Raw genomic sequence first — 57,671 nt, forward strand, 5'->3', positions numbered from 1 at the left:
CATGGCTACGGTGCGCCACCTGCATGGCTGGCGCGTTGGCGTAGCGATCCACGGCAATCACTTCAACGCCCAGGCGTTGCAGCTCGATTACCACTTCCTTGCCCAGCTCACCGCAGCCACACAGCAAAACGCGGGTCGCGGTTGGCGACAATGGAGTTCCGATTCGGGTCATCTCAGGTCCTCAGGGGAGCGGATCATGGGGAGAAAGGCCGGCATTTTACATGAACTGCAAGAATTGGCCTCAGTTGGCGACGGCACGCTTGCGCAGGCGCCAAGCCATGATCAACCACACCACCGTGACCCCGGCGAACTTCGACACCAGCGCCGTGCCCGCCACCGCCGGCGTCAGCGCGCCGATCAGGCCGAAAAAGATAAACGTATCGAGGGGAATGCTCAGCGCCGAACTTATCCACAGGCGGTCATGCAGGGGGCGCCGGGTGATGCTGAACACCAACCAGTCGATGCATTCGGACACTGCGAACGCCGTGGCGCTGGCCAGGGCGATGGACGGGTCGGAGGTGATATACGACAGTACCAGCGCCGCCAGCATGGCGATGATTGCGCCGTGGCCAAAGCGGGTTTGCACCATGTCGCGCAGGATGAAGACCAGGCCACCCCAGGCGGACCAGATCACATCCAGGTGCGGGGCGGTGGAGAAGGCGAAGTTGATCAGCACGACGCTGCTGATGTAGGCGATCAGGAAAAACATGGGTGAATGACCTGTGAACAAGGGACACAGGGTACTTCACAATTAGACATATGTCGTCTGGGAGGGCCTCATCGGGGCAAGTCGAACCGTCGCACCGCCCCTCCCACATTTTGATCTGTGAACACATTCAAGTGTGGGAGGGGGCTTGCTCCCGATAGCAATAGATCAGGCACCCGAGCTTTTGGGCGTCATCCACACCATCCCACTGGCCACCGCCCGCTCATGACACAACCCCAACACCACCCGCCGCTCGGCGTTATCCATGCGGCTCCAACGCGTAATCTCGTCCACACTACGCTGGCAACCAGTACAGATATCGTCCTCATCCAACGCGCAGATACTCACGCACGGCGAGGCAACAGGCCGTTCAACCGCACTCATTCTTCCTGCTCAACCAAGTCTCGGGCATAGCGCTGCGAGTTATGTACATAGTGCGCGGCACTGGCCTCGAGCATACGTTTCTGCGCCTCGGTCAGCTCACGCACGACTTTGCCAGGCGAGCCCATCACCAGCGAACCATCGGGAATTTCCTTACCTTCGCCGATCAGCGAATTGGCGCCGATGATGCAATGTTTGCCGATCTTGGCGCCGTTGAGGATCACGGCGTTGATGCCGATCAAGCTGTAGTCGTCGACGCTGCAGCCGTGCAGCATGGCGTTATGGCCGATGGTCACGCCGGTGCCGAGGGTCAGCGGGTAGCCCATGTCGGTGTGCATCACGCTGCCGTCCTGCACGTTGCTGTTCTTGCCGATCAGGATCAGCTCGTTGTCGCCGCGCAACACCGCGTTGAACCAGACGTTAGCACCCTCCTCCAGCTTGACCTTGCCTACCAGCGTGGCATTCGGTGCTACCCAACTGTTGGGATGGGTCTCGACACGGGCGTCGCCCAGGCGGTATTTCATGGTTTTTCCTCACGGCTCGCCATTCAAGCGATGGCTTAGATATTGATGAAGCTCTTGGGCGGCTGGTGCAGGCTGATCTTGGCGTCGTCATAGAGCAGATTGATCAGCTCGACAATCATGATCGCCGTCAGGCCCCAGATCTTGTATTCGCCGAACCGGTAGCTGGGCACATACCAACTGCGGCCCTGGTAATCGATTCGGTGGGTATGTTCGCGTGGGTCCTGTCGGAAAAACTCCAGGGGTACGCTGAAGACGGCGGCGATTTCGGCGTCATTGGCCAGGTATTCGACGTAATCAGGAATGACGCCCACGTAGGGCGTTACGCGAATGCCATGCAGGGAAATCAATGGGCTCAACGGCCCGATCACCTCCACCAACCCGGGTGGCAGGCCGATTTCTTCTTCGGCCTCGCGCAAGGCGGTGAAGATCAGGTCCGGGTCGTCAGGGTCGCGGCGCCCGCCAGGGAAGGCCACTTCGCCACCGTGGGTCGACAGGCCGCTGGCGCGCAGGGTCAGGATCAGCTCAGGTTCGTCACTGCGGGTAATCGGCACCAGTACCGCGGCCTCAGGGAAACGCCCGTCAGTTTCCAAGGTGTGAGGGGTGTGATTGCTTACCCGGCGAAGTAGCTCGTCCAGCATGAGTCATCTCGGTCTGTTGGCTACCTTGCATCATGCACCAAAGCGTGCGGGCGCCCAAGCCCAAAACCCGGTGCATGTCGCGAAACGACAACTTGCAGGAACGCCCGGCACCAAGCCAAGATGTGCCCATTCTCCAGGAACCCCAGCATGAATTTCTGCAGCCAGTGCGGTAAACCGGTTACCCAACGTATTCCCGAAGGCGACGCACGCCTGCGTTTTGTGTGTGATCACTGTTCGACCATTCACTATCAAAACCCCAATATCGTCGCCGGCACCGTGCCCGTGTGGGGCGATCAAGTGCTGCTCTGCCGCCGTGCCATCGAGCCGCGCCTGGGTTACTGGACCCTGCCCGCAGGCTTTATGGAAAACGGCGAGACCGTGGAACAGGCGGCCATGCGTGAAACCCTGGAAGAAGCCTGTGCCCGGGTGCGTAACCTGAGCATCTATACCCTGATCGATGTGCCGCACATCAGCCAGGTGCACATTTTCTACCGCGCCGAGCTGATCGACCTGGACTTTGCCGCAGGCCCCGAAAGCCTTGAGGTGAAGCTGTTCGATGAAGCCGATATCCCGTGGTCCGAGCTGGCTTTCCGCACCGTCGGGCGTACCTTAGAATGCTTTTTCGCTGACCGCCGGCAGCAGCTGTTCCCGGTGCGCAGCGAGTCGGTGCCACCGATGACACGCCCAGCCAAATAACCTTCCAGGCAGCACCTTTATCAGGGATACCGTTTCAATGCGTTGGTTGCTTGTTCTTATCTGCCTGTCGTTCGCCACGCTGTCCCCCGCTTCCACGGTGGAGACGCTCGGCGGTAAAACCGTCGAGAAAGTCCTGGTGCTCAAGTCTGCCCACCAGTTGCAACTGATCAACGACGGCAAGCCCCTCAAGACCTATCGCATCTCCCTGGGCAAGAACCCCAAGGGCCACAAGCTGATCGAAGGCGACCGCCGTACCCCCGAGGGTTTCTACTGGATCGACTGGCGCAAGACCAGCGACCGCTTCAACCTGGCCATGCACATCTCCTACCCGAACATCAGCGACGCCGCCCGCGCCCGCCGCGAAGGGGTAAAACCGGGCAGCATGATCATGATTCACGGCACCCCCGACACAGAAGACTACCCGGAGCAGTGGTTCCACACCCTGGACTGGACCGACGGCTGCATCGGCATGCGTAATGTGGATATGCGTGAAGTCTGGAACCTGGTCAAGGACGGCACCCTGATCGAGATCCGGCCGTAATCTCGTACCGTTCGTAAATTAATTCGAAAATAATTCCTGCCTCCAGCAGCGCCTGCCGGTGAATACCAGTTCACCGCGCGGGACAGCGCACTTGTGCGCGACACAAAGACCTCTCTAATACCACTTGATACCAAGCCCCATTAAAGAGCCCTGAAACCGGGGTTCGCACCGTTTTGGTAGCATTGACATGGTATTTAAGTGGTATTAATTTCCGGCCATTACCGGGCGACAACACTCCAATAACCGCATCGGAAACTTCACAGATGAACCCCATCCTGACGCTGCGCCCCGACGACAAGCAATCCACGCCGCTGTACCTGCAACTGGCCCGCAACCTTGAAGCGGCGATCCACGCTGGCCAGTGGAAATCCGAGCAGGCCCTGCCGTCGGAGCGCGCCCTCAGCGAGCAGTTGAGCATCTCGCGGGTCACCGCCCGCAAAGCCTTGGAAGTGCTGTTTGCCCAGGGCCTGATCCGACGCAGCCAAGGCTCTGGCACCTTCATCACACCGCGCCTGGAACAACCCTTGTCGCGCTTGTCGGGGTTCAGCGAAATGCTGCGGCTCAAGGGCTTTGTTCCCACGTCACAGTGGCTGGAGCGCGACATTACCCCGCCGACCCACGAAGAGCTGATCCGCCTGTGCCTGTCGCCCACCGACAAAGTGGCGCGCCTCAAGCGTTTGCGCAAAGCCGATGACACGGTGATGGCGATTGAAATGACCGCCATGCCCGCCTCGGTGTTGCCACACCCGCAAGCCATCGGCAATTCGCTGTACGAATACCTGGAAGGTATCGGCAAGCCCATCGTGCGCGCCCTGCAACATATCCAGGCAATCAATGCCTCGGACGAATTCGCCAAGCTGGTGGGCATCGCCCCCGGCACCGCCATGCTGCTGATGACCCGCGTGGGCTACACCGCCGACAACACGCCGATTGAAATCACCGACACCTACTGCCGCAACGACTACTACGACTTTGTCGCAGAGCTGCGTCGCCATGACTATTCCGCTGAATTGCGACTCTAGGGAACTGCCCATGCCAGAAGACAATATCCTCACGCCCAGTGGCTGGATTCGCGGCCGCCTGGTGCACGAGCACGGCAAGGTAGCTGCCATCGAAGGCACGCCTTGCGACCCGGCTGACAACGACCTGCCCTACCTGCTGCCAGGCTTTATCGACCTGCATGTGCACGGCGGTGGCGGTGCCGACATCATGGAAGGGGCGCAGGCCTTCGAGACCATTACCCGCACCCACGTGCGCTTTGGTACCACCTCGCTGCTGGCCACCACCATGACTGCTCCGGTGGATGAAATCTCCCGGGTCCTCAGTGAACTCGGCAACTTCTGCGAGCAACGCCCTGCCGGCAGTGCGCGGGTGCTCGGTGTGCACCTGGAAGGCCCTTATATCAACCCGGGCAAACTCGGCGCGCAACCCAACTTCGCCCACACCGCGTTGATGGCCGAAGTCGAAGCCTATTTGCGCCTGGCGCCGATTCGGGTAATCACCATCGCCCCGGAAATCGCCGGCCATGACGGCCTGATCCGCGCCCTCAGCCAACGCGGCGTGCGCATGCAGATCGGCCACACCCTGGGCAGCTATGAAGAAGGCGTCGCCGCCCTCGCCGCCGGCGCCACCAGCTTTACTCATTTGTACAACGCCATGAGCCCGCTGCATCACCGCGAACCCGGCATCGTCGGTGCCGCGCTGGCCCATGCCCAATACGCCGAGCTGATCCCGGACCTGCTCCACGTACACCCCGGCGCCATTCGCGTGGCCTTGCGTTCGATCCCGTGCCTGTACTGCGTCACTGACTCCACCGCCGCCGCCGGCATGCCCGACGGCGAATACAAGCTGGGCAGCCACACCGTGACCAAATGCCTGGGTGGCGTACGCCTGGCCGACGGCACCCTGGCCGGCAGCACCCTGACCATGGATCAGGCGCTGCGCAACCTGGTGAAAATCGGCCTGCCGATCAGCGAAGCCTCACAGCGCCTGTCGCAATTTCCTGCGGACTACCTGGGCCTGGAAGAACGTGGCCGTCTGCAACCCGGCAGCTTTGCCGACTGCGTGCGCCTGGACCGCGACCTGACACTTACCGACGTAATGGTCGAAGGAGACACCATTGACTTCAAAAATGCTTGAAGAGGCCCTGGCCTCCTGCGACGCCGTTACGGCACAACTGCAACGCCTGAATCCCATGCTGGAAGAAGTTGCCGGTCGCCTGCGCCGTCAGCCGCCGCAAGTGGCGATGACCATCGCCCGCGGCAGCTCCGACCACGCCGCCAGTTACTTCGCCTACCTGGCCATGCAGCATGTGGGCATCCCGGTGGCGTCGTTGCCGATGTCGGTGGTGACCCTGCTGCAGGCGCCGATGAAAGTCAGCGGCCAGGTGGCGTTTGGTTTCTCCCAGTCGGGGCAGAGCCCGGACCTGGTCAACAGCCTGCGCCTGTTGCGCAAGCGGGGCGCCCTGAGCATCTCGCTGGTGAACGCCGAAGACTCGCCGCTGGAAGCCGCCTGTGAATTCCATGTGCCGTTGTGCGCCGGCCCGGAACAAAGCGTGGCCGCGACCAAGAGCTTTATCGCCACCCTCAGCGCCAGCGCACAATTGATCGGCCACTGGAATCAGGAAACCGAGTTGCTTCAAGCCTGCCAGGCGCTGCCCGACGGCTTACGTGAAGCCGCCAGGCAGGATTGGACTCAAGCTATCGAGGCCCTGCGCGGCTGCCAGCAATTGATGGTGATCGGCCGCGGCGCCGGGTTTGCCATCGCCCAGGAAGCTGCGCTCAAGCTCAAGGAAACCTCGGCGATCCAGGCCGAAGCCTTCAGCAGCGCCGAGGTGCGCCACGGGCCGATGGCCTTGATCGACGAAAATTACCCACTGCTGGTGTTCGCCCCACGCGGCGCCGAGCAGCCCGGCCTGTTGAGCCTGGCCGCCGATATGCGCCAACGCGGCGCCCGCGTGTTGCTGGCCGCGCCGGACGATATCGCCGAACGTGACCTGACCCTGAGCCGCGCCGAACACCCGAGCCTGGACCCGATCCTGGCGATCCAGAGTTTCTACGTGATGGCCGCCGGCCTGGCGGTCGCCCGGGGCATGGACCCGGACCAGCCGCGTCACCTGAGCAAAGTCACCCGCACTCACTGAGTGGCGTTTTCCTGATGAGTACCGTGCCCATGTCCAACAACAATAATGTACTGACCCTCAGCGCCCCCTTAAGCGGGCCGGTGCTGGCCCTGGGCAACGTTCCCGACGAAGTGTTCGCCAGCGGCGCCATGGGCGATGGCCTGGCCATCGACCCGCTGAATGATTGCCTGCACGCGCCCTGTGACGGCGTGGTCATCCATGTCGCCCGCACCGGGCATGCGCTGACCATCCGTGCCGACAACGGTGCCGAAGTGTTGATGCATGTGGGCATCGACACCGTGGAGCTCAATGGCGAAGGCTTTGCCTTGCTGGTGAAGGATGGCGCACGGGTGAGCGAGGGCCAGCCGTTGGTGCAGTTTGATCTGGACCGTATTGCGCGCCAGTGCAAAAGCCTGGTGAGCCTGATCATCCTGACCAACAGTGAGCGCTTCGAGCTGCAACCGATTGCGAGCAAGACGGTGAAGGTCGGTGAAGCGCTGATGCGCATTGCCCTGCGCACATCCGCGCCGGTTCAAACCGCTGTGGATAACTCGGTCGCAGAAGTGAGCGCCACGGTACGCATCACCCATCGTGGCGGCTTGCATGCGCGCCCTGCTGCGCTGATCCGCAAGACTGCCCAGGGCTTCAGCAGCCAATCGCAGCTGCACTTCGGTGATAAGACCGCGGCTTGCGACAGCCTGATCGGCCTGATGGGGTTGGGTATTGGCGAAGGTGACGAGGTACGGGTGACCTGTCGTGGCAAGGATGGCGAGGCGGCGTTACAGGCACTGGTCGCTGCGCTGTCCGTGGCGATCCACGAGGAGCCTCACGCGCCGGTCGTTGCCACGCCACGCCGGGCGAATACCGAAGCCAATGTGCTGCAAGGCGTATGCGCGGCACCCGGTCTGGTATGTGGGCCATTGTTCCGCCTCACGGGCATCGAACTGCCGCAAGACAGCGGCAATCATAGCGTCGACGAACAACTGCAACGCCTGGGTGCCGCCCTTGAGCAAGTGCGCGGCGAAATCCGCAATACGCTGGGCCAGGCGCGCCAACGCAAGAACGTCGAGGAAGAAGAGATCTTCGCCGCCCACCTCGCCCTGCTGGAAGACCCGGCGTTACTCGACGCGGCCACCGCTACCATCGAACAAGGCAGCGCCGCCACCCATGCCTGGCGTGATGCGATCCAGGCCCAATGCGCCGTACTGTTGGCGTTGGGCAAGCCGCTGTTCGCCGAGCGCGCCAATGACCTGCGCGACCTGCAACAACGGGTGCTGCGTGCGTTGCTGGGTGAAGCCTGGCACTTCGAATTGCCGGCGGGGGCGATCGTCAGCGCCCATGAGCTGACGCCCTCGGACTTACTGCAACTGAGCGCGCAACAGGCGGCAGGCATCTGCATGGCCGAAGGCGGTGCGACCTCCCATGTGGCGATTTTGGCCCGGGGCAAAGGCCTGCCGTGTCTCGTCGCCCTGGGCAATGAAGTGCTCGATGTGCCTCAAGGCCAACGGGTGGTACTCGATGCCTCCAACGGCCGCCTGGAACTGGCCCCCAGCGAAGCGCGTCATGCCGAAGTTCACCAGACTCGCGAAACGCAGAAACAGCGGCGCCAACAGCAACAGGCCCAAGCCCGGCAACCGGCGAGCACCACCGACGGCGTGACGGTTGAAGTGGCGGCGAATGTCGCCTCCAGCGCCGAAGCCCAAGTGGCGTTTGACAACGGCGCCGATGGCGTCGGCCTGCTGCGCACTGAATTCCTCTTCGTCGACCGCCGTACCGCGCCGGATGAACAAGAGCAACGCCAGGCCTATCAAGCCGTGCTGGATGCCATGGGCGACAAGTCGGTGATCATCCGCACCATCGATGTGGGCGGCGACAAGCAGCTCGACTATCTGCCGCTGCCCGTCGAGGCCAACCCGGTACTGGGCCTGCGCGGTATCCGCATGGCCCAGGTGCGCCCCGAACTGCTCGACCAGCAACTGCGCGCCCTGCTGCAGGTCTCGCCGTTGGCGCGTTGCCGCATCCTGCTGCCGATGGTCAGCGAAGTGGATGAATTGCTGCAGATTCGCCAGCGCCTGGATGAACTGTGCGTGGAGCTGGAGCTGACGCAACGCCCCGAGCTGGGCGTGATGATCGAAGTGCCCGCCGCCGCGCTGATGGCCGAGCAGTTGGCCAAGCATGCGGACTTCTTGTCCATCGGCACCAATGACCTGTCCCAGTACACCCTGGCCATGGACCGCGACCACGCAGGCTTAGCCGCCCGGGTCGACGCCCTGCATCCGGCGCTGCTGCGGCTGATTGCCCAGACCTGTGCGGGTGCGGCGAAACAGGGGCGTTGGGTCGGCGTGTGTGGCGCCCTGGCGTCCGACCCACTGGCCACTCCGGTACTGGTCGGCCTGGGGGTCAGCGAGCTGTCGGTGAGCCCGCCGCAGATCGGCGAAATCAAGGACCGCGTCCGCCACCTGGACGCGGCGCAATGCCGGCAACTGAGCCTTGAGCTGCTCGACCTGAGCAGCGCCAAGGCTGTTCGCCAAGCCTGTCAACACCACTGGCCGCTGAGCTGAAAACAACAAGAATAGGGAGACACGCCATGTACCAACACTTTATCGAAGGCCTGCAACGCCTGGGCCGCGCCCTGATGCTGCCGATTGCGATCCTGCCAATCGCCGGCCTCTTGCTGCGTCTGGGCGACACCGACTTGCTCAACATCGCGGTGATGCATGACGCCGGGCAGGCGATCTTCGCCAACCTGGCGCTGATCTTCGCCATCGGCATCGCCGTGGGCTTTGCCCGCGACAACAACGGCACGGCCGGCCTGGCCGGGGCAATTGGCTACCTGGTGATGATCTCGACCCTCAAGGTGATGGATACCACCATCAACATGGGCATGCTCGCCGGTATCGCCAGTGGCCTGATGGCGGGCGGGCTGTATAACCGCTTCAAGGACATCAAGCTGCCGGAGTATCTGGCGTTCTTTGGTGGACGACGTTTTGTGCCGATTGTCACCGGGTTTTCGGCGGTGGGCCTGGGCGTGATCTTCGGCCTGATCTGGCCGCCGATTCAGCACGGCATCAACAGCTTCGGCGTGTTGCTGATGGAAAGCGGCAGCCTGGGCGCCTTCGTGTTTGGCGTGTTCAACCGCTTGCTGATCGTCACTGGCCTGCACCATATCCTCAACAACATGGCGTGGTTCGTGTTCGGCAGCTTTACCGATCCGGTCACCGGCGCGGTGGTGACCGGCGACCTGACCCGCTACTTCGCCGGCGACCCGAAAGGCGGCCAGTTCATGACCGGCATGTTCCCGGTGATGCTGTTCGGCCTGCCGGCTGCGTGCCTGGCGATGTACCGCAATGCGTTGCCGGAACGCCGTAAAGTGATGGGCGGGATTTTCCTGTCCATGGCGCTGACCTCGTTTTTGACCGGGGTGACCGAGCCGATTGAATTTGCGTTCATGTTCCTGGCGCCGTTCCTCTACTTGCTGCATGCGCTGCTGACCGGCCTGTCGATGGCCGTGACCAACCTGCTCAATATTCACCTTGGGTTTACCTTCTCCGGCGGCTTTATCGACATGGTGCTGGGTTGGGGCAAGTCCACCAATGGCTGGCTGGTGGTACCGGTGGGCCTGGCCTACTCGGTGATCTACTACACGGTATTCAGCTACTGCATCCGCCGCTTCAATCTGAAGACGCCGGGCCGGGAAGATATCCAGGTGGTGCAGGCTGAAGCAATGAGCGATAACCAGCGGGCGACGGCTTATATCCAGGCGTTGGGTGGTGCAGAGAATTTGCTGAGTGTGGGCGCCTGCACCACGCGGCTGCGGTTGGACATGGTGGATCGCAACAAGGCGGTGGATGCAGAGTTGAAAGCGCTGGGCGCCATGGCTGTAGTTCGACCGGGCAACGGTGGCAGTTTGCAGGTGGTGGTCGGGCCGATGGCCGACAGCATTGCTGATGAAATCCGCTTGGCGATGCCGGGGTTTGTTGCCGCAGCGCCTGTAGCGGTCGCGCCTGTGGATAAGCCGGTGGCGGTGAATGTACACGAGGCCGAAAAATGGCTGAATGCGCTAGGTGGCCGAGGGAATGTGCGCCAGCTGGAAGCGGTGGCGATGACCCGGTTGCGGGTGGAGTTGGGGGATGATTCGGGATTGTCAGAAGCTCAGCTCACTGCGCTGGGTTGCCAGGGTGTGAGTCAACTTGAAAGCGGTGTTTGGCACTTGTTGATTGGTGACAAGGCGTCCGGGTTGGGTGAGGCGTTGGAACGGTTGGTCAGTGAGGTCGGCGCCAGGGTTTAGAGCTGTAGTGGCTTTTCTGGCCTCATCGGGGGCAAGCCCCCTCCCACATTTGAAATGTTTTCGCCGTTCAAAATGTGGGAGGGGGCTTGCTCCCGATTGGCCCTCACAGGCGCCTGATTACTTCTGCTCAGACACCTCAACTAAATCCAGCACCCGATCCACCATCAACTGGATGCCCTCAACCATCCGATGAATCCCCAGCACGGCATCACGCTGGGGGCCGTCGATATCAAAAGCCAGATTACCCGCCAGTGCCTGCACGGATGCCAGGTCTTGGGAGGCGTTGGCGAGTAGGGTTTCGGTGTTCAGACTGGGTAGTACGGTGAAGATCTGGTCGGACGGTGAATCACCAGCTTGGCGGGACTCGGCTTGAGATGAGATTGAACCAGTTAGCAAGTTGTCGCTGATCATCATTAAACTCCATATGGAATAGGCTCCTAGTGATTTTTCAGGCTTGCAGTCCCGGTCACTGAATTGGCAGCGACTCGAGAAGGTTAGTTGTGCGAGTTCCGACGGACAACCTGAAAGGTTTGTCGGAAAGGTCTGCGGCGCATGGGCCGAAGCCATCGGGGGCAAGCCCCCTCCCACATTTTGAATTGTGAATACTTTCAAATGTGGGAGGGGGCTTGCTCCCGATGAGACCCTGACAGACAACAAAAAACCCGCTGACCAAACTGGCCCAGCGGGTTTCTTGTTTATGCAGCCAGCCGATCAAAAATCCACCAACTGCCACACCTCATACGCCGGTGTCTCATACGGATGGCTCAGCTTCAACGCAGCCACAACAGCCACAATCAACTCATCCGCCACCACCAGCTCAACCTTCCATTCCTCAACCACTTCAACCTGCCCCACCTGCCCGATAAACGGCTGGCTGCCGTCCAACGCGCGGAATTGGCCCTGACCCAGCACTTGCCAGGCGCAGCTGTCGTAGTCGCCGATGCGCCCGCCGCCAGCTGCGAAGACGGCGGTTTTCACCGTCTCTACGTGGCTGTCGGGTACGAAGAAGGCGAGCTTGTACACGGCCTTAGTTCACCCACACGCGAGCGTTGCGGAACATGCGCATCCAGGCGCCGTCTTCGTTCCACTCTTCCGGGCGCCACGAGTTCTGCACGGCGCGGAATACGCGTTCCGGGTGCGGCATCATGATGGTGACGCGACCGTCGCGGCTGGTGAGGCCGGTAATGCCGCGTGGCGAGCCGTTCGGGTTGGCCGGGTAGGTTTCGGTGACCTTGCCGTGGTTGTCGACAAAACGCAGGGCCACGGTGCCGGACAGGTCGGCTTCAAGCAGCGCTTCTTCGCTGGCGAACTCGGCATGGCCTTCACCGTGGGCGATGGCGATGGGCATGCGCGAACCGGCCATGCCTTGCAGGAAGATCGAGTTGGACTCCTGCACCTGCACCATGGCGACACGGGCTTCGAACTGCTCGGAACGGTTGCGCACAAAGTGCGGCCAGAACTCGCTGCCCGGGATCAGTTCGCTGAGGTTGGACATCATCTGGCAACCGTTGCACACACCCAGGGTGAAGCTGTCGTTGCGTTCGAAGAAGCCCTGGAACGCATCGCGAGCACGGCTGTTGAACAGCGCCGACTTGGCCCAGCCTTCACCGGCACCCAGCACGTCGCCGTAGGAGAAACCACCGCAGGCTACGAGACCTTTGAACTCATTGAGGTCAACGCGGCCGGCGAGAATGTCGCTCATGTGCACGTCAATCGCATTGAAACCTGCGCGGTCGAACGCCGCTGCCATTTCCACCTGGCCGTTGACGCCCTGCTCACGCAGCACGGCGACCTGTGGGCGGATGCCCTTCTTGATGTACGGCGCGGCGATGTCCTGGTTGACGTCGAAGCTGAGCATGGTGCTCAGGCCCGGGTTGTCTTCTTCCAGGATCGCGTCGAATTCCTGCTCGGCGCACTCGACGTTGTCGCGCAGGCGCTGGATCTGGTAGCTGGTCTCGGCCCACTGGCGTTGCAGCAGGCGGCGCTGGCCGGCAAACACGGTATCGCCATTGAAGGAGATGTTGACTTCGCCGTTGTTGATCGGCTGGCCGATGACGGCCACACAGTCGTCCAGGCCGGCGGCGCTGAACTGTGCGAGTACGTCTGGCGTAGCGTCCTGACGCACCTGAATCACTGCACCCAACTCTTCGTTGAACAGGATGCCGTTGATTTCCGCAGCATCCTCGGCAACGCTGTCGAGCACGATGTTCAGGCCGCAGTGGCCAGCGAAGGCCATCTCGACAACGCTGGTCAGCAAACCACCGTCGGAGCGGTCGTGGTAAGCCAGCAGGTGACCGTCGGCGTTGAGGCCCTGGATCACGGCGAAGAAGGCTTTCAGGTCTTCGGCGTCATCGACGTCCGGCGCCTGTTTGCCCAACTTGCCATGGGTCTGCGCCAGGATCGAGGCGCCCATGCGGTTCTGGCCACGGCCCAGGTCGATCAGGATCAGGTCGGTGGTGCCCTTGTCCATGCGCAGTTGCGGGGTCAGGGTCTGGCGGATGTCGGTGACCGGTGCAAAACCGGTAACGATCAGCGACAGCGGAGAAGTAACGCTCTTGTCGGTGCCATCTTCGTTCCAACGGGTGGCCATGGACATGGAGTCCTTGCCCACCGGAATGGTGATGCCCAGTTCCGGGCACAACTCCATGCCGACAGCCTTGACGGTGTCGTACAGGCGCGCATCTTCACCCGGGTGGCCGGCAGCGGACATCCAGTTGGCCGACAACTTGATGTCGGACAGCTTGCCAATGCGCGAGGCGGCGATGTTGGTCAGGGTTTCACCAATGGCCATGCGGCCCGACGCGGGTGCGTCCAGCAGAGCCAGCGGCGTGCGTTCGCCCATGGCCATGGCTTCACCGGTGTAGACGTCGAAGCTGGTGGCGGTGACGGCAACGTCGGCCACCGGCACCTGCCATGGGCCGACCATTTGGTCACGGGCCACCAGGCCAGTGATGGTGCGGTCGCCGATGGTGATCAAAAAGCTTTTGCTTGCTACGGCCGGGTGGTGCAACACGCGTTCGATGCTGTCGGCCAGCTCCAGCGTGCTTGGGTCGAAATCATCGCCCAGCTCGGTTTCGCGCACGGCCGAGCGGTGCATGCGCGGCGCCTTGCCCAACAGCACTTCCAGCGGCATGTCTACCGGGCTGTTGCCGAAGTGGCTATCGGTAACCGTCAGCTGCGGCTCGGCAGTGGCTTCGCCGACCACGGCAAACGGGCAACGCTCGCGTTCGCAGATGGCCTGGAAGCGTGCGAAGTCTTCAGGGCCGACGGCCAGCACGTAGCGTTCCTGGGATTCGTTACTCCAGATTTCGTGCGGGGCCATGCCCGGCTCGTCGTTTGGAATGTTGCGCAGTTCGAAGCGGCCACCGCGGTCGCCATCGTTGACCAGTTCCGGGAAAGCATTGGACAAACCGCCGGCGCCGACGTCGTGGATGAAGCTGATCGGGTTCTTGTCACCCAACTGCCAGCAGCGGTCGATGACTTCCTGGCAGCGGCGTTCCATTTCCGGGTTTTCGCGCTGTACGGAAGCAAAATCCAGGTCTGCCGAGCTGGTGCCGGTAGCCATGGAGGAAGCCGCACCGCCGCCCAGGCCGATCAACATCGCCGGACCGCCGAGTACGATCAGCTTGGAGCCAACCAGGATCTCGCCTTTCTTGACGTGTTCTTCGCGGATGTTGCCCATGCCGCCGGCCAACATGATCGGCTTGTGGTAACCGCGCACTTCATCGCCACGCGGGGTGGTGATGGACTGTTCGAAGGTACGGAAATAACCGGTCAGCGCCGGGCGCCCGAATTCGTTGTTGAACGCGGCGCCGCCAAGCGGGCCTTCGATCATGATGTCCAGCGCGGTGACGATGCGCTCAGGCTTGCCGTACGGCACTTCCCACGGCTGTTCGAAGCCTGGGATCTGCAGGTTGGATACGGTGAAACCGGTGAGGCCAGCTTTTGGCTTGGCACCACGGCCGGTTGCGCCTTCGTCGCGGATTTCGCCACCCGAACCGGTGGCTGCGCCCGGGAACGGGGCAATTGCGGTCGGGTGGTTGTGGGTCTCTACCTTCATCAGGATGTGCACCGGCTCCTGCACCGCGCCGTACTGGCGGGTTTCCGGGTCCGGGAAGAAGCGGCCGGCGACGGAGCCGACGATGACCGAGGCGTTGTCTTTATAAGCCGACAGAACGCCTTCGCTGTGCATCACGTAGGTGTTCTTGATCATGCCGAACAGGCTTTTTTCCTGGCTCTGGCCGTCGATGTCCCAACTGGCGTTGAAGATCTTGTGACGGCAGTGCTCGGAGTTGGCCTGGGCAAACATCATCAGTTCGATGTCGTGGGGGTTGCGCTTCAAGCCGTTGAAGGCGTTGACCAGGTAGTCGATCTCGTCTTCGGCCAGGGCCAGGCCCAATTCGGTATTGGCCTTCTCGAGGGCGGCGCGGCCACCGCCAAGCACGTCAATCGCGGTCAGCGGCTTGGGTTCAGCGTGGCTGAACAGGCCGGCAGCCTGTTCCAGCTGGCCGACGATGATCTGAGTCATGCGGTCGTGCAGGCTGCTGGCGATCAGCTCGGCGTCGGCATCACTGAACTGGCCGGCGACATAGAAAGCGATACCACGCTCCAAGCGCTGGATTTTGTCCAGGCCACAGTTGCGGGCGATATCGCTGGCCTTGCTCGACCAGGGCGAGATGGTGCCGAACCGCGGCAGAACCAGAAACAAGCGGCCGGTCGGCTCTTGCACGGGAACGCTTGGGCCGTACTTCAGAAGGCGTGCCAGCACTTGCTGTTCGTCGGCGGTCAAGACGCCGGTTACGTCGGCGAAGTGAGCAAATTCAGCATAAAGGCCTGTAACAGCTGGAACCTTCTGGCTCAGTTGCTCAAGGAGTTTGCTGTGGCGAAAGGCAGAAAGGGCAGGAGCGCCGCGCAGGATCAACATCTTCGGGACAGCCTCGGAAGGGGGTGTGCTTTGAGGCCGTGCATTCTAGCGTAAACCTTCGCCAACGGCACCCGAAACGCTACCGGTGGCCGCTGCCGAACGTCAGTTGGCAGGGTTTGCACGCGATCGTGGCGTTATCCACGGCGTTGGGCGCAGTTATTTTAACCGTCACAATCGCTCGCCAAGCCGCGTTTCTGCGGGCTGCAGCACAGTTTGAGCGGCGCTAGCAGACAAGTGCGCCGCTGTCGAGATATGGCGCCGTGGGCCGTTTGCGTATACTGCGCAGATGTTCTCCCCAACCGTTTTGCGCCCGCGATGGGTCAAATGGCTCGTCGCCACCTTGCTCTTCCTGATGCTCAGTGCCTGTGTTGACAAACCCAGCACCCTCGAGCGAATTAAGGAGGATGGCGTATTGCGGGTGGTCACCCGGAACAGCCCGGCCACCTATTTCCAGGACCGCAACGGTGAAACCGGTTTCGAATACGAACTGGTCAAGCGCTTTGCTGACGAACTGGGCGTGAAGCTGGAAATCGAGACCGCCGATAACCTCGACGACCTGTTCAACCAGTTGGGTAAACCCAACGGCCCGGTACTTGCCGCCGCCGGCCTGGTCAGCAGCGAACAGCGCCAACAGCAGGTGCGATTTTCCCACCCATACCTGGAAGTGACCCCGCAGATCATTTATCGCAACGGCCAATCGCGCCCGACCAATGCCGCTGACCTTGTGAGCAAGAAGATCATGGTGCTCAAGGGCAGCACCCACGCCGAGCAACTGGCGGCGTTGAAAAAGCAGAATCCAGCAATCGAATACGAAGAATCCGATGCCGTTGAGGTAGTCGATCTGCTGCGCATGGTGGACGAGGGGCAGATCGACCTGACCCTGGTGGACTCCAACGAAGTGGCGATGAACCAGGTGTACTTTCCCAACGTGCGCGTGGCGTTCGACCTCGGCAATGCCAGCCACCAGAGCTGGGCCGTGGCCGCCGGCGACGACAACAGCCTGCTCAATGAGATCAACGGCTACCTGGACAAGGTCGAAAAGAATGGCACGCTGCAGCGTCTGAAAGATCGCTATTACGGGCACGTCGATGTACTCGGCTATGTGGGCGCTTATACCTTCGCCCAGCACCTGCAACAGCGCCTGCCCAAGTACGAGAAGCACTTTCGCGCCTATGCCAAGGCTGAAAAGGTCGATTGGCGGCTGCTGGCAGCCATCGGTTACCAAGAGTCACTATGGCAGCCGACCGTTACCTCCAAGACCGGCGTGCGCGGCCTGATGATGCTGACCCAGAACACCGCGCAGGCCATGGGCGTGTCCAACCGCCTGGATGCCAAACAGAGCATCATGGGCGGCGCCAAGTACCTGGCCAAGATCAAGGATGAACTGGACGACAAGATCGCCGAGCCCGACCGCACCTGGTTCGCCCTCGCCGCTTATAACGTGGGTACCGGCCACCTGGAAGACGCACGCCTGCTGGCGAAGAAAGAAGGCCTGAACCCGAACAAGTGGCTGGACGTGAAGAAGATGCTGCCACGCCTGTCGCAGAAGCAGTGGTACAGCAAGACCCGCTACGGCTACGCCCGGGGCGGCGAGCCGGTGCACTTTGTGGCGAACATCCGGCGTTACTACGACATCCTTACCTGGGTGACCCAGCCGCAGCTGGAAGGCGACCAGGTGGTGGAAGGCAACCTGCATGTGCCGGGTGTGGACAAGACCAAGCCGCCGCAGGACAGCCCGCAATTATAAGAACACTGAATACCAATGTGGGAGGGGGCTTGCTCCCGATAGCAGGGGGTCAGTCACTGCATGTGGTGACTGACAGTCCGCCATCGGGAGCAAGCCCCCTCCCACATTTTGATCTGCGCTTGGCTTAGAGGCCGGTGATTAGATGGACTACGCCGCCCGACAACACCATCACGCCTGCTACACCCGCCGCCTTCAACGCCGCCTCATCCAACCGCCCCGCATCCTGCAACTGCACCCTCACCCGCGTCAGCGCCACACGCTGTTGTGACTTGAGATTCTCGGCGCCGCCCAAGGCACTCAGCACATCGGCGGCCAACAGGCTGGGGGTCGGCGCTTCAAGCGTCTCGGCAATCAGGTCCGGGGTCAGGGCTTTCCAGAATGCCCGCTGCAATTTCTCGAACATGCTCAGTGCTCCATGACAGGTGAGGTTTCAACGGTGGCCGCGTGGTACAGGCGTAGGGCCTCACGCACTTGGCCGGCTTCTTCCAGGCCCAGCACCTGGCGGGCGATGAGTTGGCAGTCGACCAGTTCCAGTTCGCGCACGGTGGCCTTGATGCTCGGGATCAGCGGCACGCTGACCGACAGTTCATCCACGCCAAGTCCGATCAACACCGGCACCGCCAATGGTTCAGAGGCCAGCGCACCACACACGCCCACCCACTTGCCATGGGCGTGGGCCGCCTTGACGGTGCTGGCGATCAGGCGCAACACAGCGGGGTGGAAGCTGTCGGCCTGGCTGGCCAGGCGCGGGTGATCGCGGTCCATGGCCAGGGTGTATTGGGTCAGGTCGTTGGTGCCGATGGAAAAGAAATCCACATGGGGCGCAAACACATCCGCCATCAACGCCGCCGAAGGCACTTCAATCATGATGCCCAGCTTGGGCAATTCGGTGAGCCCGAGCGCCAGCGCTTCTTCTTCGAGCATCCGGCGCGCCAGGTGCAGCTCGCAGAGCTGGCTGACCATCGGCAGCATGATATGCAGCCGTGCCAAGCCCGCACTGGCGAGGATCGCGCGAAACTGTTCGCGCAGCAGTTCGGGGCGTTCCAGGCACAGCCGAATACCCCGCAAACCCAGGAACGGGTTGGTCTCGCTTTCCATCGGCACATAGGCCAAGGGTTTGTCGCCTCCCACGTCCAGGGTACGCACCACCAGATTGCGCTCGGTGCCAAGGGCACGGGCGATGGCGCTGTAGGTGCCGGCTTGTTCCTCCGGGCTCGGGGCACGGCTGCGGTCCAGGTAGAGGAACTCCGAACGCAGCAGGCCCACGCCTTCACCGCCCAGGGTCAGGGACTGCTCGACTTCCTGCAGCGAGGCGACGTTGGCCGTGACTTCGACGTGATGGCCGTCGCGAGTGATTGCCGCCAGGGATGCCTGTGCGATTTCACGCTGCAGCCGCAGCTTTTGCTGCTGGCGAACCGCTTGCAGTTGTTCGATTTCAGCCAGGTCCGGTTCCAGGTGCAGCTCGCCTTTATCGGCGTCAAGCAGTACCCGTTTGCCGTTGGCCAGAGCCAATACTTGAGCCGGCACCCCGCAAATGGACGGCAGGCCGAGCGCCCGGGCGAGGATGGCCACGTGGCTGGTAGCCCCACCGGCGACGGTGACGAAACCCAGCACTTTACTGGTATCCAGGCCGGCGGTTTGCGAGGGTGTCAGTTGTTCGGCGACCAGGATGGCGCATTCAGGCAGGTCCAATGAGCGTTCGGGAACACCCAGGATCAGTTTGAGCACGCGCTGGCCGACGTCGGCCAGGTCCGCCGCACGCTCGGCGAGCAGCGCCTTGCCCAAGCCTTCGAAGAGTTTCGCGGTCGCCAGCGTGGCGCTGTTCCAGGCAAAGGCGGCGCTCTTGCCTTGGGCGAGCAGGCCGTGGGCTTGCTCCAGCAGGGTCGGGTCTTCGAGCAATTCCTGGTGAGCGCGGAAAATTTCGGCCTGGGCACTGCCGGCAGCCTTGGCTTGCAAGGCTTGCAGCGCTTCGGCTGCCGTCCGCAGGCCACGCGCCAATGCGGCACGCTCGAAGGTTTCGCCGGCACCGGCTTCAGGAATATTCAGCGCCGGTTCGGCCACTTGGACGACCTGCCCAAACGCCGAGCCTGGCGATGCACACACGCCCCGCATCAAGGTTGCCGATGACACCGGCGCGGCAGGCTTGACTACTTCGACCGCCGCCACCGTCTCGCCACAGCCGTCCAGCAACAACGCCACCAGCGCCTGGATCGCCGCCTCGGCATCCGTGCCCGCCGCGCTCACTTGCAGGCTGTCTCCCCGGGACGTCTGCAGCGCCATGATCGCCACCAGCGACTTGGCATTCGCGCTCTGGGTTTGCTTGTGCAGGTAGATGCTTGAACTGAACCCTTTCGCCGCCTGGGCAAGCACTGCCGCTGGGCGAGCGTGCAAACCGTTGGCGTTGGGCAAGGTCAGGGGCTTGGAGAACAGCGCATCGCCCTCCTCTTCATCGGCTTCCGATGACGCTTGCCCGGGGGACACTCGTAACAGTGGCTGGCCTTCCTCGACGGCGCCCTGATCGGGCACCAGCAACACAAATGGCTCGCCACTGACGACCAGCATCAGGGTCAGCAGGCTACGTGCATGCAGTGCCACATAGTCGGCGTCGAACTCAATCAGCGGCTGCCCGGCTTCCACCCGCTGGCCCTCCTCAACCAGGCGAGTGAAGCCCTGACCCGCCAGGTTCACGGTGTCCAGGCCGATATGCAACAGCACCTGCACGCCGTTGTCGTCGGTGACACTCACCGCATGACCGCTGTCCTGGATATTGCTGATCACCCCGGCCAGCGGCGCGCAGAGCGTCTGCGAGGTGGGATCGATGCACAGGCCGTCGCCGATCACGCGGCTGGAAAACACTGGGTCGGGTACCTGATCCAGCGCCAGCAGCATCCCGGACAGGGGCGCCAGCAGTTCCAGGGGTTGAGATGGGGTCATGACTTCACCTGTTGGGTTGTTCTGTAAAAATCATTGGGTGGGATGGCACAGATCAAATGTGGGAGCGGGCTTGCGCGCTCCCACATTAGTTCGCGGTTATTTCCACCAGTATTCGACTTGCACGCCCATGTTCGAACCATGCCGTGCCGTGCCATAGGCGCCGGTATCGGATAACGCCGAGCCCGCCGCGAGTTCATTCGCCGCGCGCTTGGCCGCCTGGTTCCAGCTGGCATAGGTGTAGTACAACCGCACTTCCGGCCGCGCCCAGAATTCCGGGCCTTTGGGCGACCAGGTCGGCGCGAACGTGAATTTGCTCAGCTTGCGTGTACCGCCGGTAGCCTCGACCTGATCGTGACCCAGTTCAGCGACCAGCTTGAATTGCTCGCTGATGGCATACGCCGGGCGTACACCCAGGGACATCCAGTTCTGGTCCTGACGCCCCGCACGTACATCCTTCTGGTACACCGCCTGGACTTGCCCGCCGAAACGCGGGGTCACCTGCCAGTCAAAGAACTCCACGGCACGGTAGCTTTTGCTGCTCTTGTCCAACCGGGTATTGCCGGTGTAGCCCAGCCCGGTGCCTGGGCCTTCGCCGTACTGCAAGGCAAACTTGTTCTTGCCGCCCAGAAACGCGGTTTGCACATGCTGCGCGGTCAGCGCCCAACCGCTGTTGGTATCACGCCCACCGGCCTTGGCGATATAACTCAGGCCAAGCTCCAACTCGCCGCCCGGGTTGGTGTTGAAGCCTGCTACGTTGAAGTCGTGGCGGGTGGCGTATTCCTTCTGGTACAGGTTGTCCTTGCGCGACAGGGCGTAGCTGTATTTCAAGCCGCCGATCAGCACGTCCTCGATACCGCCACCGGTGGCGCTCTGGTTCCAGTAGTAGAAGTCGGAGATATGGATGTCGTTACGTTTGTAGTAACGCCGCCCGGCCCACAGCGAACCACCGTTGAGACCGGGCAGGTTGGACCATTGCGCATACATCTGCGGCATGCGCGCCGAGCCGTTGTTTTCACCCTGGAACTTCAGGGAGCGGTCGTACTTGTTGTAGAGGGAGGCCATGGCATCCACGCTGAGCACCGAACCGTCATCGAACGTCAGCAGGTCCTGGCGCAGTTCCAGTTCGGCATATTGCTCGCATTCGTTACCCAAGCGGTATTTGGTTTGCGCCCCCGGCAGCTGGAAACATTGCTGCTTGCCACTGCCTGTAGACGTGCCCGCGCCGCTGCGCAAGTAACCGGCGAACTCCAGGGCCTGGGCGCCAAACGGTACAGCGAGACACGAGGCTATAAGGCCCAGTTTTATGGTTGTTTTCATGAAGCGCTCCTTTTATTTTTATTGTTTTTTCTTACTTTGTTGCGTGACGCGATTACCGGTAGAGGCGGCTCAGTCCTTGAGATGCAGCACAAACGATTCGTAAGGGCGCAACACCACCGTGCTCGTGCGCGCCGGGCAATCGGGGTAATTGCTGATGAGCAGCCGCTGCGCGCTCGACGGATTGATCACCTGGTCGGGCAGCTGGATTTCGCACGGCGTGCCGTAGAAGTTGTTGAGCACCAGCAGGCGCTCGCCATGGCCTTCGCGCAGGTACGCCCAGACCTGGCGATGGTCTTGCAGCAGTGGGCGGTAAATGCCTTCCTGGATCAGCGGTTCGCGGCGCCGCAGGGCGATCAGGGCGCGGTAGTGATGCAGCACCGAATCCGGGTCATCCAGCTGGTTTTCAACGTTGATCTGCGCAGCGTTGGCAGCAATGCCAATCCAGGGCTCGCCACGGCTGAAACCGGCATTGGCCTGGCTGCTCCACTGCATCGGCGTGCGACCGTTGTCGCGGGATTTCTGCATGATCGCCGCCATGCTCGACGCCTCGGACTCCCCGGCATCACGCTTGAGGCGGAAGATGTTCAGGGTTTCCACATCGCGGTACTGTTCGATCTTGTCGAAGCCCGGGTTGGTCATGCCCAGTTCCTCGCCCTGGTACACATACGGCGTGCCCTGGAGGAAGTGCAGCGCCGTGGCGAGCATCTTGGCCGAGACCACGCGGTATTCGCCGTCATCACCAAAGCGCGAGACCACCCGCGGCTGGTCGTGGTTACACCAGAACAGCGCGTTCCAACCGCCACCGGCCTGCATGCCCAGTTGCCAGTCGGAGAAAATCTGCTTGAGTTGCAGGAAATCGAAGTCGGCCTTCACCCACTTCTGCAGGTTGGGGTAATCGACTTTCAGGTGGTGGAAGTTGAAGGTCATCGACAGCTCTTTCGAGGCCGGATTCGAGTAGCGAATGCAGTGTTCCAGGCTGGTGGACGACATCTCGCCGACGTTGATCAGGTCATGGCCTTCGAAGACTTCGCGGTGCATCTGCTGCAGGTATGCGTGCACATTCGGGCCGTCGGTATAGAAACGGCGGCCGTCGCTGTTGTCTTCGGGGAAGTCGGCGGGCTTGGAGATCAGGTTGATCACATCCAGGCGGAAACCGCCCACGCCCTTGTCACGCCAGAAGCGCATCAGCTTGAACACTTCGGCACGCACCTTGGGGTTGTCCCAATTGAGGTCGGCCTGGGTGTGGTCGAACAGGTGCAGGTAGTACTGGCCGGTCTGCGCTTCGTATTCCCAGGCCGAGCCGCCGAACTTGGATTCCCAGTTGTTCGGTTGGTCGCGCCAGATGTAGAAGTCGCGGTAAGGGTTGTCGAGGCTGCTGCGCGCCTGCTGGAACCACTCGTGCTCGATGGAGGTGTGGTTGACCACGATATCGAGCATCAGCTTGATGCCACGCTTGGCCGCCTCGCTGATCAACAGGTCGCAGTCGGCCATGGTCCCGTAGCTGGGATCGATGGCGTAGTAGTCGCTGATGTCGTAGCCGTTGTCGCGTTGCGGCGAGCGCAGGAACGGGGTGATCCACAGGCAATCCACGCCCAGCCATTTCAGGTAGTCGAGCTTGTCCACGATGCCCAGCAGGTCACCGGTAGCGTTACCCGCGTGGCTATGGAAGCTTTTGGGGTAGATCTGGTAGATCACCGAGTGTTGCCAGTTTTGCATGGTGGGGTTCCTTCAATTAATTGTGTGCTGGCTTTGAGGGCCTCATCGGGGGCAAGCCCCGTCCCACATTTGAAATGCATTCCCCTGTGGGAGGGGGCTTGCCCCCGATGGCGTTGGATCAGGCGACCCGATACCCAGGCCGGATAATCTTCATGCTCAACACACAGGTCAGCACAAAGGGCACAACGATCGCGACGGCCATGCCGATCACAAACACCGGGATGTACTGCGGGATGATCGAGATAAACCCGGGCAGGCCGCCGACGCCGATGGCCGAGGCCTGGACCTTGTTCAGCGAGAGGAAGATGCAGCCAAGGGCAGACCCCACCAGTGCCGCGTAGAACGGAAATTTGTATCGCAGGTTGACACCGAACATCGCTGGCTCAGTGATGGCGAAATACGCGGAAATCGCCGACGTCGAGGCCATGCTTTTTTCCCGCGCATTGCGGCTCATGTAGAACACCCCCAATGCCGCACTGCCCTGGGCCAGGTTGGACATGACGATCATCGGCCAGATAAAGGTGCCGCCCTGGGTGGAAATGAGCTGCAGGTCCACGGCCAGGAACATATGGTGCATGCCGGTGATCACCAGCGGTGCGTAGAGCACGCCGAAGATCAAGCCGCCCAGTATCGGCGCCAGCTCAAACAGCGTGACCACGCCTTCGGTAATCAGGATGCCGAGGTGGCGGGTCACCGGGCCAATGATCGCCAGCGCCAGGACACCGGTGACAACGATGGTGGTGATTGGCACCACCAGCAACTGGATGGCATTCGGCACTCGTGCCCGCAGGTATTTCTCGATCACGCTCATGACATAGGCGGCCATCAGGATCGGCAGGATCTGGCCCTGATAGCCGACTTTCTCGATCTGGAACCAGCCCAGGATGTCGAAGTACGGCAGGCTCTGCCCATCGAGCCCGGCGACCGCCTTGCCGTAGTTCCAGGCGTTGAGCAGGTCGGGGTGCACCAGCATCAGGCCGAGCACGATGCCGAGGATTTCACTGCCGCCGAACCGCTTGGCCGCCGACCAGCCCACCAGCGCGGGCAGGAAGACGAACGAGGTATTGGCCATCAGGTTGATCAGGTTCCACAGGCCATCCAGGTTCGGATAGGCCTCCAGCAAGGTCATGTCCTGAATGAACATGCCCTTGGCCCCCATCAGGTTGTTCACGCCCATCAACAGGCCGGCAATGATCAGCGCGGGCAGGATCGGCATGAACACATCGGAAAATACCCGCACCAACTGTTGCAAGGCATTGACCTTTTCGCCACCGGCCTTCTTGACATCGGCGATGGTGGACGCGGCGAGACCGGTCTGTTCACGCAAGGCGGCATAGACCCTTTCCACTTCGCCGGGGCCAATCACCACCTGGAACAGGCCACCGGTAAAGAACGATCCCTTGACCAGGTCGACCTGGTTCAACGCACTGCTGTTGACCAGGCTCGGGTCCTTGAGCGCCAGGCGCAGGCGGGTCACGCAATGGGCAGCTTGCTCAAGGTTGTCGCGCCCACCGAGGTTTTCGAGAATCTCGCGGGCGATAGTCGGATAGTCGTGGCTCATGCTCGTTTTCCACTGTGATTGTTTTTATGGGTGGCAGTCGTTGGCAGCACGCCGAGGGCAAAAGTACTCGTCTGTACGAGTTAAATCAACAACTCGTCTGTACGAGTTACACTTTTGTTTATTAATGCGAACTTCCCGTCAGATTTTTCCCCTGGCTACACGGCTGCCCAATGGACAAACCCCACCTCTGCCACTAAGGTTCCTGCCTTGAATGCAAGCCGGGCATAGAGCCATCTCATGAGCAAATACAACCAGATCTATACGGATCTGCTTGCCAGCATCACCACCGAACGCCTGCAACGCGGTACGCGCCTGCCCTCTGAAACCGAGCTGATGGACGCCTACCAAGCCAGCCGTGGCACCGTGCGACGCGCCATTGAGCAGTTGCAGGAACGTGGCTTTGCCCAAAAGATCCATGGCAAGGGCACCTTTGTGTTGTCGCCCAACCCGATCGAGTTCCAGCTGGGCGGTATCGTCAGCTTCCATGAGACCCACGCCGACCTGGGCAATGACGTACGCACCGAGGTGGTTGAATTCACCCAGCTCCCGCTCGAAGGGCCACTGCTGCAACACTTCGAGGCCGACCCAGGCACGCTGATCACCCGTATCAAGCGGGTACGACGCATCGGCGGCAAACGGGTGATCCTGGACATCAACCACTTCATCGCCGAGCTGATTCCCGGCCTGGATCGCGAGATCGCCGAACAGTCGATCTACGCGTTTATAGAGCAGACGTTGCAGCTGCAGATCAGCTATGCGCAGCGCACCATCGAGGCCTTGCCGCGCAGCAAGGACGACCAGGCGCACCTGGACCTTGACGGGCAAAGCCATGTGATCGTGGTGAGTAACCAGACGTTCTTGCAGGACGGGCGGCAGTTCGAGTACACCGAATCGCGCCATACCCTGGACAAGTTCTACTTTTCGGATATCGCACGGCGCTGAGCACAGCCCCTTAGCCTAACTATGTAGCGCCCTCCCCGTGCCAGCCTGGGGGAATCTCGCCCTTCATTTTTGAAGGATGAGCACTCCCATGAGTTCGAGCGAAACCCACACCCTGCCCAACACCGCCGACAAGGCGGCCCTCAAGGCCCTGGCCGGACGCGTGATCCTGGCTTGCCCCAGCCTGCACGATACGGCTCACGAAACCGCCCTCGGCATTCTGAAAAAGCACGGCGTCGAGGGCCTCGACCCGGACGAGGTGTACTACCACCGCTTCAAGGCGGCCCAAAGCAATTCGCTGACCTTTACCGGCTGGGAACATGTCCTGGAAAAACCCTACGAGTCCACGACCCTGACCGAGTTGGTGATTCATCGATTCCGTGCCACCGACTATGACAACGCCGACCTGCTGGACCTGTACGGTGGTTTCTACACCAAAGGCCCGGAATACGGCGATTTCAACCAGACCAATGAAGTGCGCCTGCATGGCAACGAAGTGCTCAAGGACTTCTGGGCCCTCAAGTTCAGTGACCTTTACCGCGACAAGCTCGACAGCTTCTGGCAGGACCACGCCGAAGCCTTTCGCACCCAAGCCAAATGCAATTTCCTCAGCAAGGCGGTGCAAGCCCTCGAACTCAAGCACCTGAGTGCCGAAGACTTCCACACTTGCATCACGGCCGTGGCCCCGCACCTGAGCTGGCCGGTCAGCCTGGCCATGCTGCAAACCGACGTGGCGCCAGGCGCCGATGCGCAGGTCGCCGCCCTTGACCTGGACGGTCACGTGGCTACCAACCTGTTGCGCATCACTGACGCCGCCGGCCGGCAAATACTCTATGTGCCAGGTGAGCAGCAGGCCTTCAAAGTGTTCGACACCGCGGGGCAATTGCACTGGTGGTTGCTCGGGCTTATGGACGACAAGAAGACCCGTGACCTGTTCCTTTGCCACTTTTCCCTGACTGACCGCGAGGCCATGACCGACGGCATCACTGACCTGATGAATCGCCTGGTGCAGACCTGGGGCAAGTCGGATCATCACATGATCAACCAGAAGAACCAGGCGGTCACCACGGACGCCTTCAGTTGGTTGCGAGACCGCACCCGCGCAGCGATGTATGACGAAGCCGAGCAGTTGCTGACCACCAATGCGCAACTGAGCAAGAAAATCTGGATCGGTTACCTGAGTGCCGGCCTCAAGATATTCGGGCCGCTGGCTGTCATTGGATGGCCGATAGCCTTGCCGGTGCTGGGCGCCAGCATCGCCAACCTGGCCCTGAACATCGACCAGGCGGTCAATGGCCGAACCAGTGCCGAGCGCAAGGCCGGGGTGACCGGTTCGGTGTTCAGCGCGATCGACACCCTGTTCAACCTGGCAGCGCTGCATGGGCCCGGGCCCATCGCCGAAGTGGGTGCCGACGTCGACGCCGCGGAAGCGGCCGAGATGGCCAAGTACGACGAGGCGTTGAACCCCGAGACTGCCGAACCTGCAAGCCCTTCCGTGCCGGCGCCACCCGCATTGCCCCAACTGCCCGGCGACGGCCTGGGGCAAATACCGTCGAGCTGGCGGCGCCTGCAAGGGCTGGACGGTGCCACGGCGATGACCGAAGGCGGACGTTTTGAACAGATCTACCGCATCAATGCCAACCCTTCGACCCTGATCAAGCTCAAGGACGCCGTGTTTTACGTGCGTTATGAAGCGGACGTGAACGGCGGCGGTACCTGGGCCATCATCGACCCGTTGAACCCGCATGCCAGCACCGGCTCACTGCCCGTACGCCTGAATGCCGAGGGCGAATGGGAGCGGGTGCTACGCCCCTCCGAGGCGATGCGCGGCGGCAGCCCCATGGACACCCCGACCACGAGTACACGGCCGCCACTTGCATCCGACTATCGCCGGCCAAGCGCCTATGGGGAGCCGGGTTTTAGAAACCCGTCCTCCAGCCTACCGACCCCTTTTGACCTGAAGAACCAGAGCAGTTTCGACATCGGCCTCGCCATGTCTGGCGGGCCGGACTACATTAAGCCGATCATCACCCCCACGGGCGAAGCTGGCAGTTTCAGCACCTCGGACTACTTCATCAACCCCATGCGGGCAAAAATCCTCAGCAGCGCGCGCAATTTCTTCTCCCGGCCATTCTTCGCCAGCACCCTGCCCGAGCGGCCGGCACTGCCTGCCATCACGCCAGGCATGAGTCCCGAGCAACTGATTGAAAAAAGCCTGGCAAATGCCAAGGGCCTGGTCATCGCCGAGAGCCCGAACCGGGTCGCCAGTACCTATCTATTGATCAAGCAAATGCCCAACCTGGCCAAGCAAGGCGTCAAGACCTTGTACCTGCACAGGTTCTACAACGACCTGCATCAGTTGGACCTGGACACCTTCGCTCGCAGTGGCGTCATGCCCGACCGCTTGGGCAAGTATCTACGCGAGCTGGACCCGACCAATATGGGCCGCTTCAACACCCTGGAACTGCTGCACGCCGCCCGCGATAACCAGGTGCGTATCCAGGCCAGCGAATGCCTGGCCAACTACCTGCCCAAGGGGTCGGCCATGGATGAGCAAATGTCGAAGAACTTCGTCACCAGTGAAATCCTGCGCCTCGACCAAGCCAAAAACGGCGTCGGCAAATGGGTGGTGCTCACGGGGCCGGAAAACACCAACACCTTCAGAGGCGTGGCCGGCATCAGCGAAATAAACGGCGGGACCAGTCTGCGCGTTACCGAGGAACTCGGCGGCGAAGGCAGCCAGATCAAGATCACTTATGGCCCCAAGGTGAATAACCTATCAGCGTTCGATCAGGAGAAACCCCCACTCGATGCGCTGGACACCGACCTTTCCCTGCAAGTGCCCATGCGTGAGAGCGAACAAATACACCCCTACATCTTTGAACAGAGAGACCTTGAAAGAACCCTCAGCTCACCTGGGGACTGCGTCATGCAACAAACCCGTGATGAGCTGACGCTTATTCACCGCAACCGCCTGAACAACCTGGTACACAACCGCATCCAGCACTCGGACGCCGGTTATTTCATTGATCGCGATGCCTTCCCAAGGCTCAACGGGGCTGTCTACAAGACGCTGCCTGAGCTGCGCGGCGCCCTGCGCGCAAACGGCCTCACGCTCAAAGGCCTGCCGCCGGCCAAGACGCTGGTCCCCACAATAGAGCTGGAGCGCCCGGCCGTGCAGGCTGCCGTAGAAACCACGGTCGAGTCAGGCGCAGCCCTGGCACCTTCGGCCATTCCCACCGGCGCGGTGGAAGCCAGCCTACGGCCAGAAATCCCCCCATCGTGGGAAGCCAATGAAATCCTCGAAGGCCGCAACCCGGTCAGCGAGCCCGGCCGGTATCAAGGCATCTATCGCTTGGAATCCAACCCCGCGGCGGCGATCCTGCTCAACGACACGCCGTATTACGTGCAGTACATCAATGACGTCAATGGCGGCGGACATTGGGCAATCATCAACCCTGAAAAACCCTTCTCCTTCTCGGAAGCCATCCCGGTGCGCTTCAACGCACAAGGCGAATGGGAAGTGCTGCCCAGGCTTGGCCTGAAAGGCGGCGCCGGGCAACTCCTGAACCGGGTGCCTGGCCGCCGACCGGTGCCGACGGTGCAAAGCCCGGCCATCGCCTATGAAATACCGCCAGACCTGCGTCCCCCCCTGGAAAATGCCGCCGCCGGACCGGGCACTGCAAAATATGCCCTGAGCGACGAGGGCGTGAACCTCTTTGACAACGGCGCCGACCCGTACGCGCCGTTCAAAAGCAGAAGGCAGCAACTGTTCAAGGATGCGGTGGCCTTCCTGCGTCGGTTCCGTGCAGCCAATCGCCCGCCCATTCCCTCGGTGCCAGCCAAGGCCCCCACGGCAACCTGGCTGGAGGCACTGCTGGAGGATGGCCGTGGCATCGTGGTCGGCGAAGCCCACAGCGGCGTGGGCAGCAAACAACTGCTGATCGAGCACATGGAGTTACTGGCGCAGAAAAACGTCAAGACGTTGTACTGCGAGCACCTGCTGCGCGACTTTCACCAGGCCGCCCTGGACAGCTTCTTCGAAAGCGGCGAAATGCCCGAGACGCTCAGGCGCTACCTGCAGAGCCTCGATAACGGCATGGGCACCGATCCGTTGGGGCAATACAACTTCATGGAGCTGATCAAAGCCGCCCGCACGCACAAGATCCGCATCCAGGCCATTGATTGCCTGGCCAGTTATCGGACCGATGGGTTTATCCCGGCCGTGGCCGATAGCCAGATCGCCCGAGGTGCGCAACGCCACGCCTTGATGAACTACTACGCGAGTACCGTGATTCGCGCCGACCAGGCGGCCCAGGGTGCGCACAAATGGGTGGCGCTGGTGGGCAATACCCACGTCAGCAGCTACAAAGGGGTTCCCGGGCTGAGCGAACTGGAAGAAGTACATGGCCTGAGGGTAGAGGATGTTGCGCCCGGGCAATCCCAGGGCATCATCCCGGACCCTGGCATCCCGGCAGCCGGCGAGGAAGGCGCGGTGAAAAGCGACCTGTTGTTTCAGTCGCAGATCCCCCGGAAACCTGCAACCGCCGCGGAGTTCGACGCTCTGCTGAGACGTTCCGGGATGTTTACCGTCGACTCTTCGTCGGTGTCACCCATCCTGAAACATCGCAGCAAACTGGGAGAGCTGGTCTCTACGGATATTCGTAACCAGAACGGCTACTTCTTTATTGAAAGACCCAATTGGCCGAGCGTTAGCGGCAAGCGCTTTGACAGCCTCAAAGGATTGTTTGCCGCGCTTGAAGACATGGGTATGGTAATGGTTGGCAAACCGACACCGCTATGAGCAGCAGCTGAACCAGGAAATGAGAACACCGTGAATATCCCGAGCAAATGGCGCGAACAGTTTCCCCACGCACTGATTGAACAACAGGCCATCGGCGAGTCGCGCGCAGACGTCTATCGACTGCGCAGAGAACAAGGCGAGGACCTGTTCCTGAAGTCCGAGCCCCTTGGGGAATTCGCTGAACTGGCAAACGAAATCGAGCGCCTGCGCTGGCTGCGGCAACAAAGGCTACCGGCACCGATGGTCGTGGATGAGGTGATAGACCAGGATCGCCACTGGCTACTGATGAGCGCCATGCCAGGAAAGGACCTGGCGACGGTCGACGACCTTCCTGTGGCGCACATCGTAGAGATCCTGGCGAATGCCCTGCGCAAGCTGCATCAGCTTCCCATCGCCCTTTGCCCCTTCGATCACACCCTTGACCTACGCATCGCCACCGCCCGAAACCACGTCAACGCCGGCCTGGTCGACGAGACCGACTTCGACGATGAACGACTAGGGCAAAGCGCCGAGCAAGTGTTGGACGAACTGGTATCGACACGGCCAATCATCCAGGACTTGGTGGTGACCCATGGCGACGCCTGCCTGCCGAACTTCATGACAGCAGACGGCCGTTTCAGCGGTTTTATCGATTGTGGTCGCTTAGGCGTCAGTGACCGCTACCAGGACCTGGCCCTGGCAGCGCGCAGCCTTACCCAGAACTTTGGACAAGCATGGGTAGCGCCGTTCTTCAAATGCTACGGCGTAGAGCCCGATGAGCAGCGCATTGCGTATTACTGCTTGCTCGACGAGTTCTATTAAAGGGCTGCCACATAAAGCAAAACCCCGGCACCAGGCCGGGGTTTTGTTCCATCACGAACAACCTCGGCCAGCAACTCCACCGCAAAAGACGGATCGGCCTGAAAAAGCTCTGCCATTGCCTCATCGTGACACGGCCTTTCATCAATCACCCCAAGTTCGTAAATGCCCCCAGCCTCAAGAATAGCCTGCTCAGGCCACTACAAACCCGTCAGCTTCTGGCCGGTACTGCTTGTGACGACTGACAGAAATCGGCCCCCTCATGAATTTCGCTCAAACAACATCCTTTCCAGCGTGTTGTCCTTCATCCAATAGTGATGGAACAGCCCCGCTGCCGCATGCAAACCAATCAACCAATACCCCGTAGTGCCGATCAGCTCATGCCAGTACTTGAGCTGTTTGGCGAAGTCCGGGTCCACGGCTACCGGTGCCGGCATGTGAAAGCCAAAGTACGGGAACGGCTTGTCGCCAGCGGCGAGCATCAGCCAGGCGAGGATAGGCGTGGCGATCATCAGCCCGTAGAGCGCAAGGTGAGTCAGATGCGCGATAGCGGTCTGCCAGGTCGGTGGTTTTGGGGTGATCGGTGGTCGTAGGCTCAGGCGCCCGGCCAGGCGAACCCAGACCAGGGCGAAGATGCTTGTACCAAACAAGCCGTGAAAGCCCATGAGCAAACCCCGCGCTTCGCTGCCTTTGGGCAGATAACCCTTGATTTCAACACAGGCATATACCCCGACGAACAAGGCCAGCATCAGCCAGTGCAGGGTTATTGAAAGTTTTCCATATCGGGTTACGGCGGTGTCGCTGGTCATAAGAAGCGCCTCTTGATTGTTGTGAGGGACGGTTGATCCGGTTGCCTTGAACCGGCCGCATAACCCTGCTCGTTCTGTCTTAAGAGAGTCTGAAGATCGACTCTCAGGTTAATCTTCTTTCACCTTCAGACTTCGTTAAGAAATGGCTTGGATACTTCGCTCAAACTCATTGAGGGAGGCGTTCTGCCCATGCCCGATTTTGCCTGGAACATCCCCCTGCCGTTGCATTTCGGCCAAGCTGAAACGCCGCCGTTGACCCTGACGGGTGCGTTGCCGGACGACGCTTTGCGAGCGACGTTCGAAGCCTTTATTCAACAACGTTTCCGCAAGGCCCACGGTGCCGACATCCGCCACTTCATGCCCGAGCTGTTCGGTATGCACAACGGTGAGGTCCAGCTGTGCGCAGTGGCCGGCGTGCGACGCGCGCACCTTGAGCCGCTGTTTCTGGAGCGATATCTGGACGAGCCGATCGAGCCATTGATCAGCGCCGCGGCTGATCGCTCGGTACACCGAAATGCCATTGTCGAGGTTGGCAATCTGGCGGCCAGCGACACCGGTAGCGCGCGCCTGAGCATCATCGCCATCACCTATTTGCTGGCCATGGGTGGCCTGGAATGGGTGACGTTCACCGGCAATATCGGACTGGTCAACAGCTTCCGTCGTCTCGGCCTGAAACCCGTGACATTGTGCGCCGCTGATCCGGATCGGCTGGGTGACGAACGTCAACATTGGGGCAGTTATTACGAGAGCAAACCCTGGGTGCACGTCGGCGACATCCGCGCCGGGTTCGTCCACCTACGCAATATCGGCCTGTTCAGCCGCCTGGGTTTGCCGACACCGAACGACGGAGCCTGCCATGTCGCGTGAACTGCAACGCTTTCAGGAAACCTTGCGCGAGCATGCCCGGCGCGATGCCAACGCGACCGCGCTGTGGGGCGATACGCTGAAACTCGATTACGCCACGATGTATGCACAAGTGCTGTATCGCCAGGAGCGCCTGCGCGATGAGCAAGTGCAAGTCGTCGCCCTGGCACTGGACAACGGCGTCGACGCAATGCTCTGGGATCTGGCGGTGTTATTCGAAGGGTTGACCTGCGTAACGCTGCCGCCGTTTTTCAGCGCGGCACAACGCGCCCATTGTCTGGAGCAGAGTCAGGCCGAACGCGTGATTGCCGAACCGGAGCTGGGACCCGAACTGCGCGCTGCCGGCTATGAGCAACGCGGCGAGTTCTGGTGCCGCGCCTTCAGCAGTCAAAGACGCATGCCGATGGGCACCGCCAAACTGACCTTCACATCTGGCACCACCGGCACGCCGAAAGGTGTTTGCCTGAGTGCCGACAGCCTGTTGCGGGTCGCACGTGAGTTAGATCAGGCGAGCGAAACCATCGGCCCGCAACATCACTTGGCGCTGCTGCCATTGGCGATACTGCTGGAGAACCTAGGCTGTTATGCCGCGCTGTATGCCGGTGCGATGCTCAGTTTGCCGAGCCAGAAAACCCTCGGTATTCAGGGCGCCAGTGGCGTCGATGTCCCGCACCTGTTGGGTTATCTCGCCGGGCGTGCGCCGCAGAGCCTTATTCTGGTGCCACAGCTGTTGCTGATGCTAGTCAGCGCCGCCGAACAGAAAGCCTTCGCTCCGCAAACTCTGCGCTTCGCGGCGGTCGGTGGTGCACGAGTTGCCAAAGATTTGCTGGATCGTGCGCAACGGGTCGGCCTACCGGTTTTTGAAGGTTACGGTTTATCCGAATGCGCGTCAGTGGTGTGCCTCAACCGCCCCGGCGCACTCCGACCCGGCAGCGTCGGTCGACCGCTGCCCCACGTCGAAGTGCGGTTGGCCGAAGACGGTGAAGTGCTAATCAAAGGCTCGACGCTGCTCGGCTATCTAGGGGACACATCGTACGCCGATGAGTGGTGGCCGAGCGGCGATCTGGGCGAGTTCGATCCAGAAGGTTTTCTTTATCTAAAGGGGCGCAAGAAGCATCAGTTCGTCACCAGTTACGGGCGCAACGTCAACCCGGAATGGGTCGAGTCCGAGCTGACCCAACGCCGTCACATCGCCCAGGCGTTCGTTTACGGTGAGTCCTTGCCGCGCAATCACGCCCTGCTCTGGCCCCATCGCCCGGACTGCACCGATGCCGAACTAGCCGCTGCCGTCGCCGAAGCCAACGAGGCATTGCCCGATTACGCCCAGGTGCATCAGTGGACGCGCCTGCCGCAACCTTTCACCGCCGCCAATGGCTTTCTAACCGCCAATGGCCGCCCACGCCGAGATGCCATCGTCGCGCAGTACTACGCCCAACTGACCGAATCCGTTGTCCGAGAGGAATCCGCATCATGAGTTTTTTCGACACCCTGCAAGAAGCCACACAGCATGAACGCCACGAGCTGTTCAACCTGCCGATCATCCTCGATGCGCTGCACGGTAAGGTCAGCCTCGATAGCTATCGGGCTTTTCTCGCACAGGCCTACTATCACGTGCGCCACACCGTGCCGTTGATGATGGCGTGCGGCGCACGTTTGCCGACACGTCTGGAATGGCTGCGCAAAGCTGTGTGCGAGTACATCGAAGACGAATACGGTCACGAGCAGTGGGTGCTCAACGACATCGCAGCCTGCGCAGGTGATCCCAAGGCCGTGCATGATGGCCAGCCTTCGCTGCCGATTGAGCTGATGGTGAGCTTCCTTTATGACCTGATCGCCCGAGGCAACCCGGTGGGTCTGTTCGGCATGGTCAATGTTCTCGAAGGCACCAGCATCGCCCTGGCTACACATGCGGCAGGGAGTATTCGGGAGCACCTGGCGTTGCCGGAAGCCGCCTTCAGTTATTTGAGCTCTCACGGTTCGCTCGATATCGAACACATGCAAACCTATCGCCGCCTGATGAACCAATTGGACGATCCTCTGGATCAAGCGGCAGTGATTCATGCATCAAAGGTTGTGTACCGACTGTACACCGACATGTTTCGTGGCCTGCCGCGTGACGCGGAGACTGAACATGCAGCTGCGTGACGCGCGCGTGGTCTTGACCGGTGCCAGTGGCGGTCTCGGCATGGCTATCGCTGAGGCCTTGTGCGCCGCCGGTGCTCGAGTATTGGCCGTGGCGCGGCATCAGGAAGCTTTGGTCCCGCTGCTCAAACGCTACCCCGACACCCTGTGCTGGGTCGCGGCTGACCTGACGTTCCTCAGCGACCGACGCAAAGTACTCGCTGCCGCCGAAGCGGTTGGCGGAGTCAATCTGTTGATCAACGCCGCCGGGGTGAATCACTTCGCCATGCTCGAACAGCTCGACGACAGTGACATCAATACGATGCTCGCGGTGAACATCAGCGCGCCGATCTGCCTGACCAAGCTATTGCTGCCGCTACTCAAGCAGGCCGACAGCGCCATGGTAGTCAACGTTGGCTCGACCTACGGCTCGATCGGTTATGCCGGTTACGCCAGCTATTGCGCGACCAAGTTTGCCCTGCGCGGGTTTTCCGAAGCGTTGCGCCGAGAGCTGGCCGACACCCGGGTCAGCGTGCTCTACGTCGCACCGCGGGCCACCCGCACGTCAATGAACAGCGCAGCGGCGCAAGCGCTGAACGATGCGCTCAAGGCCAACGTCGATGATCCGCAAACCGTGGCCTCGGCGGTGATCCACGCAATTGCCGGTGACCGCCGCGACCTGTATCTGGGCTGGCCCGAACGCTTCTTTGTGCGCCTCAACAATCTACTTCCGCATCTGGTCGATCGAGGTCTGCGAAAGCAATTGCCTCTGATCCGGCGCTTCAGCGAAAAATCCGACAACGAGACCCTCAAGCCATGAAAAAAATCTTCGCGTGCCTGTTGATCGCAACCCTCAGCCAAAGCGTCTGGGCGCTGGAGGCCGCCGACCAGCAACGCCTGAGCAGCATTCAACAAAGCTGGGCGCATATCCAATATGAAGTGGCGGAAAAACAGCGCGCCGCCGCGTTCGAGCAGTTGTCCAGCGAAACCCAGGCGTTCACTGCGCAGCGCCCGGCGATGGCCGAAGCCTGGATCTGGAAAGGCATTGTCACCAGCAGTTGGGCCGGTGCCGAAGGAGGACTCGGAGCGCTGGGCAAAGCCAAGGAAGCCAAGGCCGACCTGGAAAAGTCCCTGACCCTAGACCCCGAGGCTCTGCAAGGCTCGGCCTATACTAGCCTGGCGGCGCTGTATGATCGTGTGCCCGGCTGGCCCATCGGTTTCGGCGACAGCGACAAAGCTGAACAGCTGCTCAAGCAGGCGCTGCAACTCAACCCCAATGGCATCGACAGCCTATACTTCTGGGGCGATCACCTCTACCGTCAGAAACACTACGCTGAAGCAAAAGCAGCGCTGCAAAAAGCCCTGCAAGCGGCGCCGCGTCCTGGCCGTGAAACGGCAGATGCGGGACGCCGCAAAGAGATCGCCACTCTGCTGGTGGACGTCAACAAGAAACTCAACTGACAGGAGTCCGCGTGCGTTTATTACTGATTGAGGATGATGTGGCGCTAGGTGAAGGCATCCATCAAGCGCTGGGGCGCGAAGGCTACACCGTCGATTGGCTCAAGGACGGCAGCAGCGCGCTGCATGCTCTGCTCAGCGAAACGTTCGATGTCGCCGTGCTGGATCTCGGTTTGCCACGCATGGACGGTCTCCAAGTGCTGCGGCGCCTGCGCGACAGTGGCTCGAACCTGCCGGTGTTGATTCTCACCGCCCGCGATGCAACCGAGGATCGCATTGCGGGGCTGGATGCCGGCGCCGACGACTACTTGATCAAACCGTTCGACCTGGCCGAACTCAAAGCCCGATTGCGAGCGTTGTTGCGGCGCAGTGCCGGGCGCGCGCAAGCGCTGATCGAACATGCCGGCATCATCCTCAACCCCGGCACCCAGCAGGTCAGCTACCAGGGCCATCCCGTAGCTCTGACGCCCAAGGAGTATCAGTTGCTGCATGAACTGCTCTCACCTCCGGGCCGGGTAATGACTCGAGATCAACTGATTCAACTGCTCTATGGCTGGAGTGAAGAAGCGGAAAGTAACACTCTGGAAGTCCACATCTATCACCTGCGCAAAAAGTTCTCTACTGATCTGATCCGTACCATTCGGGGTGTGGGCTATCTAGTGGAGGAGCGCTGATGACATCGATCCGCCGCCGTACATTGACACTGATCATTGGCCTGTTGCTTGCTGGTCTGGCAGTGCTGAGCACCTTTAACCTGCATGATAGCAATCATGAAATCGCCGAGGTTTACGATGCTCAACTGGCGCAGAACGCGCGCTTATTGCAAGGCGTGATGCGCATGCCGTTGGCGAGCAAGCAGCACGCCGAACTGTACCGGGCCTTCAATACCGCACTGGGCGAAGCGGTGCCGCGCGGCGATGGTCATCCTTACGAACGGAAAATTGCTTTTCAGGTATGGAACCCTGACGGTGAGGTATTGGTACACACTGCCAGCGCGCCTTCCTTCAGTTCACCACCGACGCAACCGGGTTTCAGTGACGTGGTGGATTTGAACCATCGTCATTGGCGCGCCTTCCTCCTTGAAGACCCACAAAACGGCATGCGCATCTGGGTTGGCGAGCGCGATGATGTGCGCGCTGACCTGGTCGACCGCATCGTGCGTCATACGTTATGGCCGAACATCGTCGGCAGTTTACTACTCGCGGCGATGGTCTGGCTCGCTATAGGCTGGGGTTTAAAGCCCTTGGCAGACATGGCCGAAACCCTGCGTGCCCGCCACAGCGGTTCACTTGAGCCATTGCAACTGGCACCGCTTCCCAGCGAACTTGAGCCCATGCAGGCGGCGCTCAACCGCATGCTCGCGCAGATTCAAGAAGTGCTTGGCCGCGAACGACGCTTCATTGCCGACGCTGCCCACGAAATGCGTACGCCACTCGCCGTGCTGCGGGTGCACGCGCAAAACCTGCTGGAGGCAGGCACAGAACAGGAACGTCGAGAATCGCTGGAATTCCTTATCGCAGGCGTTGATCGCACCAGCCGACTGGTCAACCAGTTGCTGACCATGGCGCGACTGGAACCCCAACCCAATCCGCCACCGCTACAGCGCATCGACCTCAGCGAAACCGTGCGTAATAGTCTCGTGCAACTGACACCGTGGTTGTTGAGCAAAAACCTTGAACTGATATTCGATGTCAGCGACCAGCCATTTTATGTATTCGCCAACCCCTCCGCCATCGACATCGCGCTGAACAACCTGATCACCAACGCAGCCAATTTCTCTCCCGAACACGGGGTAATCGCTGTGCAATTGACGCAGGCTGATGGCTTCTGTCATTTGACCGTCGACGACCAGGGACCGGGAATCGATGAGTCATGTAGAGAGCGAGTGTTTGAGCGTTTCTATAGCCGTGGAACGGCGCAAGGAGCCGGTTTGGGGCTAACCATCGTCAACACGATCGCCATGCGCTTGAACGGTCGTATCGAACTGGTAAACCGGGCCGAGGGAGGTTTGAGGGCTACGTTATCAATTCCAGCCAAAGAATAATCGCACAGCATCAAACGCTAGTTCGTTTTGCACAGTCGGTAAACATAGTGTGAGCCATGAGCTGCACCACATTTGTTGCTGAATCAGAACGCCCGCCAGCCATTACTTCCTCTGCGCGGAAAAGCACATTCGATACCATGCCAGCATTGTCCAAATGAGCATGGTATCGATGTCCTTTTCTCATGATGCTTGCACTGAGCACCATGGCCAACGCCATTGATAACATAGAGAGTATCGTAACCGTCACAATTTTTTACATAAAAATCAACCAGTTACGAGAGCGACTTACTCCCACTCAATAGTCGCCGGCGGCTTGCTCGACACATCATAAGTAACGCGGGAAATACCTTCGATCTCATTGATGATCCGGCCACTGACGGTTTCCAGCAGTTCGTAAGGCAGGTGCGCCCAACGCGCGGTCATGAAGTCGATGGTTTCCACGGCACGCAGGGCCACGACCCAGGCGTAGCGACGGCCATCGCCGACCACACCAACCGATTTCACCGGCTGGAACACCACGAAGGCCTGGCTGACCTTGTGGTACCAATCGGCCTTGCGCAGTTCTTCGATGAAGATGTGGTCGGCGCGACGCAGCAGGTCGGCGTATTCCTTCTTCACTTCACCCAGGATGCGCACGCCCAGGCCCGGGCCTGGGAATGGGTGGCGGTAGACCATGTCGTATGGCAGGCCGAGTTCCAGGCCCAGGCGGCGGACTTCGTCCTTGAACAGTTCACGCAGCGGTTCTACCAGCTTGAGGTTCATTTCCTCAGGCAGGCCACCGACGTTGTGGTGGGACTTGATCACGTGAGCCTTGCCACTTTTGGCGCCAGCCGACTCGATCACGTCAGGGTAGATGGTGCCCTGGGCAAGGTACTTGATGTTGTCCAGTTTGTTGGACTGGGCATCGAAGACGTCGATGAAGGTGCGACCGATGATCTTGCGCTTTTTCTCCGGGTCGGACTCGCCGGCCAGGTTGTTGAGGAACTGCTCCTCGGCGTTGGCACGGATCACCTTGACGCCCATGTTCTCGGCGAACATGGCCATCACTTGCTCGCCTTCGTGCAGGCGCAGCAGGCCGTTGTCGACGAATACGCAGGTCAGCTGGTCGCCGATGGCCTTGTGCAGCAACGCAGCAACCACCGAGGAGTCAACCCCGCCGGACAGGCCAAGCAGCACGTTGTCGGTGCCGACCTGGGCGCGCACCTGGGCGATGGCGTCTTCGGCGATTTTCGACGGGGTCCACAGGGCTTCACACTCGCAGATGTCGAGGATGAAGCGCGACAGGATGCGCCCGCCTTGCTTGGTGTGGGTCACTTCCGGGTGGAACTGCACGCCGTAGTAACGACGTTCGTCGCTGAACATGCCGGCAATCGGGCAGCTCGGGGTACTGGCCAGGATGTGGAAGTCCTGCGGCATCTTGGTGACCTTGTCACCGTGGCTCATCCATACGTCGAGGCCGAACAGGCCGTCAGCGTCGATGTGGTCTTCGATGCCGTCCAGCAGGCGGCTCTTGCCGACCACGTCGACACGGGCATAACCAAATTCACGCAGCTCGGAACCTTCGACCTTGCCGCCCAGTTGCTCGGCCATGGTCTGCATGCCGTAGCAGATACCGAAGACCGGCACGCCCAGGTCGAATACCGCTTGCGGGCAGCGCGGGCTGTCGGCTTCGTGCACGGACTCGGGGCCACCGGCGAGGATGACGCCTTTAGGGGCGAATTCGCGGATCGCTGCGTCATCCATGTCGAACGGGTGCAGTTCGCAGTACACGCCGATTTCACGCACGCGGCGGGCGATCAGTTGGGTGTACTGGGAACCGAAGTCGAGGATCAGGATGCGGTGGGCGTGAATGTCGAGGGCCATGAAGTCAGTCTCGTCTAATGAATCAGAAACAACTCGGGGCTGAAAGAACAGCCCCGGTTACTTAACGTTTTGCTGGAAGCCTCAACCTACGCGGTAGTTTGGCGCTTCCTTGGTGATCTGCACGTCGTGGACATGGGATTCAGCCATGCCGGCGCCGGTGATCCGTACGAACTCCGGCTTGGTGCGCATTTCTTCGATGTCGGCGCTGCCGGTGTAGCCCATCGAGGAGCGCAGGCCGCCCATCAGTTGATGGATGATCGCGCTCAGGGTGCCTTTGTACGGCACACGGCCTTCGATGCCTTCCGGGACGAGCTTCTCGGCGCCTGCCGAGGAGTCCTGGAAGTAACGGTCGGAAGAACCTTGCGCCTGGGACATGGCCCCCAGCGAACCCATGCCGCGGTAAGCCTTGTACGAACGGCCCTGGAACAGTTCGATCTCACCCGGCGCTTCTTCGGTACCGGCGAACATCGAGCCCATCATCACGCAGGAAGCACCGGCGACGATGGCCTTGGACAGGTCACCGGAGAAACGGATGCCGCCGTCGGCGATCAAAGGCACGCCTGTGCCTTCAAGGGCAGCGGCGACGTTGGCGATGGCGCTGATCTGCGGCACGCCCACACCGGCGACGATACGCGTGGTGCAGATCGAGCCAGGGCCGATACCGACCTTGACCGCATCGGCGCCGGCTTCGGCCAGGGCCTTGGCTGCAGCGCCAGTGGCGATGTTGCCGCCGATCACTTGAACGTCAGGGAAGTTCTGCTTAACCCAGCGCACGCGGTCGATCACGCCCTTGGAGTGACCGTGGGCAGTGTCGACCACCACCACGTCAACACCGGCAGCAACCAGCGCCGAAACGCGGTCGCCGGTGTCTTTACCGGTACCCACGGCGGCGCCAACACGCAGACGACCTTGGTCATCCTTGCTGGCCAGCGGGTAAGCCTTGGCTTTTTCGATGTCGTTGACGGTCATCATGCCTTTGAGGGCAAACTTGTCGTCGACGATCAGCACGCGCTCGATGCGGTGCTTGTGCAGCAGTTCGCGCACATCGTTCTTGTCGGCGCCTTCCTTGACAGTGACGAGGCGCTCTTTAGGCGTCATCACTTCGCGGACGGTGACTTCAAGGCGGTTCTCGAAACGCACGTCACGGGAAGTGACGATGCCGACCAGGTCGCCATCGTGCAGCACCGGAACGCCGGAGATGTTGTGCAGACGGGTCAGGTCGAACAGGTCACGCACGGTAGCGTCAGCTTCGATGGTGATTGGATCTTTCACCACACCGGCTTCGTAACGCTTGACCTTGCGCACTTCGGCAGCTTGCTGCTCGATGGTCATGTTCTTGTGGATGATGCCGATGCCGCCTTCCTGAGCCATGGCGATGGCCAGACGGGCTTCGGTGACGGTGTCCATGGCAGCGGAAACCAGGGGAATATTCAGCTCGATGCCACGGGTTAGGCGGGTCTTGAGACTGACTTCGTTAGGAAGCACCTCGGAATAACCGGGCACTAGGAGAATGTCGTCGAATGTCAGAGCTTCTTGGCTGATACGCAGCATCGCGGGGGCTCCCGAGCGGGAAAATGGAAGCGCGCCATTATATACATGCACCCTGCCAGGCTCAATGTAAAACTCTGACAAACTTGGTATTACTGATAGATGGAGAAAACCTTCTACATGGGTATCGCTTAAAGCTCGACTTTGACCCAGGCGATCTTCTGGTCCAACCAATCGGCAAATTCGTCGATAAAGCTCTGCTTGAAGCCCGCCTCTGCCCAGTTGTTGAAGATGAACCCCAGGTTGGAAAACCCGCATTCCTGCAGGAACAGGAAGCCGTTGATGTCATCTTCATGCCCACACAGCGGGCAGGTGAAGTTGTCGGTGTGGCCGGGCATCCAGTCTTCCAGGCTTTCGAACAGCGCCTCGCCGACTTCCTTGAGGCATTCCGGGCAACCTGCCTCTTCGAGAAAGCCCTTGGCCGGCGTATAGATGCAACGTTTGTAGATGATCTCCAGGCCATTGACCGGCTCATTGAACGGCAGCGCCTCGGGATGCAGCACCACGGCGCGGGCACCATCGGCCAGGGCGTAGGCCATGCGGTTACCCGTGCGGCCGCAGGTGGTCAGCTCTTCCTTGACGATGTTCTTGCGCACCAGCCAGCGCACGATTGCCCGAGCGCGGGGTTCGTGGACGGGCAAGGTGGAGATTTTGGGGACGAGGATGCTTTGGGAGTTCATGGAAGTCCTGCGGTGTGGCGTCTGGCGCCATCGGGGGCAAGCCCCCTCCCACATTTTGAATTGTGAATACGTTCAAAGGTGGGAGGGGCTTTCCCCCGATGGGGCCCTAAAGGCTGGCAGCTTAATCCCTGCTCCACACAGGTCAAGTGCTCAAATACCGCCCGATCAACGCAATACCACTGGCCAGCACCAACCAGGTCACCAAACGCACAAACGCCTCACGAGACATGCGCATCGTCAGCCTGCGTCCACACCAAAGCCCGAAGACCATCGCGGGCAACAGGCAAACCGCCAACATCAACAAGGGCAGATCCGCATATACCCCGGCAATCAGAAACAAACTCAGGCGCACCACCGTGCTGCAACTGATCAGCGCACTTTGTGTGGCCCGCGCCGCGTCCTTGGATAATCGGCTGTTGAGATAAATGGCGTATAAAAAGCCGCCACTGCCAAACAACGCACCAAACAAGCCGCCCACCGTGCCCATGGGGATCGACCAACCTGCCGCCAGCTGCGTCGGCCGGGCTTTCACCGCCAGGCTATAAAGGGCGTAGGCACTGATAAACAGCCCCATCAACAGCAGCAACAGATCCGAATGCAGATTGAGCAAAAACACCACGCCCAGGGTGCAGCCAATCGCCATGCATGGCAGCAATCGCAGCAGCTCCGACGTGTTCACCTCCCGTCGCGTTTGCAGCAGGCCGCCAAAAGCCGCGACAAAATCCAGCAGCACCAGCAGCGGGATTATCTTCGACAGCGGCATAAACATCAGCAGGACCGGCCCCGCCACCAACGCCGTACCGAAACCGGCGATGCCAAACACGATATAGGCCACCACAATGCCCAGGCCGATCACCAGCCAATCCACCGCTCCGAACGACCACTGACTCATCCACTCAACCGCGCTCATGGCTTATTCCTTGAAAGACCTGGCCTTCACTTTAGCCATGGGTGAGTGTTGCGACTAATATCTTCAAAGCCATCCAGCCATCTCAAAAAGGCATGACCCGTGATTTCTAACCGGCAACTGCGTTACTTCGTCGAAATCGTCGACAGCGGCAGCTTCAGCGCTGCCGCCGAGCGTCTGTTCGTGGCGCAGTCGGCCTTGAGCCGGCAGATCAAGGCGCTGGAAAACCAACTGCAGACCTCCTTGTTCGAGCGCACCGCTCGCCAGCCGCGACTGACGGCGGCCGGTGAAGCCTTTTATCCCCGGGCGCGCAATCTGTTGAGTGAGTTACTCAAGGCCAGCGAAATGGCCATGCAGGTGGGCAATGGCCAACTCGGCACCTTGCGCCTGAGTCATTCAAGCACCGTGCCGATGAGCGGCGCGTTATTGCAGGGCATCAGCACCTGGCTGGAACGCTGCCCCGGAGTGTCGATGGATATTGTCAAACTCTCCTCCGAGGCCCAGCTGGAAGAAATCGCCGACGGTCGCCTGGACGTCGGCCTGTTGCGCTTGCCGGTGTTGCGCCAGCGCGAAGGCGTGCGCGTGGTGCCGTTGTACACCGAGCCGTTGGTGTTGGCGGTACCGCCGAATCACCCAATGGCACACAGCGCCACACCGGTGGAATTGGCCCGGCTCAAGGATGAAGCGTTTATCTCGATCCCTCATCCACAACGTGGCGGGCTGAGTTATTTGTCGGCAGAGCTATGCATGCGCGCCGGTTTTTTCCCCAGGGCGGCGCGAGTGATGTCTCGCAAAACTACGCAGTTGCAATTGATCCAGGCCGGCTTCGGCATTGCCCTGCTACCCAAGTCCATGCAGGACATCGCGCCTGCGAACCTGCACTTCTTGCCCCTGGCCGACCCGGACTGTCACAGCACCGTAGCCTTGGCCTGCGCGCAACTGCCGAGCACGCTGGTGGAGCAATTCTGTCAAACGCTGCACGAATGCCTATAAACTGCCGCCCATGATTAAAGATCCCTTTGCCCGCCTGGGCCTGGACCGCGAAGTCCTGACTGTCAGCCAGCTCAACGGCCGTGCGCGGGTGTTGCTGGAAGACGTGTTCACCAATATCTGGGTCGAAGGCGAGATCTCCAACCTCGCCCGCCCGGCCTCCGGCCATGTGTATTTCACCCTCAAGGACAGCGGCGCCCAGGTGCGTTGCGCGCTGTTTCGCAATAACGCGGCACGGGTGCGCCAGGCGTTGAAGGACGGCCTGGCGGTCAAGGTGCGCGGCAAGGTCTCGTTGTTCGAGGGCCGCGGTGACTACCAGTTGATTCTCGATACGGTGGAGCCCGCCGGTGATGGCGCGCTGCGCCTGGCCTTCGATGCGCTGAAAGAGAAGCTCAGCGCCGAAGGGTTATTCAGTGCCGAGCGCAAAGTCTCATTGCCGGCGCATCCACAAAAGATCGGCATTATCAGCTCACCGACCGGTGCGGTGATCCGCGACATCATCAGCGTGTTCCGCCGTCGGGCACCGAACATTGAACTGACCCTGATCCCCACCGCCGTGCAGGGCCGCGAAGCCATCGCGCAGATTGTGCGCGCATTGAAACTGGCCGACGCGCGTGGCTTCGACGCGTTGATCCTGGCCCGTGGCGGCGGCTCGCTGGAAGATCTCTGGTGTTTCAACGAGGAAGCCGTGGCCCGAGCGGTGGACGCCTGCGTTACGCCCATCGTCAGTGCCGTCGGCCATGAAACCGATGTGTCCATCTGCGATTTTGTCGCGGACGTGCGTGCGCCTACGCCCTCTGCCGCCGCCGAGTTGCTCGCACCGGACGCCAGCCACCTGGTGCGCCAGGTCGACAACCTGCACCGCCGCCTGGTGATGCTGATGCGCAACCGGTTGACCCACGACCGCCTGCGCCTGGAAGGCATGGCCCGGCGCCTGCGTCACCCGGGCGAGCGTTTGCGCCAACAGGCCCAGCGCCTGGATGATCTGGACATGCGCCTGCGCCGCGCCTTCGAGCGCAGCCTCAATACCCGTCGCGAGCGCCTGATCCGCCTGGAAACCCGCCTCGCCGGCCAGCATCCGGGGCGTCAACTGGCGCTGTTGCGCCAGCGCCTGGACAGCCTCGCCGAACGCCTGCCCCGTGCCATGCGCGAAGGTCTCAAGGCGCGGCGCCTGCAGCTGCAAAGCCAGGTGCAGACGTTGCAGGTGGTCAGCCCGTTGGCAACCCTGGGTCGTGGCTACAGCATCCTGCTCGACGAGCGCGGCCAGGCCATTCGCAATGCCGCACAAACCCACACCGGCCAGCGCCTGACCGCGCGTCTCGGTGAAGGCCAATTGCAAGTGCGGGTGGAAGACAACCACCTGACACCCGTCACCCTTTCGCTACTGGATTGATTGATGCCACGTCTATTGAGCTTGTTGCTGTTGTTGTGCCTGGCCGTTAACGCCCACGCTGACAGCTATATCACCCGCACCTTGAACAAGCCGGTGCCGGGTGGCGTGGCGGTGGTCGAACTCGGCCCGTCCGCCACGGCGCCGAAGGCCACCTACCAAGGCAAGCCGGTGCTGGTGGTCAAGGAGCAGGACAACTGGCTGGCGATTGTCGGCATTCCATTGACGGTCAAGCCTGGTAATGAGCGCATCAGCAGCGGCGGGCGCAACCTGCCGTTTGTCGTCGGCTATAAAAAGTATCCGGAACAGCGCATCACCTTGAAAAACAAAAGCCAGGTCAACCCCGACCCCGCGCAGCTCAAGCGCATCGAAGGTGAACTGGCCGTGCAGCTCAAGGCTTACCGCAGCTTCAGCCCCAACCTGCCGAGCAACCTGGTGCTGGACAAACCGGTAAACGGCCCGCTGTCGAGCAAGTTCGGCGTGCGCCGTTTCTTCAACGGTGAAGAACGCAACCCGCATTCGGGCCTGGATTTCGCCGTGCCGGCGGGCACGCCCATCAAGACACCGGCAAATGGCAAGGTGATCCTGGTCGGCAACTACTTCTTCAACGGCAATACCGTGTTCGTCGACCATGGCCAGGGCTTTATCAGCATGTTCTGTCATATGTCGAAGATTGATGTGAACGTGGGCCAGCAACTGGTCCGCGGCGCGGTAGTGGGCAAGGTCGGGGCAACCGGCCGAGCGACCGGGCCGCATATGCATTGGAATGTCAGCCTTAACGATGCCAGGGTCGACCCGGCAATTTTTATCGGGGCATTTCAGCCTTAACCGGCATGCCTGGGCGCCGCCTCCCCCGCGCGCCCTTCTATCTCCCCGCCTACCCTGAACCGCGCTGATTTCGCTGCGGCACGCTCGCTCCTGCTTACATTTGCAGCAGGAACCGCCGGATGGTCAATACGCACCCAACCTACGCGTTACCGGGAGCGTAACGACGATATGAACATTCCATTCATCCTGCGAGTGTCCGCTTATGCCTATCCTTCTCAAGGCTGTTCCGCACAGCCCCCTTGACGCCTTTTTTCGTCGCTCTCTCGACGACGTCAGCCCCAACCGCCCCGCGGATACACACGTGCCCGCCGACTCCCCGCCAGCTGTCTTGAGCTACGCTCCAGACGATCTGACGCTGCCCACGTCTTCTGGCATTGCCCCCGTTGGTGTGCATTACCCCAAGCTCGTGAAGCAGTTCAACGTCAGTCAACAACGCGCGTTCCTCACCCAGCACGACAGCCTCACGCAGGACATGCAGCGCCTGCAAAGCGAACAACCGAGTTTCAAGGCCTTTGTGCAGGCGCAACTTGAACAGGCCTTTCCAGACCTGCGCCCCCTTGACGCCGACACCATCAGTTTCAATCGCTACCGCAGCGACGGCGACGAGGAAACACCGCTGTCATCAGAACCTCTGATGAAGGCCCTCGGTGAACAGGTGCGCAACATCCTGGCCAACCCGAATACGCTCCTGCACGCAGAACGCAAGGTACGCAGCGAATTCTCGACTCGCCCCACGCCTGCCGATGAGCCCCAGGCGCTGAGCACCTCCAGCACATTGCAATCGATTGCCCGCGCCATTGCCACGCAATATCCGGCTTATCTTCAAGCGTTCTGGAGTACGCCACGGCAAAAGCCGATGGATGCGCAGATCGAGGAAATCCTGAACGCCCCGCAACCGCCTCATATTCCGCAAGACAGGTTGTTGAGCCTGCACAAACACCAACTCTCGACCCTGGCCGCGCTGCGTGTCAGCGATGGCACCCTGAGCCCGGCCAGCAAACGCTTGATTGATATCGCCTTGCAATATCCCACGCTGGCCGATCGCGAACGTCAGTTCCCCAATGGCGCACGCCCGGGCGTGTACCCCATCACCTTGGATGACGGCACCGAGCACGGTGCCATGCTGGCGGGCAGTTTCCTCATCACCAGCACCGACGGCTCCTCTGCCACCCCGCCAACCTGGTCGAAAGACGGCAGGCGCCTTGCGCTCAACCACCTCAATGGCCCCGTCGTGCTGTACACCCCCGGTGAGGGTTTCGAGGAGTTCACAACCCCGGCTCAGGCACGCCAGGCGTTGGCAGCGCGCCTTGACCAGGGCGGGATAGATGCCGAACTGCTGCGGCAAACCGCGCCGCAGTCAGTACATGACCAACCCGAAGCGCCTTCAGGCAATGACCTGATGCGCAGTGTTGAACCCTTGGGCGGCGATGTGCTGGCGGAAGCAATCCCCTTGATGCTCAAACGCCAGGAGGCGCAGATCAATGCGCGCCTGACCCAGGCACTGGCGCCGCCAGCCACTGGTAGCAGCAACGCATTGCTGGATCCGGCGGCAATGCAAAGCCTCAATGACGCGGCAAACGCACTTTTTGTATTCGATGGCACCAATGCCATGCTGGCACGCGACGTCAAACTGGCTGAAAAGCTGCAACCCGAATGGTTGAAAAAGCTTGAGCCGGCTCAAGAGGCGCTCTACGAAAAGCTGGAGCATGCCGAGCAGGAAAGTTCGAACCAGCTGGCGTCACTGCTGGAAAAGATCCCATCCCTGGCGGATTTTTCCCGGGATCGGTTGAATCAAGCGCTCAGCCGACAGTACCCGACGGCACAGCTGAGCGCTGACCAGCTGATGGTGCGGGTCGACACCCGCACGACCATTCACAGCGGCCGGGGCAGTGGCCCCAAAACAACGTTCCCCGCACAGCACTCAGTGTCCCTGACCGACCTGGCATTGCAAAACCCCAGTGGTTTCCCACCCGTAGAACGCGGCCAGTCCACCCATATCACCCTGACGCTGGCGCTGGTCGACACCCAGGGCAAGCCCATCCTCAATGCCAAGGGCGAGCAAGTCATCCTTGATACCGAAGCGCTTAAAGCACTGGTCAACACCACGGATGTGGGCGGCGAATACACCAAGCGGCTTGAACAGGAACTGGCGACTGACACCTCGTCGGGCCCCTCAGCCCAACTGCGCGCAGCCTGGAAAGCCAACCTGAATGACCTGATGGCCAAGGAAGGTTTTCTCGCCCAACTCAACCCCGACGCCTATCAGACAGAGGCCAGCCAGGACAAATCGACAAAACGCGCTGCGCAATGGGTCGCAGCGGTCCTGGATTATCCCGACCCGGCCAATCGCCCTGAGGTTGATGGCAAGACCATCGTCGCCAACAGCCTGGTGCAATACGGTTTACCTGTCCAAGGTGTGCTGGTGATAGGCAATCAGGTGGACTCATCATTAGTGCTGTACACACCCGATGCTCCCGATGGCCTCGTGTTTCGCGAAGTCGCGGACCGGGCCGCGCTGAACGCGCTGCTGGAAAAAGATGAGTGGAAGGCTTACGCCGCACGAAGAAAGTCACCGGTGAACAAAGATGACTTCGTCTCGTTCATTGACGCCGCCAAGAAGCGCCTGGCTAACCCATTGGCAATAAAGGATCCCTATGAAATGACCAGCCTGGCCGTCCAGGCGCTGAAACTCAAGGGAGGCGATATGACCCTCGAGCCGATAACGGGCAATGTCGAGGATCACCTATACAAGCAGCATGTGCAGCTGGTGATAGACAAGGCCGACTACCAATCCGTCAGCAGCGCCGAAGTGGCGGCCCAGTCGAAAATCAACAAAGTCGAGTTCGGAATTGAAGTAGGCATGCTGCTGCTGGACCTGGTGCCGATACTCGGCAAAGGTTTATCTGCTGGCGTTCGCCTGGGCAAAGCGGCGGTAACTGCGTTGCGCGCCAATAGCCGACTCTTGCCACACCTGATCAAGAATCCTGGCCTGGGCCGTGGGATCTACGCCGACTTTTCCTTGGCTGCAGCGCGCATCCCCAACCTTCGCGCTGCGCCAATGCGGCCGGTATTCGGTGCGTCAAAGGCTGTAGATGCCAACCCGTTACGCGCTGGTGCAAGGGCGCTGCCGGCGCCAGCCGGCCCCGCGCCAGCTATCGCCTCCACCAGCAGTGGTGTCGGGCGCGCTGTCGTGCAGCCACCACCCCTGCCGGCCACGCCGAGTCGTGACCTGAGTGCATACGCCAGGCCCAATGATATTATCCAGGGCCGTACGTTAGGCACCAACGGTACCTATAACGTCGACGGTGATTGGTACATCCACTTTACCGACAGTACCAACGTAAGCAGGGTCTACCAGATCGATTCGGCATTTCATGCACGCAGCGGATGGGTCAATATCATCGACCCCAACGCCCCGCAGACAGCGCCTCGAAGCAGCAGAATCGTGGCCACCGTGCAACACGCAGGCAACGGGGAATGGCGGCTGAATCACCGACCTGGAGGAGCGCCGACGCCGGTAGCGCAAGCATCAACACTGGCACCAACTGCAGGGGCTGAGGGGGCTGCGGGGGCTGCTGGAGCAGAAGCGCCCGCCAAGAAAGGATTGCCCGATATCGAGTACTTCAAACTCAATAACGGCCGGCTGGTCGAGAGTGACTTCACTCAAAAGACCCTGCCGGTGGCCCGATATTGGTTTCGGCGGGACTTATATGACTTCTACAGGAAAATGCTCACCCCAGGCCAGATGCCACCGCGTCCGCCTCGACTGGAGCTAGCACCCGGTACATCGCCAGCGGACCTGCTGCGCAGGGCCTATGAGATCAGCGACGTCGTCATATTGGGCGAGTCCCATCGCGACATTGCCAGTTTCCAGATGATCAAGGAGAGCATGCAGGCCCTTAAGGACGCCCATGTCACTGCCCTCTATCTAGAGGGCACCGAAGCCGATGCAGCAGGCCAACTCTTGGATACCGGCCTCGGTGCTCACCGGCCATCAGGCGCGTCGCCCTCACTTCAGGAATTGGTGAAACTTGCCAATGACTACGGCATATCCGTGAGACCCCTTGAACACCGCTACCTGACACGGCGAGCGGACATGCCTGATTTCTACAAGTACGTGTGGGACAACGACAACGGCATCATGCGCCTGCAGGAATTCAACTACTACGCGACGCGTCTCCTGCAAAGCCGCAGGCCAGGTGAGAAAGTACTGGCCTTGGTCGGCAGGGCTCATATGAATACGGCCCGCAACGTTCCAGGCCTGGCCGAACTCAATGGCGGAGTAGGGATAAGCGTGTACCCGAATACAACATTCAACAAGAGTACTGCCATCAATGGCCCCACAATCCAACGGGATCCCGGAGCCAGCGTGATGAATGGCTATACGGCGGGGGACTATCAGGTTTTCCAGAAAAGCACCTGAATGCTCCTCGTCATTACTGGGATGCAATGGTGAAGGCATCACCATTGCATCTCTGAATAACTAACGAGACAATAAAACCTCCCAACATCAAATTGCGCCCGCCTTGAAACCGCCGCAATAACACCAACAAAAAACCATAAAGGCAGCAATAAATACCTCGAAATTTAATTTTTTACAGAAAACCTATCAATTTTTTCCGATCACTTGCCATCTCCCCTGCCCACGGTTAGGGTTGGGCTTATGAAAACCTCTCACACCCTCATTCAGCTCCGCCAGCACCGCAGCCTGTGCCTCGTCAGCGCACGACTGCCAGGCTGAATCGATCTGCCTCGTCCTTCGCTCCATCCCCAATAACAGCTCCATGGCAGGCCGCCTCTTCTCGGCCCCTACACAAAGGATTTCCCGATGAGCATGCTTAAAGACCCGTCTTCCAAGTACCGCGCGTTCCCGACTATCGATATTCCGGACCGCACCTGGCCATCCAAGACCATCACCGCCGCGCCGATCTGGTGCAGCTCCGACCTGCGTGATGGTAACCAGTCGTTGATCGAGCCGATGGATGCTGCGAAAAAACTGCGTTTCTGGAAGACCCTGGTTGCCGTCGGCGTGAAGGAAATCGAAGCGTCGTTCCCGGCCGCATCGCAAACCGACTTTGATTTCGTGCGCACCCTGATCGAAGACAACCATATCCCCGAGGACACCACCATCCAGGTGCTGACCCAGGGCCGTGAAGACTTGATCGCACGCACCTTCGAATCCCTGCGCGGTGCCAAGAAGGCCATCGTGCACTTGTACAACGCTACGTCACCGTCGTTTCGCCGCATTGTGTTCAACCAGGACAAGGACGGCATCAAGGCCATCGCGGTCAACGCAGCCAAGCTGTTTGTCAAATATGCTGCCCAGCAGCCGGAAACCCAGTGGACCTTCGAATACTCCCCGGAGACCTTCAGCGCGACCGAACTCGAGTTCGCCAAGGAAGTCTGCGACGCAGTGATCGAAGTGTGGAACCCGACGCCCGAGCACAAGATGATCCTCAACCTGCCGGCCACGGTTGAATGCGCCACGCCGAACATCTATGCCGACCAGATCGAATGGTTCGGTCGCCATATCAACCGTCGCGATAGCGTGATCATCAGCCTGCACACCCATAATGACCGTGGCACTGGCGTAGCCGCCACCGAGCTGGGCCTGATGGCTGGCGCCGACCGCGTCGAAGGCTGCCTGTTCGGCAACGGCGAGCGTACCGGCAATGTCGACCTGGTGACCGTGGCGCTGAACCTCTACACACAAGGGGTTAACCCCGAACTGGACTTCTCCGATATCGACGGCGTGCGCAAGGTCGTCGAAGAGTGCAACCAGATCCAGGTGCACCCACGTCACCCGTATGTGGGCGACCTGGTCCACACCGCGTTCTCCGGCTCCCACCAGGACGCGATCCGCAAGGGCTTCGCCCAGCAGAAAGACGACGCGCTGTGGGAAGTACCGTACCTGCCGATCGACCCGGCCGACATTGGCCGCAGCTACGAAGCCGTGATCCGCGTGAACAGCCAGTCGGGCAAAGGCGGCATCGCCTACCTGCTGGAGCAGGAATACGACATCAGCTTGCCGCGCCGCATGCAGATCGAATTCAGCCAGGTGGTACAGGCCGAGACCGACCGCGTTGGCCTGGAAATGACCGCACCGCAGATCTACGCCCTCCTGCAGCGCGAATACTTGCAAGCCAACACCCCGTACGCGCTGGTCAGCCATCGTTTGCAGGAAGAAAACGGCAACAGCTTTGTCGAGGTGGAAGTCTCCGGCAAGGGCCAGGGCGAAACCAACCTGCACTGGAAAGGCAAAGGCAACGGTGCGCTGGAAGCCTTGGTGGCTGGCCTGCCGATTGGCGTGGAGATCATGGACTACAACGAGCATGCAATCGGCGCGGGCACCAACGCCAAGGCGGCAGCCTACATTGAACTGCGTGTGAACGGCGAGCGTCCGGTGCATGGCGTGGGTATCGATGAGAACATCACTACAGCCAGCTTCAAGGCGCTGTTCAGTGCGCTGAACCGCTCGTTGAGTCAGCAGGAAGCGAAGGCGGCGTAAGTTATCGGCGCAATGCAAAAGGCCCCTGGGTGAGAATCCAAGGGCCTTTTTACTTGGGCTATGGTGGTGCTGCTGATGGCCTCATCGGGGGCAAGCCCCCTCCCACATTTGAAGGTATTCACAAGTCAAAAAGTGAGAGGGGACTTGCCCCCGATGGCGGCCTGTCAGACAAACTGAAAACTATCGGCATCCAGATTCGCTGGGAATTTGGTGCGATACGCTGCCAACTCAGCCGCCTCCAGGCACACCTGAAACACTCCGTCCGCCTCGCCTGCACTCAGCAAGGTCTCGCCCTGGAAATCCAGTACCTGGCTATCCCCCGTATACGCAAAGCCCTTGCCATCCGTCCCGACCCGGTTCACTGCCGCCACGTAACACAGGTTTTCAATCGCCCGCGCCGGCAGCAAGCGGTTCCAATGCTGACGCCGCGCACCGGGCCAATTGGCGGTGTACAGCAGCAGGTCGGTGTCCTGGGCATCCCGACTCCATACCGGGAAGCGCAGGTCGTAGCAGATCAGCGGACGAATACGCCAGCCCTTCAACTCAAACTGCACCTGACGCTCGCCGGGGGTGTAGTGATCGTGTTCACCGGCCATGCGGAACAGGTGGCGCTTGTCGTAATGCAGCACCTCGCCATCCGGCCTGGCCCACAGCAAGCGGTTGCGATGGCTGCCATCAGCGGCCTGGATAATCACGCTACCGGTGATCACCGCGTTGTACTTGGCCGCCTGGGCCTGGAGCCATTGATGGGTCGGGCCGTTTTCCGGCTCGGCCAGAGTGGCCGACTCCATGGAGAAACCGGTGGTGAACATTTCCGGCAGCACGATCAAATCGGCGCCGATGGCCTGCTCAAGCAGCAGTTGAAAATGCTCGAGGTTGGCCTGGCGGTCATGCCATACCAGGGTGGTCTGGATCAGGGCGATATTGAGGTTCGGTAGTGCACTCAGATCACGCATAGTTTTTCCGCCGCCTGTTGCAGCGTCTCCTCGCGTTTGGCAAAGCACAAGCGCACCAGGCGCTGGCCTTGGGGTGGGTGCTGGTAGAACACCGAGACCGGAATGGTTGCCACGCCTTGTTCGCGGGTCATCCACAGCGACATGGCAACGTCATCCAGGTCCGGCCGAATCTTTGAGTAATCCACCAGTTGGAAGTAAGTGCCGGCCACCCGGGTAAAGCTGAAGCGCGACGGCGCCAGCAGGCCGCAGAACAAGTCACGCTTGGCTTGGTAAAACGCCGGCAGTTCTTCAACGTGCTCCGGGTGCTCGGCCATGAAGTCTGCCAAAGCGTACTGCAAAGGGGTCACGCCGCAGAAGTTGACATATTGATGCACCTTGCGCAGCTCGGCGCTGAGGGCCGGGGGAGCGACCACGTAGCCGGTTTTCCAGCCGGTTACGTGATAGGTCTTGCCGAAGGAGCTGACCACGAAAGCGCGCTGATACAGCTCTTCGTGGGCAAGAACACTGATGTGGGGCACACCGTCGAACACCAGATGTTCGTAGACCTCATCGCTGACCAGGTAGATATCGCGGTCGCGGATCAGTTCGGCCAACTGGTCCAGCTCGGCACGGCTGATCAGTGCGCCAGTCGGGTTATGGGGCGAGTTGATGATGATCATGCGGGTGCGCGGTGACAGCGCCGCCTTGATCTTCTCGAAGTCGAGGGCAAAACCGTCCAGGCTCAGTTGCACGTGCACGCAACGACCACCGGCCAGCTCCACCGAGGGCTCATAGCTGTCGTAGCTGGGGTCGAACACGATGACTTCATCGCCATTGCGAATCACCGCCTGGATCGCACAGAAGATCGCCTCAGTGGCGCCAGGGGTGATGGTCACCTCGCTGTCGGCATTGACTATGGCGCTATAACTGCGAGCAACCTTGGCGGCCACCTGCTGCCGCAACACGGGCAAGCCGGTCATGGGCGCGTATTGGTTGTGACCCAGAGCGATATGCTTGCCCACTGCGTCGAGCAAACCTTGCGGGCCATTGAAATCCGGGAAACCCTGGGACAGGTTGAGCGCGCCGGTTTCAGCAGCGAGTTGCGACATGGTGGTGAAAATGGTCGTGCCGACGTTCGGCAGCTTGCTGGTGATCATCGAAGGCCCCTGCAGGTGAGCCCCAAGTTTTAAGCTGCCAATTGCATCGGGTCAAGGCACAAACGGTCGCGCATAAAAAAGGGCTCCAAAGGAGCCCTCTCTTGCAGCTTGTCGCTCACAACTTAAAGCGCCTGCTATTTCTTGTCGCGACGCTTCTTGTCGGCCTTCTTGTGGTGAGTCATCAAACGACGCTTCTTGTTCACCTGACGGTCGGTCAGTGTGTTCTTGTTGCCTTCGTATGGGTTCTCGCCACCCTTGAACTCGATGCGGATCGGCGTACCGACCAGTTTCAAGACTCGGCGGTAAGTGTTTTCCAGGTAACGCACGTAGGACTTGGGCACCTTCTCGATCTGATTACCATGGATCACGATAATCGGCGGGTTGGCACCACCCAAGTGGGCGTAACGCAGTTTGATCCGGCGGTTGTTGACCATCGGCGGGGCGTGCTCGCCCACGGCGTCTTCGAGGATCTGGGTCAGGCGGTTGGTCGGCCAACGGGTAACCGCAGACTTGAACGAGTTCTGTACGGAGGCGTAGAGGTTGCCTACGCCCGTACCGTGCAGTGCCGAGATAAAGTGGATATCGGCAAACTCAACGAAGAACAACCGACGCTGCAGCTCAATCTTGACGAAATCGCGCTCGCTCGGCGTCATGCCGTCCCACTTGTTGATCGCGATCACCAGGGCCCGACCGGCTTCCAGGGCAAAGCCCAGCAGGTTGAGATCGTGGTCTACCACGCCCTCGCGGGCGTCCATCACGAAGATCACCACGTTGGCGTCTTTGATTGCCTGCAGGGTTTTGACCACGGAGAACTTTTCAACTTCTTCGTGGATCTTGCCGCGCTTGCGCACACCCGCGGTGTCGATCAGCGTGTACTTCTCGTCGTTACGCTCGAACGGGATGTAGATACTGTCGCGAGTGGTGCCGGGCTGGTCGTAGACGATAACGCGGTCTTCACCGAGCATGCGGTTGACCAGCGTCGACTTGCCGACGTTCGGGCGACCAATGATGGCGATCTTGATACCGTCTTTTTCGCTCGGGCCAGGAATGCGCTTGGCTTCCTCGCCTTCGGCAACGATCTCTTCATCACCCTCTTCTTCCTCGACGTCATCCTTGGGGAAATCGCGCAGGGCGATTTCCAGCATCTGGGTGATGCCGCGACCGTGGGCACCGGCGACCGGGATCGCGTCTCCCAGGCCCATCGGGCTGAATTCGGCACGGGCCGCCTCAGGATCGATGTTGTCGATCTTGTTGGCGACCAGATAGGAACGCTTGTTACGCTTGCGCAGGTGCTCGCCAATCATCTGGTCGGCAGCGGTGTAGCCGGCGCGGGCGTCCACCAGGAACAGCACGACATCGGCTTCTTCAATAGCCAGCAGCGACTGCTCGGCCATCTTTTCGTCCATGCCATGCTCGTCACCGGAGATACCACCGGTGTCGACGATAATGTAGGAGCGCCCTTGCCACTTTGCCTCACCGTATTGGCGATCACGGGTCAGACCGGACAAGTCGCCGACGATGGCGTCGCGAGTCCTGGTCAGGCGGTTGAACAAGGTGGACTTGCCGACGTTAGGTCGGCCCACCAGGGCGATTACGGGAACCATGCGGCTCTCCACTTCGTTATTTCAGAAAATACAAAAGCCGCTGCAGGGCAGCGGCTGGTGCTCGGGGCAGCATCGTCAGATGCCGCATGCCCCGCCGAAGCAGGGCCGCCTGGGTGTTACCCCAAGCATAGTTCTTACTTGATGGTCAGGGCTTCCAGCGTGCCGCCGTTGCCATACACATAAAGCATGTTACCTACCACCAGCGGGCGTGCACGCAGGCCGTCGCTGTCAATACGCTGGCGACCCACAAAGCGACCGTCCACCTGGCTCAGCAGGTGCAGGTAACCTTCGAAGTCACCTACCGCTACGTAGCTGGAGAAAACTTCCGGA

The 57,671-nt window shown here is 60.7% G+C and carries 45 protein-coding genes (2 of these 45 running past the window's edge); 23 read left to right on the forward strand and 22 right to left on the reverse strand.

All coding sequences use genetic code 11. The features are described from left to right. The 5 genes from purT to BLU48_RS21935 all read right to left on the reverse strand — a co-directional run. Positions 1–172: the beginning of a formate-dependent phosphoribosylglycinamide formyltransferase gene (gene purT / locus BLU48_RS21915; protein WP_057021671.1), read on the reverse strand. The gene continues 1,010 nt to the left of window position 1, outside the view; the window shows 172 of its 1,182 coding nt (coding positions 1–172); its start codon is at positions 170–172; its stop codon lies beyond the left edge, outside the window. 69 nt (positions 173–241) lie between these two features. Beyond that, positions 242–709, reverse strand: a complete 468-nt coding sequence (locus BLU48_RS21920; RefSeq protein ID WP_057021672.1) for a preQ0 transporter — start codon at positions 707–709, stop codon at positions 242–244. A gap of 165 nt (positions 710–874) precedes the next feature. Beyond that, positions 875–1,090 carry a DUF1289 domain-containing protein gene (locus tag BLU48_RS21925; RefSeq protein WP_056847579.1) on the reverse strand — a complete coding sequence of 72 codons (216 nt, stop codon included), beginning with the start codon at positions 1,088–1,090 and terminating at the stop codon, positions 875–877. Next, the gene (locus BLU48_RS21930; protein ID WP_005791135.1) at positions 1,087–1,611 is read right to left on the reverse strand and encodes a gamma carbonic anhydrase family protein; all 525 of its coding nucleotides are present in this window, start codon (positions 1,609–1,611) and stop codon (positions 1,087–1,089) included. The genes BLU48_RS21925 and BLU48_RS21930 overlap by 4 nt, the downstream gene beginning before the upstream one ends. Positions 1,612–1,646: 35 nt before the next feature. Then, on the reverse strand, positions 1,647–2,249 hold the full coding sequence (locus tag BLU48_RS21935) for a CoA pyrophosphatase (RefSeq protein WP_046069410.1): 603 nt from the start codon (positions 2,247–2,249) through the stop codon (positions 1,647–1,649). A gap of 147 nt (positions 2,250–2,396) precedes the next feature. Here BLU48_RS21935 and BLU48_RS21940 point away from each other — a divergent pair, with 147 nt between their 5' ends. The 7 genes from BLU48_RS21940 (at position 2,397) to nagE (ending at position 10,895) form a co-directional block, all read left to right on the forward strand. Next, positions 2,397–2,945 (forward strand): NUDIX hydrolase, encoded by a 549-nt coding sequence (locus tag BLU48_RS21940; protein ID WP_056847578.1) that lies wholly within the window; start codon positions 2,397–2,399, stop codon positions 2,943–2,945. A gap of 37 nt (positions 2,946–2,982) precedes the next feature. Next, positions 2,983–3,486 carry a L,D-transpeptidase family protein gene (locus BLU48_RS21945; protein WP_057021673.1) on the forward strand — a complete coding sequence of 168 codons (504 nt, stop codon included), beginning with the start codon at positions 2,983–2,985 and terminating at the stop codon, positions 3,484–3,486. A 263-nt stretch (positions 3,487–3,749) separates the two neighbouring features. Then, positions 3,750–4,508, forward strand: coding sequence for a GntR family transcriptional regulator (locus BLU48_RS21950; RefSeq protein ID WP_043046851.1), 759 nt, complete (start codon positions 3,750–3,752; stop codon positions 4,506–4,508). A 10-nt stretch (positions 4,509–4,518) separates the two neighbouring features. Further along, positions 4,519–5,625, forward strand: a complete 1,107-nt coding sequence (nagA, locus tag BLU48_RS21955; protein WP_057021674.1) for an N-acetylglucosamine-6-phosphate deacetylase — start codon at positions 4,519–4,521, stop codon at positions 5,623–5,625. Beyond that, positions 5,618–6,628, forward strand: coding sequence for an SIS domain-containing protein (locus BLU48_RS21960; protein ID WP_057021675.1), 1,011 nt, complete (start codon positions 5,618–5,620; stop codon positions 6,626–6,628). The genes nagA and BLU48_RS21960 overlap by 8 nt, the downstream gene beginning before the upstream one ends. A 29-nt stretch (positions 6,629–6,657) precedes the next feature. Continuing rightward, on the forward strand, positions 6,658–9,168 hold the full coding sequence (gene ptsP / locus BLU48_RS21965; RefSeq protein WP_057021676.1) for a phosphoenolpyruvate--protein phosphotransferase: 2,511 nt from the start codon (positions 6,658–6,660) through the stop codon (positions 9,166–9,168). A 26-nt stretch (positions 9,169–9,194) separates the two neighbouring features. After that, on the forward strand, positions 9,195–10,895 hold the full coding sequence (nagE, locus tag BLU48_RS21970) for an N-acetylglucosamine-specific PTS transporter subunit IIBC (RefSeq protein ID WP_057021677.1): 1,701 nt from the start codon (positions 9,195–9,197) through the stop codon (positions 10,893–10,895). 117 nt (positions 10,896–11,012) lie between these two features. On the opposite strand, the gene BLU48_RS21975 is transcribed toward nagE, so the two are convergent. The 3 genes from BLU48_RS21975 to purL form a co-directional block, all read right to left on the reverse strand. Next, positions 11,013–11,306: a DUF6124 family protein gene (locus tag BLU48_RS21975; protein WP_231988982.1), complete on the reverse strand. Its 294-nt coding sequence runs from the start codon at positions 11,304–11,306 to the stop codon at positions 11,013–11,015. A 300-nt stretch (positions 11,307–11,606) separates the two neighbouring features. Further along, complete coding sequence (locus BLU48_RS21980) at positions 11,607–11,918, reverse strand: YqfO family protein (RefSeq protein ID WP_046069418.1); 312 nt, start codon at positions 11,916–11,918, stop codon at positions 11,607–11,609. A gap of 4 nt (positions 11,919–11,922) precedes the next feature. Further along, positions 11,923–15,819, reverse strand: coding sequence for a phosphoribosylformylglycinamidine synthase (purL, locus tag BLU48_RS21985; protein WP_057021678.1), 3,897 nt, complete (start codon positions 15,817–15,819; stop codon positions 11,923–11,925). A gap of 286 nt (positions 15,820–16,105) precedes the next feature. Between purL and mltF the strand changes: the two genes are divergently transcribed. Then, on the forward strand, positions 16,106–17,566 hold the full coding sequence (gene mltF / locus BLU48_RS21990) for a membrane-bound lytic murein transglycosylase MltF (protein ID WP_057021679.1): 1,461 nt from the start codon (positions 16,106–16,108) through the stop codon (positions 17,564–17,566). 124 nt (positions 17,567–17,690) lie between these two features. Here mltF and BLU48_RS21995 read toward each other — a convergent pair whose 3' ends face one another. The 5 genes from BLU48_RS21995 to treP form a co-directional block, all read right to left on the reverse strand. Then, positions 17,691–17,969 (reverse strand): PTS transporter subunit EIIB, encoded by a 279-nt coding sequence (locus BLU48_RS21995; protein WP_057021680.1) that lies wholly within the window; start codon positions 17,967–17,969, stop codon positions 17,691–17,693. 2 nt (positions 17,970–17,971) lie between these two features. Then, complete coding sequence (gene ptsP, locus BLU48_RS22000) at positions 17,972–20,500, reverse strand: phosphoenolpyruvate--protein phosphotransferase (protein WP_057021681.1); 2,529 nt, start codon at positions 20,498–20,500, stop codon at positions 17,972–17,974. A gap of 96 nt (positions 20,501–20,596) precedes the next feature. Further along, positions 20,597–21,817 (reverse strand): maltoporin, encoded by a 1,221-nt coding sequence (locus BLU48_RS22005; protein WP_057021682.1) that lies wholly within the window; start codon positions 21,815–21,817, stop codon positions 20,597–20,599. A gap of 69 nt (positions 21,818–21,886) precedes the next feature. Beyond that, a complete protein-coding gene (gene treC / locus BLU48_RS22010) occupies positions 21,887–23,533 on the reverse strand; it encodes an alpha,alpha-phosphotrehalase (RefSeq protein ID WP_057021683.1) in 1,647 nt (548 codons plus the stop codon). Positions 23,534–23,651: 118 nt separating this feature from the next. Then, complete coding sequence (treP, locus tag BLU48_RS22015; RefSeq protein ID WP_057021684.1) at positions 23,652–25,094, reverse strand: PTS system trehalose-specific EIIBC component; 1,443 nt, start codon at positions 25,092–25,094, stop codon at positions 23,652–23,654. Between the two features lie 237 nt (positions 25,095–25,331). Here treP and treR point away from each other — a divergent pair, with 237 nt between their 5' ends. The 3 genes from treR (at position 25,332) to BLU48_RS22030 (ending at position 31,638) form a co-directional block, all read left to right on the forward strand. Further along, positions 25,332–26,036: a trehalose operon repressor gene (treR, locus tag BLU48_RS22020; protein ID WP_046069426.1), complete on the forward strand. Its 705-nt coding sequence runs from the start codon at positions 25,332–25,334 to the stop codon at positions 26,034–26,036. An 88-nt stretch (positions 26,037–26,124) separates the two neighbouring features. Continuing rightward, entirely contained in the window at positions 26,125–30,837 is a 4,713-nt protein-coding gene (locus tag BLU48_RS22025; RefSeq protein WP_057021685.1) for a membrane-targeted effector domain-containing toxin, read from the forward strand. A 30-nt stretch (positions 30,838–30,867) separates the two neighbouring features. Then, positions 30,868–31,638 carry an APH(3')-II family aminoglycoside O-phosphotransferase gene (locus BLU48_RS22030; protein ID WP_057021686.1) on the forward strand — a complete coding sequence of 257 codons (771 nt, stop codon included), beginning with the start codon at positions 30,868–30,870 and terminating at the stop codon, positions 31,636–31,638. 257 nt (positions 31,639–31,895) lie between these two features. Here the strand turns inward: BLU48_RS22030 and BLU48_RS22035 are convergent, their stop codons facing one another. After that, a complete protein-coding gene (locus tag BLU48_RS22035) occupies positions 31,896–32,444 on the reverse strand; it encodes a cytochrome b (RefSeq protein ID WP_057021687.1) in 549 nt (182 codons plus the stop codon). A gap of 189 nt (positions 32,445–32,633) precedes the next feature. Here BLU48_RS22035 and BLU48_RS22040 point away from each other — a divergent pair, with 189 nt between their 5' ends. Genes BLU48_RS22040 through BLU48_RS22070 form a run of 7 tightly spaced genes read left to right on the forward strand, consistent with a single transcriptional unit; the run spans position 32,634 to position 38,931 of the window. Beyond that, positions 32,634–33,311 carry a thermostable hemolysin gene (locus BLU48_RS22040; protein ID WP_057021688.1) on the forward strand — a complete coding sequence of 226 codons (678 nt, stop codon included), beginning with the start codon at positions 32,634–32,636 and terminating at the stop codon, positions 33,309–33,311. Further along, complete coding sequence (locus BLU48_RS22045; protein WP_057021689.1) at positions 33,301–34,782, forward strand: AMP-binding protein; 1,482 nt, start codon at positions 33,301–33,303, stop codon at positions 34,780–34,782. The genes BLU48_RS22040 and BLU48_RS22045 overlap by 11 nt, the downstream gene beginning before the upstream one ends. Beyond that, positions 34,779–35,453, forward strand: a complete 675-nt coding sequence (locus BLU48_RS22050) for a TenA family transcriptional regulator (RefSeq protein WP_057021690.1) — start codon at positions 34,779–34,781, stop codon at positions 35,451–35,453. Before BLU48_RS22045 ends, BLU48_RS22050 begins: the two co-directional genes overlap by 4 nt. Further along, the gene (locus tag BLU48_RS22055) at positions 35,440–36,249 is read left to right on the forward strand and encodes an SDR family oxidoreductase (RefSeq protein WP_057021691.1); all 810 of its coding nucleotides are present in this window, start codon (positions 35,440–35,442) and stop codon (positions 36,247–36,249) included. Before BLU48_RS22050 ends, BLU48_RS22055 begins: the two co-directional genes overlap by 14 nt. Next, entirely contained in the window at positions 36,246–36,890 is a 645-nt protein-coding gene (locus tag BLU48_RS22060; RefSeq protein ID WP_057021692.1) for a tetratricopeptide repeat protein, read from the forward strand. The genes BLU48_RS22055 and BLU48_RS22060 overlap by 4 nt, the downstream gene beginning before the upstream one ends. An 11-nt stretch (positions 36,891–36,901) precedes the next feature. After that, complete coding sequence (locus BLU48_RS22065; protein ID WP_057021693.1) at positions 36,902–37,561, forward strand: response regulator; 660 nt, start codon at positions 36,902–36,904, stop codon at positions 37,559–37,561. Then, positions 37,561–38,931 carry an ATP-binding protein gene (locus BLU48_RS22070; protein WP_057021694.1) on the forward strand — a complete coding sequence of 457 codons (1,371 nt, stop codon included), beginning with the start codon at positions 37,561–37,563 and terminating at the stop codon, positions 38,929–38,931. Before BLU48_RS22065 ends, BLU48_RS22070 begins: the two co-directional genes overlap by 1 nt. 285 nt (positions 38,932–39,216) lie before the next feature. Here the strand turns inward: BLU48_RS22070 and guaA are convergent, their stop codons facing one another. From guaA to BLU48_RS22090, 4 genes are all read right to left on the reverse strand, one after another. Continuing rightward, a complete protein-coding gene (gene guaA, locus BLU48_RS22075; RefSeq protein ID WP_057013183.1) occupies positions 39,217–40,794 on the reverse strand; it encodes a glutamine-hydrolyzing GMP synthase in 1,578 nt (525 codons plus the stop codon). 81 nt (positions 40,795–40,875) lie between these two features. Continuing rightward, entirely contained in the window at positions 40,876–42,345 is a 1,470-nt protein-coding gene (guaB, locus tag BLU48_RS22080; protein ID WP_016977684.1) for an IMP dehydrogenase, read from the reverse strand. 128 nt (positions 42,346–42,473) lie between these two features. Beyond that, entirely contained in the window at positions 42,474–43,022 is a 549-nt protein-coding gene (locus BLU48_RS22085) for a hypothetical protein (RefSeq protein ID WP_046069432.1), read from the reverse strand. Between the two features lie 142 nt (positions 43,023–43,164). Beyond that, a complete protein-coding gene (locus BLU48_RS22090; RefSeq protein ID WP_057021695.1) occupies positions 43,165–43,932 on the reverse strand; it encodes a sulfite exporter TauE/SafE family protein in 768 nt (255 codons plus the stop codon). A 99-nt stretch (positions 43,933–44,031) separates the two neighbouring features. Between BLU48_RS22090 and BLU48_RS22095 the strand changes: the two genes are divergently transcribed. From BLU48_RS22095 to leuA, 5 genes are all read left to right on the forward strand, one after another. Further along, complete coding sequence (locus BLU48_RS22095; protein ID WP_057021696.1) at positions 44,032–44,922, forward strand: LysR family transcriptional regulator; 891 nt, start codon at positions 44,032–44,034, stop codon at positions 44,920–44,922. A gap of 10 nt (positions 44,923–44,932) precedes the next feature. Beyond that, the gene (gene xseA, locus BLU48_RS22100; protein WP_057021697.1) at positions 44,933–46,312 is read left to right on the forward strand and encodes an exodeoxyribonuclease VII large subunit; all 1,380 of its coding nucleotides are present in this window, start codon (positions 44,933–44,935) and stop codon (positions 46,310–46,312) included. A gap of 3 nt (positions 46,313–46,315) precedes the next feature. Continuing rightward, the gene (locus tag BLU48_RS22105) at positions 46,316–47,137 is read left to right on the forward strand and encodes a M23 family metallopeptidase (RefSeq protein WP_057021698.1); all 822 of its coding nucleotides are present in this window, start codon (positions 46,316–46,318) and stop codon (positions 47,135–47,137) included. A 301-nt stretch (positions 47,138–47,438) separates the two neighbouring features. Then, positions 47,439–51,560, forward strand: coding sequence for a membrane-targeted effector domain-containing toxin (locus BLU48_RS22115; protein WP_124356242.1), 4,122 nt, complete (start codon positions 47,439–47,441; stop codon positions 51,558–51,560). Between the two features lie 405 nt (positions 51,561–51,965). Next, positions 51,966–53,645 carry a 2-isopropylmalate synthase gene (gene leuA / locus BLU48_RS22125; RefSeq protein WP_057021701.1) on the forward strand — a complete coding sequence of 560 codons (1,680 nt, stop codon included), beginning with the start codon at positions 51,966–51,968 and terminating at the stop codon, positions 53,643–53,645. A 164-nt stretch (positions 53,646–53,809) separates the two neighbouring features. Here leuA and BLU48_RS22130 read toward each other — a convergent pair whose 3' ends face one another. The 4 genes from BLU48_RS22130 to bamB all read right to left on the reverse strand — a co-directional run. After that, positions 53,810–54,601, reverse strand: coding sequence for an amidohydrolase (locus BLU48_RS22130; RefSeq protein WP_057021702.1), 792 nt, complete (start codon positions 54,599–54,601; stop codon positions 53,810–53,812). Continuing rightward, the gene (locus BLU48_RS22135; RefSeq protein WP_057021703.1) at positions 54,589–55,737 is read right to left on the reverse strand and encodes a pyridoxal phosphate-dependent aminotransferase; all 1,149 of its coding nucleotides are present in this window, start codon (positions 55,735–55,737) and stop codon (positions 54,589–54,591) included. The genes BLU48_RS22130 and BLU48_RS22135 overlap by 13 nt, the downstream gene beginning before the upstream one ends. Positions 55,738–55,871: 134 nt before the next feature. Then, positions 55,872–57,341, reverse strand: a complete 1,470-nt coding sequence (gene der, locus BLU48_RS22140) for a ribosome biogenesis GTPase Der (RefSeq protein WP_046069439.1) — start codon at positions 57,339–57,341, stop codon at positions 55,872–55,874. A gap of 134 nt (positions 57,342–57,475) precedes the next feature. After that, on the reverse strand, positions 57,476–57,671 hold the end of the coding sequence (gene bamB, locus BLU48_RS22145; protein WP_057013174.1) for an outer membrane protein assembly factor BamB. It continues 956 nt past the right edge of the window; only the last 196 of its 1,152 coding nucleotides appear in the window; its start codon lies beyond the right edge, outside the window; it ends in the stop codon at positions 57,476–57,478.

The sequence above is a fragment of the Pseudomonas synxantha genome (genome assembly GCF_900105675.1).
GTDB lineage: Bacteria > Pseudomonadota > Gammaproteobacteria > Pseudomonadales > Pseudomonadaceae > Aquipseudomonas > Aquipseudomonas synxantha.

Coding starts and splice junctions, on each gene's coding strand:
- BLU48_RS21920 (WP_057021672.1), bottom strand. CDS start 709: ATGTTTTTCCTGATCGCCTACATCAGCAGCGTCGTGCTGATCAACTTC.
- BLU48_RS21925 (WP_056847579.1), bottom strand. CDS start 1,090: ATGAGTGCGGTTGAACGGCCTGTTGCCTCGCCGTGCGTGAGTATCTGC.
- BLU48_RS21930 (WP_005791135.1), bottom strand. CDS start 1,611: ATGAAATACCGCCTGGGCGACGCCCGTGTCGAGACCCATCCCAACAGT.
- BLU48_RS21935 (WP_046069410.1), bottom strand. CDS start 2,249: ATGCTGGACGAGCTACTTCGCCGGGTAAGCAATCACACCCCTCACACC.
- BLU48_RS21940 (WP_056847578.1), top strand. CDS start 2,397: ATGAATTTCTGCAGCCAGTGCGGTAAACCGGTTACCCAACGTATTCCC.
- BLU48_RS21945 (WP_057021673.1), top strand. CDS start 2,983: ATGCGTTGGTTGCTTGTTCTTATCTGCCTGTCGTTCGCCACGCTGTCC.
- BLU48_RS21950 (WP_043046851.1), top strand. CDS start 3,750: ATGAACCCCATCCTGACGCTGCGCCCCGACGACAAGCAATCCACGCCG.
- nagA (WP_057021674.1), top strand. CDS start 4,519: ATGCCAGAAGACAATATCCTCACGCCCAGTGGCTGGATTCGCGGCCGC.
- BLU48_RS21960 (WP_057021675.1), top strand. CDS start 5,618: ATGCTTGAAGAGGCCCTGGCCTCCTGCGACGCCGTTACGGCACAACTG.
- ptsP (WP_057021676.1), top strand. CDS start 6,658: ATGTCCAACAACAATAATGTACTGACCCTCAGCGCCCCCTTAAGCGGG.
- nagE (WP_057021677.1), top strand. CDS start 9,195: ATGTACCAACACTTTATCGAAGGCCTGCAACGCCTGGGCCGCGCCCTG.
- BLU48_RS21975 (WP_231988982.1), bottom strand. CDS start 11,306: ATGATCAGCGACAACTTGCTAACTGGTTCAATCTCATCTCAAGCCGAG.
- purL (WP_057021678.1), bottom strand. CDS start 15,819: ATGTTGATCCTGCGCGGCGCTCCTGCCCTTTCTGCCTTTCGCCACAGC.
- mltF (WP_057021679.1), top strand. CDS start 16,106: ATGTTCTCCCCAACCGTTTTGCGCCCGCGATGGGTCAAATGGCTCGTC.
- BLU48_RS21995 (WP_057021680.1), bottom strand. CDS start 17,969: ATGTTCGAGAAATTGCAGCGGGCATTCTGGAAAGCCCTGACCCCGGAC.
- ptsP (WP_057021681.1), bottom strand. CDS start 20,500: ATGACCCCATCTCAACCCCTGGAACTGCTGGCGCCCCTGTCCGGGATG.
- BLU48_RS22005 (WP_057021682.1), bottom strand. CDS start 21,817: ATGAAAACAACCATAAAACTGGGCCTTATAGCCTCGTGTCTCGCTGTA.
- treC (WP_057021683.1), bottom strand. CDS start 23,533: ATGCAAAACTGGCAACACTCGGTGATCTACCAGATCTACCCCAAAAGC.
- treP (WP_057021684.1), bottom strand. CDS start 25,094: ATGAGCCACGACTATCCGACTATCGCCCGCGAGATTCTCGAAAACCTC.
- treR (WP_046069426.1), top strand. CDS start 25,332: ATGAGCAAATACAACCAGATCTATACGGATCTGCTTGCCAGCATCACC.
- BLU48_RS22025 (WP_057021685.1), top strand. CDS start 26,125: ATGAGTTCGAGCGAAACCCACACCCTGCCCAACACCGCCGACAAGGCG.
- BLU48_RS22035 (WP_057021687.1), bottom strand. CDS start 32,444: ATGACCAGCGACACCGCCGTAACCCGATATGGAAAACTTTCAATAACC.
- BLU48_RS22040 (WP_057021688.1), top strand. CDS start 32,634: ATGCCCGATTTTGCCTGGAACATCCCCCTGCCGTTGCATTTCGGCCAA.
- BLU48_RS22045 (WP_057021689.1), top strand. CDS start 33,301: ATGTCGCGTGAACTGCAACGCTTTCAGGAAACCTTGCGCGAGCATGCC.
- BLU48_RS22050 (WP_057021690.1), top strand. CDS start 34,779: ATGAGTTTTTTCGACACCCTGCAAGAAGCCACACAGCATGAACGCCAC.
- BLU48_RS22055 (WP_057021691.1), top strand. CDS start 35,440: ATGCAGCTGCGTGACGCGCGCGTGGTCTTGACCGGTGCCAGTGGCGGT.
- BLU48_RS22060 (WP_057021692.1), top strand. CDS start 36,246: ATGAAAAAAATCTTCGCGTGCCTGTTGATCGCAACCCTCAGCCAAAGC.
- BLU48_RS22070 (WP_057021694.1), top strand. CDS start 37,561: ATGACATCGATCCGCCGCCGTACATTGACACTGATCATTGGCCTGTTG.
- guaA (WP_057013183.1), bottom strand. CDS start 40,794: ATGGCCCTCGACATTCACGCCCACCGCATCCTGATCCTCGACTTCGGT.
- guaB (WP_016977684.1), bottom strand. CDS start 42,345: ATGCTGCGTATCAGCCAAGAAGCTCTGACATTCGACGACATTCTCCTA.
- BLU48_RS22085 (WP_046069432.1), bottom strand. CDS start 43,022: ATGAACTCCCAAAGCATCCTCGTCCCCAAAATCTCCACCTTGCCCGTC.
- BLU48_RS22090 (WP_057021695.1), bottom strand. CDS start 43,932: ATGAGCGCGGTTGAGTGGATGAGTCAGTGGTCGTTCGGAGCGGTGGAT.
- xseA (WP_057021697.1), top strand. CDS start 44,933: ATGATTAAAGATCCCTTTGCCCGCCTGGGCCTGGACCGCGAAGTCCTG.
- BLU48_RS22105 (WP_057021698.1), top strand. CDS start 46,316: ATGCCACGTCTATTGAGCTTGTTGCTGTTGTTGTGCCTGGCCGTTAAC.
- leuA (WP_057021701.1), top strand. CDS start 51,966: ATGAGCATGCTTAAAGACCCGTCTTCCAAGTACCGCGCGTTCCCGACT.
- BLU48_RS22130 (WP_057021702.1), bottom strand. CDS start 54,601: ATGCGTGATCTGAGTGCACTACCGAACCTCAATATCGCCCTGATCCAG.
- BLU48_RS22135 (WP_057021703.1), bottom strand. CDS start 55,737: ATGATCACCAGCAAGCTGCCGAACGTCGGCACGACCATTTTCACCACC.
- der (WP_046069439.1), bottom strand. CDS start 57,341: ATGGTTCCCGTAATCGCCCTGGTGGGCCGACCTAACGTCGGCAAGTCC.